This is a genomic window from Gordonia sp. Z-3 (assembly GCF_036233855.1).
Classification (GTDB): domain Bacteria; phylum Actinomycetota; class Actinomycetes; order Mycobacteriales; family Mycobacteriaceae; genus Gordonia; species Gordonia tangerina.
In genome coordinates, this window is the sequence record NZ_JAZARS010000017.1 from 57672 (window position 1) to 115342 (window position 57671).

The window sequence follows — 57671 nt, forward strand, 5'->3', positions numbered from 1 at the left end:
CCCGGGCTGAGAGCCGACCGTTATCACTCCGCTCACCTTGTTGCTGGGCGAATTGAGCATGAGGTCGACCGCAATGACTCCACCCAATGAATGTCCCATAAGAATGACATTCGGAGAGTCAATTTCATTGAGGCGGTGATGAAGTGATTCTCTAAATGGGTGAGGGTCTTTCACGAATCTCGCAATGTCTCCGATGAATGGAGTCGCGTTACGTGTGACGGTGCCTCGATTGCGCATTTTATATGTGACGAAAGGGGCTGCTATCCACTCTAACGGCGCAAGCGTACTTGCGTCGAGTTCAGATATAATCTTTTCGCTATATTCCTGGCGAGTATCTAGGGCGGGAAGCGAGATGCCCCGATCGATAAGGTCGTACAAGGACCGTCCGACGACCGCCCGAGCGAATATCTCGACAAGAGGCTTGTATTCGACCCTGCGGGCTGCCAACGCAAAGGTCGTAGGCCGGCGGACGAAGTCAATTGCCTCGACTATGAAGGACCCAATCTCAGTGGCTTTGAGCTCGGCAGATGGTTCATAGTCCAGGACCCGCCGGAGGCTACCCTCTCCCGGCGATTCTTCACCTATTCGCACTCGTAGTTCGGGCTCGGACAGTCGGGCGCGCAGCTGGTGGAAGGGGTCCCAAGCCAAGGTTTCCCAATAAGCCTCCCGGCGAAGGTTATTCTCATCAGTCGAGCCCTTGCTATCCGTTGTCTCGTCGAATCGGGGAATTGACGATCCATCGAAAGCGAGTGAAGCGCCGAGATGTTGTCCCCAGTAGAGTGATTGAAGGGTTCCAGGTAGATCGTGTTCTTCGAAAGCCTCTCGGACGCTGCGAACGTTGCGATTATGGGCATCCGAGCGCGTTCCTGTACCGTGAACAAATAGCACGACAGTCGATTGTTCGTCACCGTTCCGCATGTCAGAAGAGGGTAGCAGTTCACAGCGTGTTCACTGTGACGATTGCACGGCCAGTCTTCTCAACGGGAGGGACTGTGACTGCGAGGATAATTTCGGTGACCGGTTTGCGGTCGCCGCCGGTGCGAGCTGAAAGTCCAGCCCTTGGGCGGATCGGTTTGAGTGGCCGGGCGCTTCCGTTCGTTGAGCCAGACGGTAGGAATTCTGTCGGACATAACGGTGCTCGTATCTTCTCGGTAGGTTGACTGTCGACAGTCGCGGAATGGGGGGCCGTCACGGCGCCTCCGTTTGGCTGTGTGCGCTGGCAGTGGTTGGGGTTGGTCGTTCCTGGATGGTCCCGGTCCGGCGTTTGGCGGTGTCGGTAGGAGGGCCGTCGATGACGATCCTGGTTCTGGTCTCCGTCCCGTCCAGGAGGGCGCCACCTGCAGGTGTTCCACGACGCTCTCGACGAGGCGCGGCCGTCACCGCTATTCGAGCAGTTCATGACGATGAAACGGATCGTCGCCACCTCGCCACCTCGTTGGCGGTCCGGGCGCGTAGTGGCGAGATGGGGCAGTGGAAGACGCAGTCCATCCGGCGCAAGGTGGCCGAGCGGATGGACCTCGACGAGGAGGATCTGCGCGTGCGGGTGGTGATGTCGACGTACGGCGCGCTGATGCGGCTGGCGATGGACCAGTGGCAGCCCGATTGTCAGCCGGGTGATCGGGAGGCGATGCTCGGCTGTGTCAAGGCGATCGAGTCGACCTATGCCACGTTCCGCGAGACGGTGCCGGGGGACGTAGGCAGGCCTCTGGAACCGGGCTGCGCGCTGTCGGGTCACTGGATCACGTGAGCAACTCATCGAGCCACTGATATCCGGGATGGGTCCGTGACAGACAGCCAGGCCGACAGCTCTTGTCGTTGATGAGAGCACAGCTCAGGCACCACCCGGCGAAAAATCGGCCTCGTCATTGGGTCGCCGCTGCTTGGCCTTGAACAACAGAACGACTTGCTAGGCAGGTGCCGCTGCTGCCGCCGGAGCCGATGCCCGACGCAGCCAGCGCAGTCACGTCGACGGCCTGCTCCACGACTGGGTCATCTCGACCCTCCCGGCGGCCGCCAGGCAGGAGAACACCGACATGGTTCGCCGCCAGACGAGACTCACCCTGGAGACACTGGATTCGCCACCCGTGGAAGTCACGATGCTGTCCGCCGAAGCGGTCCGCACCCGGTTGCGTGCGGCGGTCCTGGCTGTCGACGTGAGCCAACAGGGTCGTCACCCCACCATCGACGACGGCGCCGCCTCGCTGCGTGTGCCCGTCGACGTGGTCGACGTTCTCGAGTCCGCTGCCGGAGAGGTATTGCGCAACAGCATCATTTCGCGGGCGAGGGCGCCGACCGTGCGGTGGCACTGCACATCGCCGCCGAGGGCATCGCGGTCACCGTCGTCGACGACAGCTGCGGCTTCGATCCGGCGAGTATTCCGCCGCATCGACTCGGTCAGGCGGTGAGTATCCTCGCCCGAGTCAGGTCGCTACCCAGTGGGGGCGCCGAGGTGGTGTCGGGCCCGGGTGCTGGACCCGAGGACTCACATGCCATCGACCCGAGCTGACCAACGCCAGACACAAAAGCGCCCCGCCAGACCAGTCGGGGGTCGGTCTGACGGGGCGCCCTGGTGGCTTCCCGACCGGTCCCGGTCGGGGGAGTGGGACCGGAGTGAAAGCCTCACCCTCAACGACAGTTGTCCGATCAGTTATTCCCCGTCGCCTTCCTCCCGCACCCGCCGCTTGTCCGCGTGCAGGGCCTTGATGCGGCGTTCTTCGCGCCGCACCGACGAACGCAGTGCGCTCACATCTCCATCGCCCACACCGTGAGCAGCAGTCCCGACTCGATGCCGTCGTCATAGCTGATGCTGAGCTGGTAACCACCCGTCGTGGACACGTACACCTGCTTGCTCCGTTCGAGGTTCGGCCTGCGAACCTCCTCATAGAACGGGCCGTCGTTCTCACTGATCATCGTCCGCTCGAGCTCTTCGCTGACGCTGGATCGTTGCAGGAGCGCCGTGCGTGTCTGCGGTGATGCGGTACGCACCACCAGCCGCGCCGACGAATCCGGGAAACTCGCGTGGTGTTCGCAGGAGACCACCTGTCGGTGTCGGACAGCCGTAACCCCATGTCCGCGGCGTAGGGGATCACCGAGTCACACGGGTAGCGGTGCGCCAGTCGCGGTACGGCGATCGATGCCGCGACGAGTCCGACGATGACGACTGCGCAGCCGAGCCAGATCCGCAGCATCCGACGGCGACGGGTGTGCGATGTCGACTCCCCGGTCCCTGAGGAGCGAGGCGTTAGCCGAGTGTCACGAAGGGCCTTTCGTGACGACCCCCCGCAGGCTCCTGATCGGGCAACCCGGACTCCCTTCGGCAGCGTCCCGGCCGGCTCACAGAGTCACGCCTCGGGCTCGGCGTCCGCCTCCTCCTGTGCCCGCCGCTTGTCCGCATGCATCGACTTGATCCGTCGTTCTTCGCGACGAACCTCTTGCTGAGTAGCGCGCTCGGCGGCCAGCCAATCCGGCATCTCGGCGAGCAGCTCATCGATCTCCGCCGTGGTGAGCGCCTCGGTGATCCCGCCGCGGACCAGTCCGCTGTTGGAGATGCCGAGTTTGGCGGCGACCAGATTCTTCGGATGTGGGCCCTCGGCGCGCAATGTGCGCAGCCATTCCGGCGGGTCGGCCTGCAACTCGGCGAGTTCGGCTCGGGTGATGGGTCGCTCGCGGAACTCGGCCGGGGTAGCCGGCAGGTACACGTCCAACTTCTTGGCGGCGGTGGCCGGTTTCATCGATTGCGAGCTCATCGGCCGAGGATATCGCGCGGTAGCCTCTGGTCGTGACCACACCCGACGCGACCACCAGCGACGACGCCCCGGTGTTCCGGTTGGCGTTCGTCCCCGGTGTCACGCCTGGCAAGTGGGTGCGGATCTGGGAGCAACGACGACCCGATGTGTCGCTGGAACTCGTCGCCCTCGACGTCGCCGACTGTGCCGACGCTATCGGGCAGGGGCGGGTGCAGATGGCGATCACCCGTCTGCCCGAGGCCCTGGGTCACGGCGACGCAGGCGCCCATCACAGCATCGACCTGTACGAGGAGACCACCGTCGTCGTGGTGCCCAAGGACCACGTGCTGACCGCAGGCGACGAGATGACGCTGGCCGATCTCGCCGACGAACAGCTGCTGTGGCCGCTGGACGAACCATTGACGGTGACGCAGCGCCCAGGTTCGGCGGTGAGTCACCGGCCGGAGACCACCGGCGATGCCATCGAACTCGTCGCCGCCGGGATCGGGGTGCTGTTGGTGCCGCAGTCGTTGGCGCGTCTGCATCATCGCAAGGACCTGCTGTACCGCCCGGTGACCGACGCCCCCACCTCGACGGTGGGGCTGTTGTGGCCGCAGCCGACCACCGATCTCGCCGACGAGTTCATCGGCATCGTGCGTGGCCGCAAGGCGACGTCGTCGCGGGGCCGCTCCGAGGAGGCGCCCAAGCGGTCGGCGCGGGAGAAGGCGGCAGCCAAGCGGGCGGCACGCGAAGCGGCCGGGAAGATCCCCGGCAAGAGTGCTCGACGTTCGGGACGTTCCAAGCGTCGGTGAGCGCACGAGGCTGAGCTGCCGGTGGCGCCGCGCAGCCTACCCGGGTGATTCAATGGCCGACGATGCAGCGAGCAGCGGAGGTCACCGGCCGAGTGACCGGTGCAGTCCTGGCGAGTGTCCTGGTACTGCAGGCCGTCCTGACGGTGCGGCTGTCGAACTCGGCATTCCAGGACGAGGCGACCTATGTGTTCGCCGGCCATCGGGTACTGGCGCTGTGGCTGCACGGCACACCGACCTACGATGACTACCCGAGCTACTTCTCCGGCGCGCCGTTCCTGTATCCGGTGGCCGCAGCGGTGGCCGACGGCGTCGGCGGCCTCGAGGCCGCGCGGGCGTTGTCGCTGATGTGTGCGCTGGCGAGCACCGTGCTGCTCTACATGGTCGCCCGCCGGTTGTTCGATCCCGCTGTGGCGGTCGGCGCCGCGTTCGTGTTCGCGGTGGCCGAACCGACCCTTGTCACCGGGCGCCTGGCCACCCATGACGCGGCCGCGCTGCTGCTGGTGGCGCTCGCCGTGTGGATCGGCGTGCGATGGTCCACCTCGACGATGCCCGCGCTGGTGCTCATGCCACCCGTCCTGGTGCTGGCCCTCTTCACCAAATACGCCCTGGTGCTCTATGTCCCGGCAGCGATCGCGGTGTCGGCCATCGCGGTGGCCCGCGACCGTGGCCGCCGCGCGGCATTCACCCACGCGGCGGCGGTCACCGGTCTGGTCGCCGCGTGGTCGTCGGCGTTCCTGGCCGCGGCGCCGCACCTGTGGGACGGCATCTACTCCACCACCCTGCATCGCGATCCGGGCGGCGACACCCGGTGGGGCGTGGCGTTGGACGGCGCAGCCTATGTGGGCCTCGCGCTCCTGATCGCCGCTGCGGGGGCGATCGGGTACTGCCGCACGACCTCACCGATCCCGCTCGACACCACCCCGCGACGTCTGCGCATCCTGCTGGCGGGGATGCTGCTGGCGGCCGGAGTGGCCGCACCGGTCAACCAGATCCTCACGCAGACCACGCAGTCGCTGCACAAGCACGTGGGTTTCGGCCTGTGGTTCGCGGCGCCGCTGGCCGGTGTGGCGCTGATCAGTCTGCTGCGCACCCGCTCGTCGTGGCGGGTCGGCATTCTCGCCGCACTCTGCATCGGGCTGGTGTGGAACGGAATAGCGCAGTCGGCACACAAGTTTCACGAGTGGCCCGACAGCGCAGAGGTCGTCTCGACGCTGCGCGCGATGGTCCGGCCGGACTCGGGACGCTACCTGGTCGAGGAACACGAGGTGCCGCGCTACTACCTGCGCGATGTCACCGAGCCCTACCAGTGGATCGGGACCTCATACTTCGAGTACTTCGATCCGCAGGGCGCCACCCTGATCGGGCTGCCCGCGTACGTGGCGGCGATCGGGGACGGTTACTTCGACGCCGTCGTGCTGCGCTACGGTCCGACCGCGGACCTGGACCTGCAACTCGCCGAGCTGCTCGACGCGTCCGACCGCTACGAACTCGTCGAGGAATGGCCCTACGAGAACAGCTTCGGTGCGGCGCAGTGGCAGATCTGGCAGCGGGTCGACGGCTGACCGACGACCCTACGGTGCAGACAGCTCGCACGCGCCGAGCGCCGTATACCGATCGGACTACTTCACACCCGCCGGTGTCGATGCCACCCTTGAATACGGACCTGTTTCGCAAAGGCGAACAGCGCAAAGACTTTTGAATGCCTAACAAAACTGACGCACGGCCGATCGAGGAGGATCTCATGGCTCGCGTAGAAGGGTTCGAACCGGCGAACAGTGGGCAGACGCCCACCGGTCCCTGCGGTGTGTGGGGTGACTCCGACAGCGGGGCAGGCGTTTTGGGTACCAGTGGCGTTCTGCCGTCCGGAGTGCAGAACGCGCCGACGGGCAACGCCGGCGTCGAAGGGCACGGCGTCGACACTCTCGGGGTGTTCGGCCGCAGCCAGTTCGGGACCGGCGTACTCGTCGTCACCTTCCAGCAGGATGTCGGATCGTCGTCCGGGGTCTTCGGTTCCAGCACCGCCGGCGGCAACGGAGTGACAGGTTTCGTCGGCAGTGCCACCGGTGTGCGTGGGTCGAGCGTGCGCGGTGGCGGCGTGCGCGGCAGTGGCGCCACGTTCGGGGTGCAGGGGGAGAGCTTCGGCGGCTCCACCTCGATCGGGGTGGAAGGGCGCGGCAGCAACGGCGTCGGCGTGCGTGGCAAGAGCCAATCGAACAGTGGTGTCGTCGGGGTCACCACCGGGTCGGGCTACGGCACCTTCGGCCTGCACTTCTCGCAGGATCCGGGCAGCGGTGTCTTCGGCGAAAGCGTTCTCGGCGATGGCGTCGAAGGCCACAGCTACACCGGCTTCGGGGTGCGTGGCGAGGGCCGAGGCGGCGGGGTGCATGGTGTGTCCACCTCGCGTGACCCGGCCGCCGGCGGCGTCGTCGGCGAGAACCCATCCGGTTTCGCCGGGGTGTTCCTCGGCCGCGTCCGCGTCACCGGCTTCCTCGCCAAGGCCGGTGGTGGATTCGAGATCGACCACCCGACCGATCCGACCAACAAGTACCTGCGGCACTCGTTCGTCGAGAGTCCCGACATGCTCAACGTGTACAGCGGCACCGTCAGCACCGACGAGAACGGCGAAGCAGCGGTCCGGCTGCCGGACTACTTCGAGGCCCTGAACCAGGATGTCCTCTACCAGCTGACCGTCATCGGCGACTTCGCTCAGGCGATCGTGGCGCGCGAGGTCACCGACAACGAGTTCACCATCAAGACCGACCGGCCCAAGGTGAAGGTGTGCTGGCAGGTCACCGGAACACGCAAGGACCCGTGGGCGACCGCCAACCGGCTCGTCGTCGAAGACGACAAGCCCGCCGAGGAGAAGGGCCGCTACCTGCACCCCGGGGCGTGGGGACAACCCGAACAGACGCCGACGGACCGGGAACCCCACCGCACCAACCATCGGCGGCAACTGACTCAGCTGATGCCCGAGCAGCTCAAAGACCGCATCGAACCCGCGCTGCGCGAGGCCGATCACCTCGACCGGGACGCGTTGCAGCGCTTAATGACCGAGATGTTGGACCGGGTGCATCCCCAGGGAGCCGACGAGCGGGAGCGGGTAGTCGGTGGCCGGGTCGAGGAGGAATTGCGGCGGTTCCATGAGGACGCCGGGCTGGGTACGCCACGGGAATCCGGGGCCTGACACCGGTGGTCAGGCGGCCGCGGTGGGGTTTGTCTCGTCGACGGGGCACGCTCAATCCCGCAGGATCTCCACCACCGCCGTGGCGAACTCTTCGGGCGCCGCCAGATGCGCCATATGTGTCTGACCGTCGAGCACGTGAATCCGGGCGTCGGGCATCGCGGCGCTGCTCCCGCGGTTTGATGCGGACCTGCTGCACCGGTCGATCGACGGCAGCGAACTGACGGTGTACCCGGACACCGGGCACCTAGTCCTGCTCGAACGGACACAGTGGGTGGCGCGCGATATCGCTGATTTCCTGCACCGGCATTCGTAGTGCCGGCCAAGATCACTGACGTCGGCGCGAGGCTGGAAACTCGGTTCTCGGTTCGGAACTCAGCCAGCCGGTCCGAGATCGGTGCGGGTGACGGTGTTCTCACTCTGGCGCGTCAATCGAGCCGGCAACAGGCTACGTGATTAACGCAGTCATCAGTCCCACGGCCTGGCGCAATGCCTCGGCGCCGATATTTCCGATCGGGTCGTCGAGGGCTGTGACCGGAAGCCATTGCACCAGTTCGGGAAGTGCCACCCCCTCGGGTCTTCCGACGGCGACGACCATGGCCATCGTGCCTTCGGGGACCGGTCCGGGAATGTAGGGGCACACGATGATACGTCCGGTATCCGCCGCGATATGGATCGAATTCGACAGCACCACAACGTATATCGTGCTATCGGTGTCGCGGCGAGGCGCGATGTCACCGGGAGCGATCACAAGCCGGCAGCCTTGTTTGCCTGATGGATCATGTCGGCATAGTCGTCGATGTTCAGCGCCGGAACTGTGTGCGTCGTGTAATTCGTGAGAGCAATCCGAAGATGTTCATGTCGCAACGCGCGTTCGATCAGCTCAGACCGATTCAGACCCGCTGCCTTCGCGTCGGCGTCGGCAGTGGCCAAGACCGCGCTGTCGAGAGTGATGGACACTTTATCCTTGGCCATATCGGCATAGTACCAACAGTAGGACGAGTGTATGGCCATCTGTCATCTCACGGTCGGTGACGTATTCGGCTCAGACGAGTTCGGGGGTACGTTCGCCGATTCAGCCGGCAAGCCAGGCGTCGAGCACGACGCGGAAGGTTGCGGCCACGAGTGTCAGCGCGTGGCGATGAAGCCGTCGGTCTCGGTCGGTCGGGGGTCAGGGGCAGCGAGTTCGGCGAGGGCCTTAGCGCGTTGGGTGCGCGTGCGTTGTTGATAGGCCAGGACGTCGGTGAGTTGCACGCGGCGATGTCGACCGGGAGTGGTGTAGGGGATCTCGTTGTCGGTCAGCAGCCGCACGAGGGTGGGCCGGGTGATTCCGAGAATATCGGCGGCCTCTTGGGTCGTCAGCAGCGTGCGGTGCGGCTCAACAGTCACTGCGGTGCCCTGAATGAGGTTGGACAGCACTGTTGTCAGGATCTGTCGCAACTCCTCGGGCAGCTGCGCAGAACTCTCGCCAGCGCTCACAATCACCGAGTGGTCGGCGGTGAGTACGGCAAGGAGTGCGTCGAGTTGCTGCACGTCGCCGCCGTCGGTGTCGGGAAGAACTGTCTGCTCCAGCAGAGTGGTCATAGCCCACAGGCTAAATCGAAAAAAGCGAAAATTCACTATTGGTTTTCTGTATCCGATCGCCGCGGAATCGGCCCGTGAAACCAGGTCAGACGCGAGACCTTCGCCGTTCATGGCACCCACCCGCTTCACCACATGTTCGCGACTGCGGATACCGGCCACGGCATGAACGGACGCTGACGAGGTAGACGTTCCGCGGAACGTTCACCGACGGGCCGTGGGCACCCGCCCGATCTCGTCGGTGGTCAGCGCACCGGTCCGAAACAGACGCCTCAATGGTGCGGCCCAGCGCAGAGCTCCAAGCGTCGGCGGCTGGCGAGAGGGCGAGCCGCCGAACTTGCGCGCAGCGGTGCGGGGCGACCGCCGCGAATGTTCTGAAACGCAGCTATCCAGCCCTCGACGCCACCAGACGGTCACAGGAACATCGCGCCGATTACGATAGCCAGGAACGCTGCGAGGCCACCCACAACCAAGACAGCGGCACTGAACATGTCGATGACTGAGGACATCTGAGTCACCTCCTTCCCCGTTAGCAGGTCGGCGGGGATGAGTCGCCACCTTCCGGGAAATGAATCATCGCTGATGTGCAGCGTGAACCACTCAGTGTGTGACCACTGCATTTGACCCCTGACCTGCATCTTGTCTGCGTACGACGGAGGGGTGTGGCGCAATGATCACAGCGAAAAGACGCATGGCAGGCACAGTCGATCGGACTCGCAGGTGGACGTGCCACATTGACGCGCACCGGGTTGGCCACCGGTCTTATCCGTGTTCGAAAACGAACACCAAATCCAGGCCACATCTTTCTCGTAGTACGGCCTGACTGATCCGAGGGGTGATCGAGGCGCTCACTGCGAGGGCGTCGGGGACCGGCCCCGTGGTGATTGGTGTCGATGACGTCCACCTGCTCGATGACCTGTCGGCGTTCGTGGTGCACCAGATCGTTGCGCGCGGAAGGGTGAGGGTGGTGCTCACCGCCCGCGACGACACACCCATCCCTGCCGCGATCCAGGAGGCATGGACGGCCGGGTGCTGTGACCGTCTGGACCTTGCGCTGCTGACCTGCGACGACACCCGCGACCTGCTGTCGGCCGCCCTGACCGGGCCGGTGGATGCCGACGTCACCCGTCGGTTGTGGCAGCTGACCGGCGGCAATGTGCTGTACCTGCGCAACATCGTCGAGCACGAGGTCGCCACCGGGGCGATGGTGCGGCGTGACGGGTTCTGGCGGTGGACCGGCGAGCCGAGTCTGCCGCCGAGCCTGGTGGGCCTGATCGAATCGCGGATCGGGACACTGCCTGAGCCGGTCGGCGACGTGGTCGACGTGGTCGCCGTCGGCGAACCGATTGAGCTGGGCGCCCTGACTCGGATCACCGATGCCGCCGCCGTCGAGGAAGCAGAGACGCGCGGTCTGATCATGCTTGAGCCGCCGGGCACCGGAATCGGGGTGCGTGTGGCCCATCCGCTCTACGGGCAGGTGCGCCGCGACCGCGCGGCCCGCACGCGGCTGCGGCGGCTGCGGGGACTCGTGGCCGCCGAACTGGCCGCGTCGGGCGACCGCGATGACCTGCGCGTGGTGGTGCGACGGGCCGCGTTGGGTCTTGATTCGGATCTACCGGCCGACGCCGATCTGCTGCTGCGGGCCGCCTATGGCGCGGTGTGGCTCGCCGATCTGTCGCTGGCGGATCGGCTCGCGCAGGCCGCCGATCACGCCGGCGTGGGAGCGGAATCGAATCTGGTGCGGGGACATGCGTTGTCGTGGTTGGGGCGCGGTCAGGACGCCGAGGACGTGTTGGCCGCGATGAGCACCGTCGACCTCTGTGATCGTGACCGCGCCCGGTGCGCGTTCCTGCGGTCGAGCAACATGTTGTGGGCGCTGTCGGACCCGCAGCGGGCGAAGGAGCTCATCGACGATGCGGCGGGCACCATCGCCACGGACGCACGCGACTACATCGACGCCTTCCGCACGGTGTATTGGTTCGCGATGGATCGGCCGGAGGAGGCGGTGGCCGCTGCGAAGAACCTGGTACCGCAGGAACTTCCGGTTGCCGGGACGGAAGTGTCGTGGGTGCTGACGCAGATCGCCGCCGACGCCGGCCGCACCGCCGAGGCGGTGTCGGTGGCCGACGCCGGCCGTGCCGCCGCGACCCGGGCTCTCGACGCCCCGCAGATGAAATTCAACATCGCCGATGCGGAGGTCAGCGCGCTGCTGTTGGCCGGCGAGATCCGATGCGCACTCGATGTCGCCGAGCACGTCCGTGCGCAGGCCACCGACCTGCGCGGCGCGGCACAGCTTCTCGGTTCCGCAGTGGCGGGTCGGGCGGCATTGGGCGCCGGCCGCCTCGACCAGGCGTGCTCGTTGCTGCAGACCGCAGCCGACGGTCTGTCTGTGGCGCATGCGCAGGGGTGGGGATACCGGTATCGGATTGCGCACATCACCGCACTCGCCCTCCGCGGACAGACGCCGGAGGCAGCTGCGGCACTCGCCGCGCATCAGAAGGTGCGCAGGGCGTTTCGCTCGCTGGACCACGAGCACGCCATCGCACGCGCATGGGTGGCGGCCGGTCAGGGCGCGGTCAGCGAGGCGGTCAGCATGGTGCTGTCGGCGGCCGACCGTGCCAGAGCGGCGCGACGGTTCGCCGACGAAGTGCTGTGCCGGCAGACCGCCACTCAATTCGGGGATACGGCAAGCGCATCGAGATTGCGTGCGCTGGAATCGGTGGTGGAGGGTCCGCGGGTGGGGGTGGCGGCCCGGTTCGCCTCGGCCCTGCGCGACGCCAGTGGCACAGACCTGCTGTCGGTGTCGGCACAGTTCGAGGGGATGGGTGATCTCGTCGCCGCCCTCGATGCGGCCGCGCACGCCGCACTCGTGTTTCGTCTGGACGGCAAACGGGGATCTGCGCTGGCCGCCTCGACCCGCGCAGACGGCCTGGCTGAGCAGTGCGGGGGTGCGTGCACGCCGGCGGCACGTCGAGCGTCGGAGGATCTGCCGCTGACCGATCGTGAGCGAGAGATCGTGATGCTGATCGGTGCGGGGTTCTCCAACAGGGAGGTCGCCGAGCGGCTGTTCCTGTCGGTGCGCACCGTCGAGAGCCACGTGTATCGGGCGATGTCGAAGACCGGGACCACCACGCGTGGCGAACTCGCTGCGCTCCTTCCGGGCCACCGCCGCCCCGGGTTGCAATGACACGGATGGCTGAGCACGTGTTGGTGCCACTCGCCGGCGCCGCGTGGGCCGATGCGTCGAGCGGGCAGCGCAGAGCTCTGATCACGTGTCGTTGCCGAAATGCCATTCTTTCGGCACGGTGGAGATATGAGTGAACAAACGAGCGTCACAGTCGAACGAGTCATCGACCTGCCCGTCGACGCCGTATTCGACGTGCTGAGCAATCCCGAACGTCACCCTGACCTGGACGGGTCCGGGTTTGTGCGCAGCGTCGACCACGCCGATCGCATCCAGCAGGTGGGTGACGTGTTCACCATGAACATGAATGGCCCCCACATGGGCGGCGACTATCAGACCGACAACCACGTCACCGGATACGCCAAGGACAAGCTGCTGGCCTGGCAGACCGCGCCGGCCGGCACCGAGCCGCCCGGGTGGGAATGGCTTTGGGAGTTGGAATCGCAGGGGCCGAGTACCACTCTGGTGCGCCACACCTACGACTGGTCGAAGGTCACCGACAAAGACCTCCTCGAGAAAGTGAAGTTCCCGCTGGTCACCGAGGATCAGCTCGAGGACACCCTCGGCAACTTGGCTGCAGCCGCCACCGGCTAGGCAACACCGATCGCGGACGGGCCCGACTCACCGAGTCGGGCCCGCTGCGTTGTCAGGCCCGCCACTCCACGGAACGCTCCGGCGATGCCTCGGCCAGCGCCTTGAGTGTGTTCTCGATGTCGTAATCCTTGCCGTACACCGGGGTTCCGGGCTGCTGGCGCCAGGACTCGGCGAGCGGACCGGCGTCGACGGGGTCGAAGCCGAGTTCGTTGACGATCCGGGACACGATCTCCTTGCCGGTCGGGTCGTCGCCGGCGATCGGAAGCGCGATTCGTCCGTCGGTTCCGGCGGGCGCACCCTTCTCCAGCAGGTGCTTCCAGTAGATGCCGTTGAATACCTTGTACACCGGTACGCCGAGCAGTTGCGACACCCAGACGCTTTCCGGTGTGCCGTTCTCGATCGCCTCGATCTTGCCGTCACGTTGCTGCGGGTAGTAGTTGTTGGTCTCGATGACCGGCGCATTCTCCTTGCGGGCGTCGAGAATTCCCGGCGCAAGGTCGGGGGTGTTCTTCTGCGGGATGCTGACGATCACCAGATCCGCGTCCTGTGCGGCATCGGCCGCCCACACCGCGGTGGCACCGGTCTCGGCGGCCAGCTCGGCCAGCGTCTCCGGGGCCCGCGAGTTCGCCACGCGAACCTGATGGCCCAGGGCCGTCAGGCGACGGGTCAGTGTTCCGCCGATGAATCCTGCACCGATGATTCCGATCTGCACGACTGCACCTCATTGTTCGACGATGTGTTGACCATTCGCGCAACGAGGAGATCGGTGCGGTTCATTCCCGTCTTGCCAATGGGTGATGAGGCACGCATTCGAGGTGGACTCGTGATCGGGCGATCCGGACACCCTGGGGCAGCTTCCGGGCCACCACAGCCGCTGCGCGGCAACTATCAGCCCGATGCCACCGAGCGCCAGGTGGCGAGCTGGCCGAAGTACTACCTGTCGCCAACGGGCGGGTGTTGATATGCCTACTGATCGCGGTAGGTAGATGGGGTGGGGCCGGAGTCGTCGTTGCTGACGCCGGATGCCAACCCGCTGGGTGTATTGAGAAGCTGGTCAGTTTCCCGGGGTTCGGGCAAGGCGCATCATGTGATTTCAGAAGTCGTTCGCGAACCAAGCGGTCCGGGTCAGAATCAGCACCACCATGAAGATCGGAGTCAGTATCGGTAGAAGAAGTTGATTCCACCGTTGCACCGGCAATCTCGCGTGATCACTACCTTTGCGACGTTCTTGCCAACCGTCCATTGCCTCCAACCGAAATTCCACCGCTCGGTGAACACAACTCGTCCGGAGAAGTCTTTCATCTGGATGTGATACCAGGTGGTCTGCGTAGATCCACGGCCCAACGAGGCGCCGACACCCAGCCGAAATTGAGGATGCGCAGACCAGGTCAGCGTGCTGACGACACTGGAGTCCGTTACCTGCTTCCCTGCCGCTAAGTTCTTGTAGGTGGCCGCATTTGCCGGCGAAGATACGGTCACGAAGAGTAGGGCGCAGAAAGCCGCCACTATTCCGAGAATCACTCGTCGAAACAATCCGTTTCGGGCTATCATGCGCTATTCGCTCCTCATTCTTGATGTACTCAGGTCAAGATTAGATGAGTTGGAAGAAGCGGCACTATCCTCCGTTTTGACGACAGTTGGCGCCGGTGGTGATCAACGTCGAATTGGGCTGCCATGACCTTGCGGGCCGATGATGTCGACCGCGTGAAATTGAAAGGGCATCATCCACGACGACAGTGATGCCGATGTGGCAGTGGTCATTCCGTTGGCGGCGCCTGCTCCGAGCAGGTTCTCACGGTGATCAGGCCGGGTGAGCCTTGCACGATCGCCAAGACCGCGGGCTCCTCGGGAATCAATGCCAATTGGACGCAGACGTAGCTTCAAGAAAGGAAGCCTGTGGCGATCGCCCAGGTTTGGCCGGCTGCCGGTGATGCTGGGCACCGCGCTGTTCGACACGGCCAGGATCGACACCGGCGCCCGGGTGTTCGACCAAAAGTGACGACGCGGGCTAGCTGGCAGCGGTATCAAGTTCGGCTATGCGAATCCGGAGGCGCCGGGGGAGGGACGCCACTGGCGACACCGAACACACCCGGAATCGATTTGGACAGGTTCGAGTGGATCGCCGACATCACGCAGTTCTTCTACGACGAGAGCGACCCTCAACTCGCCTTGTCGAGGGCGAGCACGTTCTTCGGTCTGATCGACCATCCGATCGCGGCGGAGATCATGGTCACGGTGGGCGGCACCGTCCTTCAGACGGCGCTTGTCTTGAACGCGGCGATCGAAGACATCGACTTCGATTCGATCGACGAGACCTTCGCATACATGCGGGAGAATCCCGAGGCGTTCTGGGAAGAACTGCCGGGAGCCGCGGCGCAGGTGTTGCTGGACACGATCGGCGACGTGATAGCGATCGGGAAGATCGACATCCTCGGGGTGAAGATCCCGGAGGTGAAGCTGCCGGACATCAAACTTCCCGAGATCAGATGGCCACTGTGACTCCGATCGGCACCCTGGAGTTTCTCTAACAACTGATGATGACCTGCGGGTCGGTCGTCATGTCGAGCCATTTCCCGTACGCGTCGTCGTTCTCACGCCGAACGGCAGCGCACACCTCCGACTGCGAGTAGCCGGTCGGCTTGTAGACCGCATAAATCGGATTGCCCTCATCGCTCTGCTGGCGCAGTGACGGGCACGACTCGTCTGTGCGCAGGTACTTCGCGCCCGGATGTGCGGCGAGGGCGTTGCCGACCTCTGTGGCGTAACTGCCGGGGTTGGTGGCGCTGTAGACCACCACGATGCCGAGACCGTCGCACGCGGGTCGGGTGATGGGCACCGACAGCCCGAGGTCGCCGGCACCATCGCCCGCGGCCTCGCCCTGCGAGTCCCGCGCACACATGGTGAAGTTGCCCAGCTCTGCCTCGGGGACACCGTCAGCGCGGGCCTCGTCTGGGCACTTCATGGTCGGGAAGGCTGTGTAGAGCACCCACTTCCCGCCGACGATGTGTGCCAGTCCCGAGCCGTCACCCACCGCACTCCACGTCACGTGTGCCCAGCCGTCGTAACAGCGTGGCGACACGATGATCGGCTGCCCAAGGTCCGCACTGATCGCCTCGGCGGTACACGCTGGGCCGCTCGGTGTCTGAGCTCCTGCGCCAGAATCCTGAGGAACGACGATGAGCGTCGCATCGTTGCTCTCACATTTTGTTCCGTATCCGGCGATCTCTGCCGCCGCCGCGGTGGGACTCACGCATGTCCATCCGTCGAACACCGCCGAGTTCGTGTTGCCCTGACGCACCAGCGACGGATCGGTGAAGTACCGGTTGATGAGCGCGACCGCAGCCGTACACTGCATCGCTCCGGACTGCACCACCACGCTGCCGGGTGTGCCGCTGGCGAATGTGACCGTGCCGCACCGCGTTCCCGGGCCCGCCAACTCCTGGGTCTGCTCCATGTTCGACAACCCGGTCGAGGAGTCGGACGCCGACTGCGGTTCGCCGGACGTGGCACATGCGGTCGCGATCAGGACGATGCTCAACACGGCGGCGGTCAGTGCTCGGTGAAGTGTGAAGAACCGTGGGGTCCGGTACCGCATCGATCTCTCCCATCGTCGCCTGTGGCGGCCCGACGCTAGCGCATGCGAACGTCCGGCGACGGGGAGATCGGTCAGGTTGCGTCATTCAGACGAATTGAGAACGGCAACTCTGTCGTCGGCAGGCCAGATAGTCCACAGGACCGTAGCCATCGAGTGATGTCACCGCGAAGCGCGCATCCCCGCTCGGAGGGTGAGCATGAAGTCGGTCATGGCATCCGCCAGTTGGGTGCGGGTTTCGCTGGTGAAGGCACCGTCGGACTGGTCCAATGCGTCGGCGATGAGGTCGAAGATCCCGCCGGTGGCCGCGACCGCCAGGTGATTATCGTCGTCGGTGATGGCGGCGTCGAACCGCGTCCATACCGAGCGGACCAGGTCGGCGGCCTGGCGGCGGTTGGCGCGGCGTTGTCGCTCGACGGTGGGTGAGATCCCACCCGACTGACCGAACGTGACCACTCCGACGCGGGGGTCATCGGCCAAGGCATCGACGAAACTGGTCAACAACCGTCGGGTGAGATCGGCCTCGGACTCGTCCGATTCGTCGGGGATCGCGTAGAGCCGTTCGAAGATCGAGTGGGTGTTGCGCTGCAGCAGTTCGAGATAACACGCCTCCTTGGTGGAGAAGTGCTCGTAGAACGCCTTGTTGCCGACGTAGGCCATCTGGCAGATCGCCTCTATCGACGAGTTCGCATACCCCTCCCGGGCGAACAAGTCGAGCGCCGCGTCGAGGATCAACTCACGGCGTTGTTGCGCACGCTCGGTCGCGTCCATACCTCTGATGCGTCGTCCTGATGACGACGGCGCAGCGCCTCGTGCTCTTCCGGTCACCTTCGAAAGTGTAGAAGCAATTACGAACAAGAGCTCTTGTTAATAAAAGGCGCGTGTGTTGTACTGCTGTGGCTTACATCACCAACGACGGGGGGCGGCGCGTGAACAACCGAAACTTTGATGCGGCTCTGCGCAGGCGCACGCGCGGTAGGGGCTTGCGGGAGAGAGCTTTTCGTCGAGTGGTGACGGTACTGATGACCGCTGCGCTCGTAACCGCGGCGGCACTCACAGCCGCCGTCGCGGAAGCGGCACCGACATTCCCGGACACCTTCCCGCCGAATCAGAATCAGTTGCCTCAACTGCCGCGTGAGCCAGACATCTACCGCGCGCTCCCGATACCCACCCCGGATGAAGATCCGTGGTACCGCGACCCGCCGAACATCTCCGCCTACGAGCCAGGTCAGGTCGTTCGGACGCGGACTGTCCAGACGCGCGTGCTGGGCATCCCGTTCCCGGTGCACACCAAGCAGTTGTTGTACCGATCCGAGGATGCGCACGGCAAACCGATCGTGACAGCGACGTCGGTGATCGTCCCGGGCATTCCTTGGCAGGGGAGTCCTCGCCCCGTCGTGTCGTTCCAGGAGGCCATCGACTCCACCAACTCATCCTGCAATCCGTCACACACCCTGCAGACCGGCACCTTCAAAGAGGCAACGCTGGCAACAAGTTGGCTCGCACAAGGATTCGCTGTGAACATCCCGGACTTCGACGGCAAGTTCAACACGTTCAGCACCTGGGACGAAGGCAAGATGGTGCTGGACAGTCTGCGCGCAGTGAGGAACGACAAGACACTTGGCCTACGCGACTCAGCATTTGCACTCTACGGATACTCCGGCGGCGGATCGGGTTCCATCCGGGCGGCCGGCCTCCGCCGGACCTACGCGCCGGACGTCAAGATAGTCGGCACCGCCATGGGCGGGGCGCCCGCAGACCTGGTGGCGCAGGCCCGCTACGCCACAGGCCCGCAACCGGGAGTTACCGGAATCAGCAATTTCACGATGTGGCTGGGCTTCGCCGCGTTGTCACGCGAGTATCCGAAGATCTTCGACGCCGACGCGCTGCTGACACCGGCGGGGCGGGCCATCGTTGCCGACCTCGGCGACCGGTGTGTGTACACCGCCGCGATGACCGGTATGTGGCGACCGATCCGCGACTACTTTCAGCCGGGCAAGACTCTGGAAAAAGCACCCGGAGTGATGTCGCTGCTGAAGGAGTTGAGCCTGGACAAGCACATTCCCGATACCCCCGTGCTCTGGTTCCACGGCATCTGGGACGAGCTGATCCCGCCGTCGACGGTGGTGTTGCCGGTGGTGCGCAAGTACTGGGCAGCGGGGGCTGACCTGCGTTTCGCGACCGTGCCTCTACCGGAGCACGTGGCCAACGCGGCCGCCGGTTGGGTGCCGGCCCAAGCGTGGATCAGCGCCGTGTTGCGTGGTGAGTCACCGGGTCCGCGGTTCAAGCTCGACTATCCCGCGCCGCTGCCGCAGGGGTTTCCGGGCACGTGACATGCTCCGCGTCAGCTATGCACCCTCACGACCCCGTCGCCACCGGCAAGCAATACCCGAACACGCACACCTTCTGCATCTCGATCGGCGGTGTGGTGGTCTCCGGCGCGGGCGCACTGGTCGGCGCTGCCTCACTGGGAACCTCGACCCGTACCGGCGTGGCCCCCGTTGCCGCCCCCGCAGGCAACGGGGGAGTGGTCCCCCAGTACTCCTCGGCGGTCGGGTCGACCGGTGGGAGGGTGACGGTGCGACATCCCCAGTAGATGTCGTAGCTCCCGTCGGCAATGGTGGTGGACCCGGTGGGCGACGGCGGGTCGCCGACCGACACCCGCATCGTCAGCTTCTTGCTGGAGCCGGCAACGATCAGCGCGTTGAGCTGTTCGGGTGTTTGGTAGCCGAAGGCGAGGTTGCCGGCCGAGAGTTCGCTGTCGGCGGGTACGCCGAAGATCTCGCAGCCGACGCGTTTGGTGGAGTCGTTGTGCGCGGTCAGTGCCACGGTGTTGCCGCTGACGGTGGGTGCCACGGTGACGTCGCCGGGTGCTGCCGATGCGGTCGGTGCCAGCAGGCCGGCGACGAGGGCGGCCAGCGCCGAGCCGGTGGCGATGCGGCGGATTCTGCTGCTCATGCGGGGACTCCTTTGTCGGTGCGTTCGGGTCCGGTCAGGTGCGGTTGATCAGGTGGGCGAGCATGCTGCGGAAGGCGCGGATGCTGTCGTCGGTGGTGTTGAATCGCCAGTCGCGGTCGCGGTCTTCGGCCTGATACCAGAGCAGCGCTTCGACGCGAGGATGCTGGGCGACGACGGTGCGCAGATCCCGTATCCAGGCGGCCTTTCGGCCGGGCCAGGCTGCGGCGCAGGCCACTTCGGTGAACAAGACGGGATGGTTGCCGTCGAGGGAGGTGATCACCTCGAGGCTGCGGTCGAACAGGTCCGACGGCAGGGTCCACCGGTGGCCGGGGACATCGCCCCAGTTGTAACCGTCGAGACCGAGGTAGTCGACCTCGCTCGGGTCGGGGTAGGCCTCGACGAAGCTGCCGGCTTGGTCGGTCAGTGCGTACGGCGCCCACAAGAATTTGATGGTGGCGGTGCCGGCCATGTCGAACAGGGCACGCATGCGTGACCAGGCGGCGCGGTAGAGCTCAGGGGTGTTGCCGTTGACGCCGACTGACCACGGATACCAGGGGGTGTTCATCTTGGGGGCGAACCGCACGAGTAACGGTTTGCCCCAGGAGGTGAGTTCAAAGGCCCAGCGCTGCAATGTGTCATCGAAGGCGCCATTCGCGACGCGCTGTAGTGAGTACTGCGGTTGATTCGGTCCGCCGTCGGCCACGCCCGGTTCCAGCGTGAGTAGGGGAGTGGCGCCTGCGGCGGCGATGATGTCGAAGTCGGTGATGGGTGCGGGTTCGTCGATAAAGGCGTAGCGGTGAATGTAGGTGGGGTGGATCTCGGCGAGTGTGGCGAGCCGGGAGATCGGCGACTCCTGCGACGGTGCCGGCACCACGCTGGGGATATAGGCACCCCAGGAACGTGTTTGTGTCGACGCCCCGGTCGACTCGGAGCTACAGGCGCCGACGGTGAGCGCGGCGGTGCCGGCCAGGGTCGCGCGCAGCATGGAGCGGCGGGACAGGTGAGTGGGTGGCGTCGGTTGCGGAGGACGCATACGCAGATTGTTGCGTCAAATTGCGCAAATATCCAGTCGAGATGCGAAATCACAACGGCCGTTGACCAAAATGCGTCGAGATAGGGAGAGGCTATTCCGGAAACAAATACTGCTGACGGAATAGCTTGTGCTGCTGACGATTACGTCTGTGCAGAGGCGACTGCGGATCATTTGCAGTCCGTGCGGGAAAAGCTCGCAGATGCTCAACGGTCGTTGCATTGAAAATCGAATCTGATTGAGACGTCGGTGACCCCATGCGTGATGCTGTGACATGAGTCTCAAACGTGCGGCCAACGGCGAGAATGCAGCCTTGATGCAACGATCCCTTGTTTTGCCGTCGACACATTCTTGCGCTACGGATGTCAACATTGGGTTACGCGCGTGGTGGTGATCGAGCGAGAAAGTAAAGGAAAGAAACCCGCGACTCGAGATTCTAAAGGGGCCCTGTGTTCGTGATCGCGAGGCACTTCTGGTGCGTGTTGGCGACGCTATGCAAATCGGGTCCAGGTGCGTGGTTGGGAAGCTGCACCCACCCAGGGTGAGCCTCTGCGGACCCAATAACGCTGAGTAACAGCGCTTTACGGTCGGTACATCATGGGACTGCGCTACGACCACGCGACGTCTACCTGCTGAGCCGAGATCTTCACATCCGCCCTTCAACGCGCGTTGTGACGCAACGGTAGTGAAAGAAATCCCAGCTCCGCACATGGATTTTCAGGTTGTCAAAGCACTTAGCCTCGCTTACGCTCGCACCATCCACATCAGTCAAGGAAATGGCTGAGGGCGGCTATCGAAGGCGATCTCGCTTTCGTGCACCTGTTGTTCACATTCGTATGTAAATCTTGCGTGGTACTACCTAGTCGGGGAGGTTGTGCAGTGGTCAATAGTCGAGCCTTCGGGGGGGCTCGCGAGGATGACAGTCGCGTACTGCGGTTGCGTTCTGTGAGTCGTGCTCAGGCACATTCGCGCTCGTGGATGCACGGGTACCTTGTGCGACTGGCGTGGTCGGACATCCTGGTGGTTGCGACAGCTATCGCCATTGCCCAGATCGCGCGCTTCGGCGCGGACGGTGCGACGCTCCCAAACGGAGCAACCGGCGCGCCGGCCGCGCTGGTGTCTCTTTCGCTCGGCATCGCCTGGGTGAGCACGTTGCGTGCGTTCCACACATTAGACCGCCGCGTCGTCGGGGCGGGATCGCAAGAGTACAGCCGGATAGTCACCGCGTGTCTGTCTGTCTTCGGCGTCCTCGCCATGCTGGATCTCCTCTTCCGGTTGAACATCGCGAGAGGTTTCTTGGCTATCGCTTTGCCTGTCGGGACCGTGGGGCTCGTGACCTCCCGGTGGCTTTGGCGCAAGCGACTTGGGCGGCTGCGGGCGCAGTCGAAGAATCTCGAGCACGTGCTGGTCGTCGGCGAGCCCAGGTCCAGCATCCCTTTGATCGAGCGCCTGATTCGCAATCCTGGTCTGGGCTATCGGGTTGTCGGCATGTGCTTGCCTACGCACAGCGGCAATAGGCAGGACATAAGGGTCGGTGACCACAAGGTCAAGATCTACGGTGACTTCGACGACGTCTGCCAATCAGTTGCCGATGCCGGTGCGACAACGGTGGCAGTCACATCTGCTGAGGCTCTAGGGCACACAGCGATGCAGAGTCTTTCATGGGATCTGGAAGGCCTCAATGTGGATATGGTTGTTTCTCCCGGAGTCGCAGACATAGCCGGACCCCGAATGATGCTTCGGCCAGTAGCCGGCCTGCCCATGCTTCACATCGACAAGCCGCGCTACGAGGGCGCCAACCGGTTTCGAAAAGCGGTTGTCGATCGGGTTGGGGCGGCGCTGATCCTGTTGTTCATCGCGCCCGTTCTGATCGCTGTGGCCATCGCGATCAAGCTTGACTCGCCTGGGCCCATCTTCTACCGCGCGACGCGAGTGGGTTTGAACAACGTTCCGTTCGAGATGTGGAAGTTTCGGTCAATGGTTGTCGATGCCGACTCACTCAAGGCGGAACTGCATGCGGTCAACGAGGGGTCCGGAGTCCTCTTCAAGATGCGTAACGACCCTCGGGTCACGCGAGTTGGATCGGTCATCAGGCGCTACAGCCTCGACGAAATGCCACAACTGTTCAACGTCCTGGGCGGATCCATGAGTCTGGTCGGTCCTCGTCCCCCGCTCCCAGACGAGGTAGAGAGGTACGACGGGCGCGTAGCCCGACGCATGCTCGTGAAGCCGGGCATGACTGGGCTGTGGCAGGTCTCCGGAAGATCCGACTTGTCATGGGAAGAGTCTGTGCGGCTTGATCTTTCCTATGTCGAAAACTGGTCGATCATGCAAGATGCGCAAATTCTATGGAAGACGGCGCGAGCCGTACTAGCGAAAGACGGAGCTTACTAATGCGAATGGTTGTCCTTGGCCTGGGCTATCTTGGAGCCACTCACGCGGCGTGCATGGCCGAACTTGGCCATGAAGTACTGGGTATCGAAGTCGTCGATGAAAAGAGAAGTGCCCTCGCCGCGGGAAATGTCCCGTTCTACGAGCCTGGACTACCTGACCTACTCAAGAAGCACATTGAGACTGGGGCTTTGACGATCTCGGGCTCTTATGCCGAAGCGGCAGACTTTGCAGATGTGTTCTTTATTGCCGTCGGAACTCCGCAGAAAAAGGGGGACTACGGTGCGGACCTTCGATACGTCGATTCTGCAATCGAACAACTCATTCCGCTACTAAAGGACGATGCGACGATACTCGGTAAATCGACTGTGCCAGTCGGGACATGCCGACGACTTGCTGAGCGTGTGGATGAACTAGCCAAAGACATCGATGTTGAGGTAGCTTGGAATCCGGAATTCTTACGTGAAGGCTTCGCAGTTAAGGATACGCTGGAACCGGATAGGCTTGTTATAGGTACGTTTCCCGGTGGCAAAGCGGAAGAGATAGCGCGCGAGATTTATGCACCGATTCTCGAGCGAGAAACTCCGTTCATCGTAACTAACCCTCCCACAGCCGAGCTAGTTAAGAACTCAGCCAACGCATTTCTTGCTACGAAAATCTCTTTCATCAATGCGATCGCTGAAGTGTGTGACGCCGCTGATGCAGATGTGAAGGCCATTGCAGATGCTATTGGCCACGACGCGCGGATCGGCCGGAAGTTTCTGAATGCTGGGCTGGGATTCGGAGGTGGATGTCTACCGAAAGACATTCGAGCATTCATGGCTCGCGCCGGCGAGCTTGGTGCGGCGGAAGCACTCAGCTTTCTTCGCGAAGTTGACAACGTAAACATGAGGCGTAGAACAAGAATGGTGGAACGCGCTCGCGCAGTGTGTGGTGGGTCGCTACTGGGCGCAAGTGTGGCTATTCTTGGGGCGGCTTTCAAGCCTGAATCGGATGACGTCCGAGACTCGCCTGCTCTCAACGTTGCTGGGCAGATCCAGTTGCAGGGCGCATCCGTCGCGGTGTACGACCCGAAAGCCATGACGAACGCTAAGTCTCAGTTTCCGACCCTCGACTACGCCTCTTCGGCACTGGACGCGTGTCGCGGCGCTGATGTCGTGATGGTTTTAACAGAATGGGACGAGTTCACCTCCCTTTCGCCGAGCAAGGTTGGCGATGTGGTGCGAAAGCGAAACATAGTTGATGGCCGACTGTGTTTGCCAAGAGATGCATGGCAGGTGGCGGGTTGGAAATACTTCGACTGAAGTCCAGGCGAATGTGAGAAAAGAAGGACTAGACTTGTCACGGTACCTTGTAACTGGCTGCGCGGGATTCATTGGCAGTGCGATATCTGATTCCCTGCTGCGGGCTGGCCATAGTGTAGTTGGTATCGATAGCCTAACTGACTATTACGACGTGGATCTAAAAAAACAAAACGTTAGCGAGCTATCCGATTACGAACGGTTCGAGTTTCAGGCCCAAGATCTTTTGAATGCGGATTTTGACAAAATACTCCCCGGGATAAGTGGAATCTACCACCAAGCTGGACAACCGGGCGTGCGTAAGTCATGGGGATCAGACTTTAGCGGGTATGTCGACAACAATATAATAGCCACTCAGCGAATTCTTGAGGCCGCTCGCTCGATGACCGAGCCGCCGAAGATTGTCTACGCGTCTTCGTCGTCCGTCTACGGCAACGCGGAGACTTATCCTACGAACGAGTCTATTACTCCCCAGCCGCGAAGCCCATATGGAGTGACAAAACTCGCTGCCGAGCACCTTTGCAGTCTGTACGCCGATAACTTCGGGATAGACACTGTATCTCTACGGTATTTCACCGTATACGGTCCAAAGCAGCGGCCTGACATGGCTTTTTCTCGTCTAGTTTCGGCTGCATTCCAGGGGCCAACCTTTGAGGTATACGGTGACGGCACGCAGGTCCGGGACTTCACATACATAACTGACGTTGTGGATGCCAACGTGAAAGCGATGACGAGTGGCACAAAAGCGGGATCGATCTACAATATCGCGGGCGGCAGCAACGTTAGCCTCCGCCAAGCCATCAGTACGATTGAGATGCTGGCCGATTGTCGGCTTTCGATAAAGTGGTCCGATGTCGTGCAAGGTGACGTACGTCGTACAAGCGGGGATACGGCTCTTGCTTATCAACAGCTTGGCTGGTCCCCACGGGTCGATCTTAAGGAAGGGCTTCGCCGGCACCTCGCTTGGGCTGAAGCCTCTGCGGCATGTCGGGATACCTGAGGGTGAGTCGTACTTCTGAGCCGCCTGTGAGGCAGCACGATGTCAGTCAACTGAAACGGATTGCCTTCCTTGTGCCTTCGCTAGCTGGCGGAGGCGCTGAGTTCGTTGCGAAGAGTTGGGCACAAGCTCTGTCGAACAAGGGCATCCACGTGACTGTCATCCAGACTCACCCGAAACCCGGGACTGCTGCTACAGAGTTCACCCAGGTGGCACTAGGCGGAAGCAGTTTCTGGCAGCGAGTATCTGAAGTAAGACGCGCAGTGAGAGCATGCGAAGCAGATGTAGTCCTAGCTATGATGCCGTACTGGAATAATCTGCTGATTATCTCCACCGCATTCCTAGGCGCAAGCAAACCAGCGATCGCAATTAGCGGGCGGAATATGGTGATTCCACTCGTCGCTGAGCAAGGCTTTGCAATGAGGGTAAAGCACTGGATGTCGAGGCTTACCTACAGGCACGCGGATGCGTACGTTGCAATTTCGCATCCGGTTGCCGCCGAGGCCCAGGCTCTCTACCACGTCTCAAGTGACCGCACATGGGTCATACCGAACCCTTCGCTAGCAAAGGAGGCGTTGCGTCCTCATGTTGACCGCAGCGCGGATCAGAATGTTATCGAGATTGTCGTTCCCGCTCGATTAGTTCCGCAGAAGCGACCGCAGTTGGCAGTCGATATCGCGCACTTAGTCGCGCACGAATGGGGTTACGCGGTGCGGCTAAAGTTCTTTGGTAAGGGTCCGCTGGCCGAACCGGTGGCTGAAAGATGTCGCAAGCTAGGCATCCCGTGCGAGATTAGATGGTCTGACACGTGGTACGACGAGTGTGGAACCGGTGTAGTGTTGCTGCCCTCTCTATCTGAGGGGTTCGGGAACGTACTGCTCGAAGCAGCGCGCTCGAGAATATGGGTCGTTGCATCGTCTCGCTGTCTCGGCGTCGCGGACGCCATCATCCCCGAAGTTACAGGAATACTGACGGCCGGGGACCGTGCGTGTGACTATGCCGCGGCAGTGGTTGAGGCGAGTCGACGACCTACGCCGGCTCCTCCCGCTGGATGGCTACAGCGGTTCTCTTCGACTAGCAGCGCGGAAGCGCTCGAGTCGGCATTGCTGGCGGTTGTTCGCGATCGAGGTCGGCGATGAGCACGCTGGTCAAAGAGCACGGGGTCGGCCGGACATCGGCTACCGCGTCGATCGGCACACTGGGGTCAAGGCTTCTGGGTTTTGTGCGCAATTGGCTGCTAGTCATAGCGATCGGTACGGGCGTACTCGGCGATGCGTACAACTTTGCGAACAATATTCCAAACATGATATTCCTTCTTCTGGGTGGAGGAACAATCGCGGCGGTTTTTGTTCCGCGTCTGGTGGATGCATACGGCCAGTCCGAAGCTGATGGCGATCGCTACTCAACCTTTCTGGTGCTCGCCGCCGTTCTATTCGGCGTTTTCGCAACTGTAGTTGTTTTCGTATGCTTCATGGTTGTGCTTCGAAATCTAGTAACTAGCGAATCAGATTTCGGCTCCGAAGCAACGAGGGTGTTTGCGTTCTGGTGCATCCCTCAGGTATTCTTTTTTGCAATTATTGCCGCATTGATTCAAATAGTGAATGCAAAGGGTAGGTTCGCGGCCGTTTCTTGGTCGTATGCTATCTCTAGTGTTTTGGTGATAGGTGCTTCTGTCGCGATAATCATCCTGTCGACGCGGTGGGGTGCCGCGAGCATCGGGGACGAACAGTGGCCAATAGCGATACTGGGCGCGGCGACCTTGAGTGGAACTGCCTTGCAGGCGGTAATGGTCTGGACGATTGCTCGAAACGTGGGATTCAGATTTAAACGGTTTCACACCATCAAGGGCCTGCATTTGCGTGAGACTCTTCGTACAGGCGCTTGGACGGTTGCCGCCGCTGCGTGCTATCAGATTTCGGGTCTCATAGTTGCGGTTGTCGCTCTTAACGTTGGATTCAGTGGAGGAAATCAATCTCGAGGGTACGCCGCCCTCAGCAATGCGCAGATGATTTTGTACTTCGCGCAAGCAATAATCGTGGCTAATGTTGCGAATGTGATGCTTCAGCGACTATCACGAGAGTTATCGGCGGGCCGGCAGCATGAATCGGCAAAGCTAATGAGGTTGTGTCTGATTCGTAGCACGACGTTGCTGGCTCCAGTGTGCGGTGTGGCAATCGTGGCGGGGCCAAGCGTCGTAACAGTTGTCTACTCGTTTGGCGCAAACAGTTTATCTTCCGCGCGATTCATCGGAGAACTGGTGATGCTCTTGTTTATTGGCTTTGTTCCTTTTGGTCTTCACTCGATCCTGATTCGTCCACACTATGCAATGAAGAACGCAGTGCCGCCACTATGGAGTGCGATTCGAATCAATCTTGTCTGGATAGGGCTGTCCTTGGCTTCGGCGGCAATCTTGCCCGATCGATACGTAGCATTAGGTTTGGCGCTTTCTTTCGTTGCGGCTTACAGCATTGATCTCCCTGTCAAGCTTCATGGTTTGAAGGGTGGTCTTGTCGTCTACGAGGCTACCGACCGCCGCACCGTGGTGCGAGTCTGTATTGCGCTCCTTGGCGGTGTCGTTGTCGCATATGGTTGCAGCGCGGTTCTGTCCTCGATGACAGGTTCAGGTGGAGTCAGTGTGGTTTCGCTCCTTATAAAGACGTTGGTATCCACGATAGTTTTTCTCGCGGTGTACGCCGCTATAACCCGCCGCAGCGAAGGTTCGCTGATCCAGTCAGTCCAGTGGCTTCTGCGGTGATCAGTATGTTTATGTTTTCTACGCATGCGGAGGGCAGCGGCTTGGCTAGTTCGACCAGACGTCTTATTGTTGAACAGTTTGATCCCGATGCTCCGAAGCCGGGTGGAATTGACACTTGTATACGCGGCCTTATCAAGTTCAGGCCGGCTGACGAGGAACTTTGGGTCGCAGGCGTTGACGCTATTGGAAACAAGGAGCTCGGCAAATGGACACAGATGACTCTGGAGGGAACGGAGTTCATGTTCATGCCCGTGGCACAGATGGACAATTCCAATTTGAAACGTCGGCTACCACATAGTTTGACTCTGAATGCCGGTCTCGCGTGCAAACGCCTGCCGAATTTTGACATCGTTCAGACCCATCGGGTCAACGCCGCGGTCGCGATGAAAGCTAGGTTTCCACGTGCCCGGCACATCGTGCTAATACATAGCAGCGGGACTGCAAACCTTTCGTCTGCCAGTCGGTCGTTCTATCGTCGCGTTCCGTGGCTGTACCGTGCCACCGAAACAGCGGCCGTCGGAGTATGTGATGCTGCTGTTGTGTTTAGCCAATCGGGTGCTGAGCGGCTGAGAAAGCGTAGCAGGAACGTTCGATTCTCTCCAACCTGGTTCGATTCTTCGCAGTTCTACCCCCCGCAGAAGTCTGTCATCGAAGAGTCGCATGCGACGAGAAGGCGAATTCTGTGGGCGTGCAGGGTGGAACCGGCGAAGCAGCCGATTCTCGCTATTGAGTGCTTCGCCAGACTGTCGCCCGAGTTCCACTTGACTGTTGCTGGCGATGGGACACTCCTGCCGCTCATGCGAGAACGAGCTCATGCCTTGGGGGTGAGTTCTCGTGTGTCATTCAGAGGCGCTGTAAAAAAGGCCGAAGTTGGTGATTTGATGCGAATGCACGACTTGCTCGCTATGTCATCAGAGTTTGAGGGCTTTTCCCGCTCGATTGTGGAAGCACTTGCATGTGGTTTGCCAGTTGTTACTACTGAAGGTGGAGACCCTAACGGACTTGTTGTCGACTCCGTCAACGGTAGTAGATACGGTTCTCCGTCGGAATTTGTCCAGGCGGTGAATCGAGCCCAGTTGGTGAGCTCGGATGATTGTGTCAGTTCTGTCAGCAAGTTATCTGCGCGGGAAGTTGTATCCGATGTGTACTCTGCCTAGAAATCGAGGACTGTCATGACTGTCTACGTTCCGCTTATCGGGCAGTACGACAATATCGGTGATATAGTCCTTCGCCGCCAGCTTCTGGATTGGCTTTCAAGCCTTGAAGATGTTCATGCGTATGTGGGTGATTCGCCGCTAGCTTACGATGAATCTTTGTTGCAGGGCCTGAGAGATCGCAATGTCCGTCTGTCGAAATCATTTTCAAGCTGGTACAAGGAGCTCATTTGTAACCGGGATGCGGCTTACGTGTTCAAACCAGGAGAGCTGCAGTTGTCATTGGGCGGTTTGAAAGAGCATATAGCGCTGCTGCCAGCAGCGGCAGCGATTCGTGCGCGCAGATCTAGGCAAGTGCTAAGAGTGGGCGCTGGGGTTAAGACGGACCACCAGTTGTATAGGTGGTTGATAGAACCAAGCGTGAGGCTTGCAACACCGGTGGTATGGCGTGAACCATTGGCCACACGTCTATTCGGTGGACGAACGGAGCCGGACTTGGCGTTCGGCCAGGGGACCCCAGTGTCGGATATGCGGACGGGGAACAGAGAGCGAGTTTCGATTTCGCTCCGGGGGGATCGCCCGCTGCCGCCTCAGCCCTGGTTCGACGCGGTGCAAGCGTTGGCCCGTGATGGTTATGAGCTTGTCGTAGTGACGCAGGTGGCGAGAGACCAACGACGTAGTGCCGAGATCGCGGACCGGATTGGCGGCCGAGCAGTCCTTTGGGAGGGCCGAGGCCACACTGATCAGGAGTCTAGGTTGCGTGAGGAGTTCTCGACTTCCTCCATCGCAATCAGTGACAGGCTTCACGTCCTGATCTTGGCTTTGACCGAAGGAGCTGCTCCGGTGTGCAATCTTCCAGACTCGCACGCAAAGATATCTCGCCACATGGAGGCTGCGGGTATCACATGTTCGTATGGCCCTGAACACCAAGAAGGTTGGTCGCTCAGCAACGTGATCAGTGGCAGGCCGGATCGACTCGCGGAGCTTTCCGCTGCGCGTGCACGGCTTGAAGCCGTTCGTGTAGAGGTTCAGAAGCACTTGAGCTCGCGACAGGGACAGGTTGCTGCGTGATGCAGGATCGAGACATCAACAGCGATCACGGCCTACCAAGGGATTTGGCGCCCGATCGAATGTGCATTGGCGACATCGCGAGCGGTATGGGCGACTCAGCGAGCCCCCGCCTATTGCTTGTCGCGTCTACAGGTGGTCACCTAGAGCAGCTTCATCGGTGGTACGGCGCCAGCACAGCTTCCAACGAGTCTATGTGGATCACGTTTCCTAACGCCCAAAGTCGGTCTCTACTTTCGGGCCGACCTGTGATCTATATCGATGATATTGGTCCGCGCCAAGGGGGCAGGGCACTTCTGGCCTCAACGACTTTCAATCGAGTTATCGGCCGTGAAAAGTTCGATGGCGTCGTGAGTTCTGGCGCGGCTATTGCGGTCCCGGCGTTTCTGACGGCAAGGATGCACGGACTGCAGACTAGGTATGTGGAGAGCGTGTCCCGCGTCGACGGACCCTCTCTGACTGGTCGTATAGTTTCGCGATCTCGCCTCGCGACCAGTTTATGGACGCAGCACGCTGGCTGGTCAGGTGGGCGCTGGTCCTTCAACGGAAATGTTCTCGGGAACTACCGCGCGGTGCGAGTCGCGCGGGACGAGGGCAAGCCCCCACTACGTGTCTTCGTCAGCCTAGGCACCATCAAGAATTACAGGTTTGATTCCTTGGTAGACCGACTGCTCGAGATCTCCAAGGACCGGAGCGTCGACTTCTTCTGGCAGCTGGGAAGTACTGATCGGGATGGACTTCCAGGGATGGCAAGGCCGTATTTGCCGGCGCAAGAGTTCGACCGGCTTGCGAAGACCGCTGACGTAGTTGTGTCTCACAGTGGAGTCGGCAGCGTGCTGCGGTTGCTGGACTTGGGGGTGTCACCGGTTCTTGTGCCACGACGGACAGGCCGCGGCGAGCATGTCGACGATCATCAAGAGCAAATTTCGCGCGTAGTCTCGTCGGCTGGCCTTGGGGTGTCGGCTGAAGTCGAAGACCTGGAGTTCGAGAACCTAGAAGAGTCCGCTGAGGTGCGCGTTGAGCCCGCGGGTGGCATGCACACGAGAATTAGACGCCAGGTGGGTGAATGAGCATGAAGTATCCACCAATGTGGCGCGTCTCATCATTTCGTTCAAGTCCAAGGCCGTCCGTCGGGGAGGTCCGCGGACCAGCTTCTATCAGTCAGTTGCTCGCATGGATGGCTGACGACTTGGAGGCAAATAGTGTGACGAGATGGCGGTTCTCAGCGCGATTTCGAAATACGACAGTGCTCTACCTTCGGCTGCTGAGGATCAACGAGTATTTGCTGAATATGTCAGGCTTTTGGCCGCGGGTGGCGCGGTTCTACTTTAGGTATCGACTGACTCGTCATTCGATCTTCACAGGAATCACAATTCCTCCGCGAACCTTTGGGCGTGGCTTGTGTCTGCCACACTTCGGAACAATCATAGTAAATGCAAAGACTCGCGCAGGAGATTGGTGCACAGTTCATTGTGGGGTCAATATCGGCGTGGCAGATGGTGGCGTCCCGAAGTTGGGCGACGGTGTGTATATTGGTCCGGGTGCGGTTCTTTATGGGGGGATATCTATTGGGGATCTAGTGGCTGTTGGAGCGAATTCGGTTGTAAACCGTGACGCACCATCTCGGACCACAATCGCTGGGGCGCCGGCTCGAGAGATCAGTGCGGTTAGCTCTCATTCTCTTATATCTGCGGCAGGCCAGGCGGCACTGCGGGCCCATGACGGCTCGGAAGCTTGTCCCTGATGTACCCAAGCAAGTCCGCGCGGATAGGAGGGGGTGTCTGCCATGCCTAGCCTATATTTAGTTTCTCTGTGCGCTGGCGCGCTACTTTGCTATGCCATCGTATGTATCGTCATGAGGCCTGAACACCTTGTAGTGCTTTCGATGGTTTCGTTTGTTCTGGTTCCACTCGGACAGATGGGACTGCCGACTGCAGTCGGCAGATATCTGACCGTCCCTGTGCTGTTTCTCTTAGCTGCGTGCGTCAAGTTATTGATGACGTCCAGAACTAAAAGGCGGTCGCACGCAGCTCTTCGAGAACCATCCGTAGTATTATTGGCAGCAATATTCGTAACCCTCGCCGTCTCCCTAATCGCCACGACAGATGTCAAAAAATCGCTACTCTGGACGTTGGTGATCATAATTACGATCGTCCTGCCTGCCTTCATTGGGCGATATCTGTACACCGACCCCTATTCGTGGGTCAGATCTATGTTCTTGTGGACCGGTATTATTGTAGGCGCCGTTGCTTTACTGGACTACGCTTTCAATTTTAACCCCTGGAATCTAATCCTAGCGGATCATTACCGCGAGAAGGATTGGGATGTGTTTCGCTCAAGTTCTACGGTCGGGCATCCTCTTATATTGTCGATGGTGTCCGTAGTTTGTCTAATACTCGCTCTTTTCTCAAACTACCCTCGATCTCGTTTTCCTTTGCTAAGGTTTGCTTCGATCGTGTTATCCTTTTGCGCCTTTATACTTTCCGTGTCGCGTACAGGAGTTGTCGCGCTGGCTACGGGTGCTGCTGTAGTTCTTGTGGGAGGATTGTTCAGCAGACGGCGTACAGGTTCGGGCCAGGGCAGATCCTATGGGCCGTTGTATTGGATGGGCAGTTTGCTCATAGTCTTCTTAGCTGCGGCTTCGCCGATTCTCGAGCAGCGAAATTCATCGAGCGGAGGTCAGGCCTCTGCCGAGTATCGTTCCGAGATAGTCCGCGAGGCGAGCGACATGATGGTGCAACACGCTCTCGCTGGTACGGGCCCTGGCACGGGAAGTTTCTACTTTGCATCTACTTCAGGTCTGCAACTGGAGAACTCCTGGTTGCAGCTATACCTCTCTTTAGGCTTGCTGTCCGCTTCGCTGATCGTCATTGGAGTTGTTGCTGGGTTGCTGCTTTTGATCAGGAAAGGTCATCTTGTGATCTCGGCTGCGCTAGCGTCTATCTGTGTTTCACTCGCGGGATTCAATGCGCTGGACAATTACCCTGCCTTGCTATTTCTTGCGAGCCCTTTGATCCTCGTAGGTGCCTACAGTTCGGGTGCCCCAGATTCGATAACAAGATTTGATCGTCGCATACAAGCGGTCAACCGTGAGCCGGGGATCGCGCGATGATCGTCGCTCGCCATTCACGGCCGAAACGCAGCAGACTCGCGTTTAATCGACTGTTAGCAATCTGCCTCTTGCTTGTTCTTCTAGTTGGTCTTTCTGTCGTGGTTCCAATTATGAACGGTTCAGCGTCCAAATGCATGCCGCGAAATCCAAAGCCGATTCCGTTCCATCCTGATCTATCGAAGCCTGTCGAAAAGACGTTCAGTTCGGTCGTTAATGGTCATGGGGTGGACGAGGTGGCAGCCCCTGGGGAGGCTGGTGGCAATGCGCTAAGAGTAGCTGCGATGCGGTCAGATGAAGCGATGACCCCGAACCCCCGTGTTCAGCTCTCGTCCTCGCCCGCGCAGGGAATTCCGTACTGCTCGGAGTTTTGGATGAGTGTGTCAATCTATCTTCCAGCGATGTCGGACCGGGAGGTAGCGCAGTTTCTTTCGGTCCCAGCGCCTCATATAAACTACGTCCAGCTTTATGGTAGACCCTACTTTGGGAGCGCCCCGCTGATTTTCGAGCAGTTTTCAGATGATCAATTGACTCGACGACTCGGACTGCGCGCGAACTGGCGTTGGAATGAGGGTAGTTATAGCCACCGGTTATGGTCTGTTCCTGTTATTGAGGACCAGTGGTTTCGAATTGTCTGGCATGTGAAGGTGTCCCCGAACCGTAGAGAAGGATTTGTAGAATTCTACTTTGGTCCTACCGGCAAGGGTGAGGTTGAGGCGCAGCGCCTTCAGAGAATCGGTATGAATGGATCTAGGTCTCAGCGTATCTACTATCCCACTATGGAACTTTTGCCCGACTACAGAGCGGGTGATGGAATGCGTATTGATCTTCAATCGTACCGTCCTAAGAGAATTCCTTTAGACCGTTCAATTGTATATTTCTGCGACGAGAGAATAGATTCTTTGGAACACGGTATTGGTTGGGCTGCGGCTGACCATCAGCGCGCGCAATGCGCCGCGTTTGAGTGTGATCAATGATTAAAAGTCAAGGGAAGCTGTTGTTCGCGGCGGTGTGGCTGTTGACATCTGACATGACCATTTACGGAGGGTAACTGATGAATGCCGAAACGATTCGCGGATCTACGGGATGGGATTCTCTGCGAGAGACTGCTACTGTCTGCCTCCGAGGCTGGGGCGTGGTTCTTGCCGCAGCGTGCATTGGTGCTGTTGCGGCAATGTCCTATAGCCTACTCCAGGAGCCGTTGTACAGGTCATCAGCAATTCTATATGTTACTTCCGGCTCGAGTACCTCTTCGCAAAGTGCGTATCAAGGTTCGCTCGCATCGCAACAGCGTGTGGCGTCGTATGCGAAGCTCGCTACGTCTGAATCAGTAGTGTCCGGCGCTGTTGATTTTCTAGGCGGCAGTCTTTCTCCGGACTACGTTGCAGATTCGGTCTCTGCCAGCGCTTCAGAAGACACTGTCTTGCTTACAATTCGCGCGCTGGACGGAGATCCAGATACTGCGGCCTTGCTCGCGAATTCGGTCGCGAACGCCCTTGTACAGAGTGTGCGGACCCTTGAAACACCCACAGCGGGCGGCGATCCATTGGCGAAGGTCACGGTAGTTACGCCGGCTGTTGCATCGGACGATCCTGTGAGTCCGGCCACACTGCGCAATACGGTAATTGGATTTGTCCTAGGTGGTTTGCTCGGCCTTTTGATAGTGATTGTTCGTAACGGTCTTGACACCAAGATCAGAAGCACGTCGGACGTACAGGCGTTGACGTCGACGCCCGTGCTTTCGTCGCTGCCTTACGACCCGATTCTCGGTGAGGGACCGCTCGATTTTGGAGCTGGCGCCAGCTCGGCTGCAGAAGCGTTTCGGCAACTGCGTGTGAATTTGTCTTTTGTTAGCGTCGACAACCCGTCTAGAGCGATCGCGGTCACCAGTCCAAACGCCGGTGAGGGGAAGTCGACGATCGCGGTCAATCTCGCGTCTGCAATTGCCGAATCAGGGGTCCGGGTGGTGCTGGTTGACGCCGATCTACGTCGTCCGAATGTCCATCGAGTGCTTGGGTTGGCGGGGGGAGCGGGATTCACGGACATCCTTACTGGGCGGGTTCTGTTGGACGACGTTGTGCAGCGCTCCCCGAAAAGCGGCGATCTAGACGTTGTGTCAGCTGGCAGTGCCGCTCCAAACCCTGCGGAGTTGTTGGGTTCTCGCCGTGCGGAGGAAGTGTTCAGCCGGCTGAGGAGTGAGTACGAGTGGGTTATCGTGGACGCGCCCCCTGTTTTGCCTGTTGCTGACACAGCTACTGTGTCGAACTGGCTGGACGGGGTGCTGATGGTGGTGCGTGCTGGCGCCACAGAACGTGCGGATGTTGCTGTTGCGCTTGGGCAGCTCGAGACCGCGGGTGTGCCCGTTCTAGGTGTGGTTGCGAATGCGCTCGCTACAACGGAAGTCGGGTATTACGGGGCTACCTACGGTCCATCCGATCAGTCGGCGGTGGCCAGCAGCGCAGACCTGACGGACGGCAGCACTGTTGCTAAGTAGGCCAAAGGTTCTCTCTTCACGCTCAGCGCTAACAGCGTGCGTGCGGGCTGCCCTCTTTGGGACCGGTCCTGCTGATTGCGAGCACAAGGCCGTTGACGACGAGTTCTACCTCGCGGATCAGGGGATCACTTTCGGGTTCTTGCGCTTCTTCGGGGTGGGGATGTGTTCACTTGGAGCTGTCGATTTACCGCTGAGTCGGACTCAAGCCTTGATGCCTGAGGACGCTCGATCGTGATACCCAGCGTGCGTACCTGCCGGTTTCGCCTGAGCGCCGCCCAACAAGCACTCACAGCGGATTCGTCGGTCGCGGCCGCACTGCGAACCACACAGTCCGCGCTCGTGGGAGCCCTACCGCATCAGCGGTACCGCGGTGAAGGCATTTGGGCCGATGTCACCGCCAACGAGACCAGCGGGCGCACGGTCCGCACGTCCACGCAGGTGCGCTCTGGTCCGACGCTCAACCTGATGCTCCTCGACCGCGAATTGTCCTGCGGGGACGCGACTGCGACCTTCCGCGTCCTGACCGTGAGGTTTGCTGACGATTTGACCGCCAACATTTATCCGGTGTCTGGGGAGTCGGGCTCAGGATCGCTGATAGTCGGGTTCGAGGCGAATCGGCATAGGTACAGCCAGGCTGGAGTAAAGGTTCGTAATCGGCGGTCTTGTGCGGGGCTGGAGACAATCTCACAGGCGTTAATCGAGAATGTCTCGGCGCGACACGGGACGCTGCGCACCGTTTACCCTGACCAGGTCAGAGAGCCTGGCGCGATGGAGGGCTCTGTAGGTGAGGCCGCCGAGATGGCGCCGATCCAATCGTTGACCTTAGGCAGAGCCGGCATCGAGCATGCGGTAGTCCATCCGTTCGGTTTTACGGTCGATGCGCTGGGGCGAGCGGTGCTCGACAGCTCCCGCGAAGCGGTACAGCTCGCACTCGTTGTCCATCACACTGCAAATGCTCAGCGGTCGTTGCCCATGGCGCTGGCAGACGATTCTGTCGCCGTGCACGCCCGGAAAGCCGGTCACGAACCAACTTGGCAGGGAGAAGCCGCCGGGACCGGTGGCGGCGCCAACGTGGGGGCGAGAACCTCAGACTCGGGGATCTACGGGGTGCCCCAGATTCGTCGAGCGACTTACTGTCTGGCGTTGACAGCGCGTATCCAGTTGGTGGATCTGGCAGGAGGGCCGGACAAGCATCCGCGACGATTCATCAGCAGCGGTCGCAGTGGGCGCGCAGTAGAGGTCGCGCGCGGATCTGAGCTCGAGCTCATCTCATTGCTAGCGCGGGCTGTAGCTGCCGTCCATGGCGCCTACAGCGATCATGCCGATGGTTCGTTGGGCGCCGACCGCTCAGAATTGAATATGGATACCCTGGTGCATCGATGTTCGCCCACAGGCATAGCTCGAGGGTGGCCCCGTTCTGGGCGACCTGCTAATGGCGGCCGGACCACCCGTGGCTACTTGCGAACTCACAAACTGCGACCTGAGGCACACCGCCTCGCTCGAACCAGTCGGAATGATATCCGATGACGTCTGGTCAGCACTGGCGCCGTTTTGGCATGAGTCGCGCCCAGCAGGACATTTGGTCGACTCAGCGGCTCAATCCGGACGTGCCCATCAACACGGCCCAAGTCGCAGAGATCGTCGGCCCGCTCGACACTGAGGAATTCGTTCGCCACACAAGCCGTGTGGTGGAAGACGCCAAGTTCACTCAGTTGCGCTTCGAAGACTTGAGCGATGGGCCCGTCGGCATTTACGACTCCGCGTTGCACCACTGGGCCGAGGTCGTCGATCTGCGTCATTGTGACGATCCACACGCGTCGGCCGAAGTCATGATGCGCGAAGACTACTCCCGACCGCTCGATCCACGGACGGACAGAACTGCGCGGGGTCTGCTGTTTCGGCTGGCGGACGAACACTTTCTCCTCTACAACCGCGGCCATCACCTGCTCTCGGACGGCATGGGTGGCAAAGACAAGATGGTCGAGGCGCTTGCGGCCTACTCGGCCGCGGTCCGTGGTGAACCGCCGCCACCGTCATCCCCCGTAGACCTCGACCTGCCGGCGCGAGTCGATGCGCAGTACCGTGCGTCGACACGCTCCCACACCGATCGTCGTGCCTGGCAACAGGCCATGGCCGGCGTCGGGATCGGGAAGACACTCGCTCATCGCGGCGGTCTACCCGAATCTGTGGGTGTGGCAACGTCTGCGGTGATACCTGCCGGCACGATGGATCGGCTGCGGACTGCTGCGTCTCAGTCCACGACGATCGTGCCGACGATTATTGCGGCCGCGCTGAGTGCGTACATTGCGCGCACCGCCAACGGCGATGAGGTGATCATCCGGTTTCCGGTGGCTGCCCGCACGACGAAGGAGCTGCGCACCACGCCGCTGCCGGTGGCGAATACTGTTCCGCTGCGGACACACGTCGAGCCGCAGTCCTCGGTGGCATCGGCGCTGCGCACCACGCAATCGGCGCTGATGAATGCCCTGCGCCATCAGCGCTATCGGGGCGAAGACATTTGGGCCGACGTCGCGGCCGACGAGACATCAGGGCGCACGCCTCGTACTGCCGGACAAGAGAAGTCTGGGCCGATGCTCAATCTGATGTTGTTCGACCGCGAGGTGCCGTGTGGTGATGCGACCGCGACCTTCCACATCCTGACTGTCGGTCCGGCCGAAGATCTGACCATCAATATCTATCCGATGCCGAAGACGTCGGGGTCGGACTCGCTGATGGTGGCGTTCGAAGCCAACCCGAATCGGTACAGCCAGGCTGAGGTCGAGGTTCATCATCGGCGGTTTCTGGGGATGCTTGAGACGTTTTCGCGGGCGTTGCTGGAAGAGCCGGAGCGGTTGGTGGGGGAGTTGCCGCTGGATGTGGAGGAGGAGGTCGGTTGGGGCGGTGGTCTCGATACGTCCTCGCCTAGCGGCTCGGACTACTCGACCACCAGGACGGGCTACTCGAGCGGCGGTGGGGGTGAGCGTGGTCTCGATACGTCCTCGGCTAGCGCCTCGGACTACTCGACCACCGGCGGGGCTAGCGCCTCGGACTACTCGACCACCGAGAGGGACTTCGAGAGCGTCGCGGTGCCGGTGGTTGTTCGGGATGAGCGGGGGGTGCGGCTGCCGTCGGGGTTGATGGGTTACATCTACGCCGACGGGGAGGCGACCGGGGATCTCGGGCATATCGACGTCGAGACGGGGGAACTCGTCGTCGACCATCGGGGCGACGATCTGGTGACCGTGGGCGATGCACGAGTCGATCTCGGCGACCTCGAACGCGCAGCACGCGACATCTCCGGTGTGACCGCAGCGGTGGCGGTTACCACCGACGCCGGTCTGGGTGTGGGGATCATGGTGGAACCGGGCGTGGACCGCAACCATGTGCGGGCGGCCGCGCGGCGACGGGTCAACTCGGTAGTGCCGCAGGTTATCTGGCCGAAGTTCGTCGACATCATCGACACCATCCCCAGCAACGGACGCGGGGAGGCCGACCGGGCGGCGGTCGCTGCCGCGCTGATGAACTTGCCGCGCATCCACGCCCGCTACAGCGCTCCGCAGAACGTCACCGAGCAGGCGGTGGCCGATGCGGTGTCGACGGTCGCCGACGTCGAACAGCCATCGATGGACGACGAGCTGGTGCAGCTTGGCATCACCTCGATGGGGTTCATGCACCTCGCAGCGCAACTCGGTAGCGCACTGCAGGTTCGGGTCGAGGTGCGGGACCTCGCCGACGTCACCACCCCGCGGGAACTCGCGAAAGTCATCGAGAAGGCGTCCCCGCTCACCGCGACAAGCTCGATGAGCAATCAGTCGGGTGGTGCCGTGCAGTATCGGCCGACACGGACGCAGCGGGAGATCTGGCTGCTCAACCGCAGCGACCCCACTGCAATCGTCTATCACCTGCCGATCCACTTGACCTTGGCCGACACCGTCACCGCCGTCGCTGTGCAAGCCGCCCTGCGCGATGTCGCCGCCCGACATGAGGCACTACGGACCATCTACCCCGACGCCGGGGGCGAGCCGATAGCCGTGGTGCGGTCGGCCGACGACGCGGTGACGAGCACACCGGTCACCCTTGCCACATTGGATACGGGCGGATTCGAACGCGCCGTCGCCGCACCATTCGACCTCACCGTCGACCCGCCGTGGCGAGCAGTGCTCGACACCTCCGGTGACAGCGTCGAACTCGTCCTGGTGGCACACCATATCGCCATCGACGAGTGGTCGTTGCCGATCGTGCTCGCCGACTTCGCCACCGCAGTGCACGCACGCATGGCCGGCCACGAACCCGTCTGGGCGAGCGACGCGGTCGGCTTCAGCGCCACTCTTGCGGGACGCGACGAGTCGTCGTCCGGGCTGTACTGGACTCGCACGATGCGCCGCGCACCCGAACGACTCGCCCTGCCCGCCCCAGCGATTACTGCTCCTACCGGACTGACACGCGGGTCCGCGGTGTACCTGAACCGCACCATCGGCGCTGACCTCCGCCATCACGCGGTGCGCGCAGCACAATCCGCCGGCACCACCCTCAACACACTGCTCAGCCTGGCCGCGGCCACCACCGTCGGCGACTACACCGACACCGACGACATCGTGCTCTCGATGCCCGTGGCCGGCCGCGACACGAGCGACGAACTGCAGACCGTCGGCATGTTCGTGCAGACCGTGCCGTTGCGTCTCAAAGGAACGCGTGAACTGGGGATTGGCGATGCGTTGGGCCGGGTGGCGAAAGCCGTCGGCGACGCGCAACGGCATGCCGCTTCGGCGCCGTCCGGGCTGTCTGACGTCATTCTTGCCTATCACGCCGAACAACCCGACCCGTCCGCCTCCGGGGTCATCGTCCGTGGTGAGCCGCTGCCGACGCATCAGGCGCGGACCGCGCTGGAGTTCAGCGTCGTCGACGATGACACCGAACTCGCCGTCACGCTGATCGTCGCCGAGCAGCACGTGGATGTGGTTGCCGCGGGGCACATTCTTGATCGATTCGTGGAGATCGTCGCGGGGCTGGTGGGTGCTGGCCCTGATGCGACGGTCGGTGGGTGTGCGCCAGTGCCTACGTTGCCGGAACGCGCTGAGCGGCGGGCGCCGTCGACAGATCCGCTCGAGGCGCTGTTGCGGCATGCGGAGCTTCGTCCGCACGCGCCGGCTGTGGTGGCTGGTGAGGATCGGCTGACGTATCGGCAGCTGGTGGCGCGGGCTGGTGACCTGGCTGGGCGGCTGCGGGAGATGGGGGTGCGTCCGGGAGATCGGGTGGCGTTGTTGCTGCCTGGTGGCAGCGATGCGGTGGTGGCGATCGTCGCGTCGTTGATGGCCGATGCGGTGTATGTGCCGATCGATCCGGAGTATCCGCAGGCGCGCATCGACCTGGTGCTGGAAGCGACGCAGCCGGCGGTAGTGGTGCGGCCGGGACTGGAGTTGTCGGTGGGTGCGGGTCATGGTGTGGCCGAGCCGATTCTGGGTGGGGCGTACATCATTCACACGTCGGGGTCGACGGGCGTGCCCAAGGGTGTGGTGGTGACGCGGGCGAACGTCGCGGCGATGCTAGGGGCGGCGCTCGAGGTCGTTCAGGCCGCGCCGGAGGACGTGTGGAGTTGGGTGCACTCCTACGCGTTCGATTTCTCGGTGTGGGAGATCTTGGGGGCGTTGGCGTCCGGTGGGTGTGTGGTCGCGGTGGATCGGGATGTGGTGCGCGATCCGCGGCGGCTGGCGGCGACGTTGGATGTGCATGGGGTGACGGTGTTGTCGCAGACGCCGACGGCTTTTGGGGCGCTCGTTGATCCGGCGGTGGTTGGGGCTGGGTCTGGGGTGTTGGGATCGGTTCGGGTGGTGGTGTTTGGTGGGGAGGCGTTGGAGCCGGGGTCGTTGAGGGGGTTTGTGGGGCGGGGTCTCGATACGTCCTCGCCTAGGGGCTCGGACTACTCGACCAGCGAGAAGGGTGCCTCGGGCTACTCAACCAGCGGTGGGGGTGGTGACTCCGATCATGTAGACACCGCCGGGACGCCGATTCGGCTGGTGAATATGTATGGGATCACCGAGACGACGGTGCATCTCACGGCGTGCGACGTGGACGTCGACGATGACCGCAGCATCATCGGGGCTCCGCTCGATGGGGTCGGGTGGGCGATTCTGGATTCACGGCTGCGGCCGGTGCCGTTCGGGGCGGTGGGGGAGCTGTATGTGGCGGGCGACCAAGTGTCGCTCGGATATCTGAACGCACCGGAACTGACGGCAGCGCGGTTCGTGGCCGACCCGGCCGGGGGTGGTGGGCGGATGTACCGCACCGGGGACCGGGTGCGGGAAGTGACGCCCGGACACCTCGCCTACCTGGGGCGCGCGGACGACCAGGTGCAGATCCGTGGGCACCGCATCGAACTCGGCGAGATCACCAGTGTGCTGCGCGCGGTACCGGGTGTGGGGAACGTCCGGGTCGTGGTGGCGCCGGGCAAGACCGCGGGAGATGAGCGACTCATCGCGTTCATCACCGCCGATGGCTTCGCCCATCGTGAGGACGTCGCCGCGCTGAGCGAAAGCGCGCTGCTCGCCGCGTGCTCGGCACGACTGCCGGCGTATGCGGTGCCAGCCCGAGCGCTGGTGGTCGACGGGTTCCCGATGACGAGCACCGGGAAGCTGGACCGGGCCAGACTGCTGGCGCAGCTCGATGATTCGAATCTACCGTCGCGGCCGCTGACGGCAGCGGAAGAGACCATCGCGGTGGCGATGCGCGGCGTCATCGGCGACACCGTGGACATCGCCCCGGACACCAACTTCTTCGCCGCCGGTGGCACGTCGCTGTCGGCGGCGCGGTTCGCGGCGGCGCTGGCCGCCGACGGACATCCGGTGGGTGTCGCCGACATCTTCGACCATCCCACCGTGGAAGAGCTCGCCCGACGGATGGCGAGTGCGGTGACGGTGGAGGCGTTGCCGTCGCTGGCGGAACGTCGGGCCGAGCCGGAGCGGTTGCCGCTGACGCCGGAGCAGATGGACGTGTGGTTGCGGTGGCGCACCGAACCCGACTTCACCGGCTACCTCATGCACGCGGCGCTCCCGGTACCGGCGTCGGTGGACGCGGCGCGGCAGGCGGTGGCCGCGATCGTTGCGCGGCATGATGCGTTGCGCACCAGCTTCCCGGTGATCGACGGCGATCCGCATCAGCGGCGGTGGAGCGACGGCGAGGTCGCCGGGTTTGTCGCGGCGCAGCTTGATGCCGACGTCGAGTCGGCAGGGGTGGATGAAGCGCTGGCCGGGTTGGTGACGCCGATCGATCTGGCGGAGTCGTTGCCGTGGCGGCTGCGGGTCGTCGAACACGACGGGCAGACATGGCTTCTCGTCGTCGGGCATCACATTGCGGTGGATGGGGAGTCGTTCCCGATCCTCGCCGACGAGTTGGCGGCGGAGGTGAACGATCAGGCTGTCGAGGGGTCTGATCGGGTCGACTACCGGCAGTATTCGTTGTGGCGCGCGGAGATGGTGGCGGCGCGGCGTGACGAGTTGGTGGCGCACTGGACGCAGGCGTTTGCGGAGCCGGTGACGGCGTTGCGGTTGCCGGAGGTGAATCTGCGGGCGGCGTCGGAGCGGTCGGCGCAGGTGGTGCGGGCCGAGGGTGTGCTGGGGGAGTCGGTGACGGCGGCGCTGGATGCGTTGGCCGTGTCGCGGCGGACCACGGCGTTCGTGGTGGCGCATACCGCGTTGGCGGCTGTGCTTGCGCGGCAGGCGGACACGTCGACGGTGACGATCGGGACCGCGGTGTCGGGACGGTTGGATGCGCGGCTGACCAAGGTGCCCGGGTTGTTTGCGCGGGCGGTGCCGTTGCATACGGCAGTTGATCTCGAGGTGCCGTTCGGGGAGTTGCTGGCGTCGGTGACCGAGGTGGATCTCGGGGCGTTTGCGCATGCGGATCTGCCGCTGACCGAGATCGCGGAGATCGCTGATCCGGGTCGGGCTGGAGCGGGGACGGCGTTGTTTGAGGTGTCGTTTGGGGTGGTGCCGGAGGAGGTGGCCGAGCGCTGGTCGAGTAGCGGCGACGAAGGAGGCGCGTATCGAGGCCAGGGTGCGGGGGACTGGTCTCGATCCGCTTCCTCGCCTAGCGGCTCGGAGGCTACTCGACCAGCAGCGGGTGGTGGGGGTGCTGGTTTCGATACGTCCTCGGCTAGCGCCTCGGACTACTCAACCAGCGGTTTTGGCTCGCGCCTTGCGGTATCGGGTGCTCGTGGGGATGTGCCGCTGTTTGGGATTGATGTGTCGATGTACCGGGTTGACGGGCGGGTGCATCTGAGCCTGACCTGCACCGACCGGGTGGCGTCGGCTCAGCGGTTGGAAGCGCTGTGCGGGGCCGTGGTCGACGTGCTGTCGGGAGCGGTTGCGGATGTCGATCGACCCACTGCGGCGTTGCTCGCGGGAGAGACGGCTGTGGCGTTGCCGACACCGCCGGTGGAGACGCTGGCGGAACTCCTCAGTGGTGAGCTCGCGGAGCGGCCGGATGCGGTGGCGGTGGTCGATGATGCCGTGACGATGAGCAACGCGGAACTCGATCGCCGGTCCGCGGCGGTGGCGCGGGAACTGATCGCGGCCGGTGTCGGGCCGGGTGATGTGGTGGCGCAGCTGCTTTCGCGGTCGGTGTGGGGTGTGGTCGCCACCCTGGGTACGGCGCGGGCGGGGGCGGCGTTCGTCAACATCGACCCGGCCGACCCGGCAGAACGGCGGCGCACGATTCTGGAGCGCGCGAAGCCGGCCGCAGTGCTGACGTTGGGTGACTCCGGGGTGGCGGGGATCGCGGTCGATCAGATCGACCCCGACGAGCGGCCCTTCGACCCGGCTGAACGGGTGCGGCCGCTACACGCCGACGACGCCGCCTACATCACCTTCACCTCCGGCACCACCGGCGTACCCAAGGGTGTCATCGTCACCCATCGTGGCCTGGCCGCCTGGGCCCGCGACACCGTCGACCGGCTGCGGCTGACCGCCGACGACCGGGTATTGCACACCTACGCAGTCGGATTCGACGCGCACCTGATGGGGCTGGTGCCGCCGCGCATCGTCGGCGCACCCATCGTGATCTGCCCGCCCGACGTCATTGCCGCCGACGACCTCCGCGACATCGTCGTCGACCACGACGTCACCGTGCTGCTCACCACCCCGTCGGTCCTACCGACCCTGCACCCGACCGAATTGCCGTGCGTGCGGCACGTCGCCGTCGGCGGTGAAGCGCTCGGCGCCGGCCTGGTCCGCGACTGGACCGCCACCACCACACTCAGCAACGAATACGGCCCCACCGAAACCACCGTCGCCGTCAGCAGCGCCCGCTACACCGACACCCCCGACACGGTCAGCATCGGCCGGCCACTCGCCGGCGTCACCACGCACGTCCTCGACGCCCGGCTGCGCCCGGTGCCCGACTACACCGTCGGCGAACTCTACGTCGCCGGCCACGCCCTGGCCCGCGGCTACCTCCACGAAACCGGGCGCACCGCAACATCCTTCGTCGCCGATCCATCCGGCACCGGCGACCGCATGTACCGCACCGGCGACCTCGTGCACCGCCGCGCCGACAGCACGCTGGTCATCCACGGCCGCACCGACGACCAGGTCAAGATCCGCGGTATACGCCTCGAACCGTCCGAGATCGACGCGGCGCTGTCCCGGCTGCCCGAGGTGGCTGCCGCGGTGACTGCCGTACGTGCCAGCAGCAGCGGCGAGAAGGTGCTGGTGTCGTGGGTGGTCGGCGAACCCGAACATGACCTGAACGCCGACACGGTGCGCGGCAAGCTGGCGCACGTGTTGCCGCGGGCGATCGTTCCCGCCGCCATCGTCCCGGTCGAGACGCTGCCGATCGGACGCAACGGCAAGGTCGACGTCGACGCGTTGCCGTCCCCAGAATTGGGGGCATCGGCGACCCCCGGACTGGGGTTGGCCGAAGGAACGCAACATCTGGTTGCGGCGGTGTGGGCGGAAGTCCTGGACGTACCCCTCAGCGGGTTCGGCGCCGACACCGACTTCTTCGAAACCGGCGGCACATCGCTGTCGGCGACGCGGGTCACCGCCCGCCTGTCTGCGGCCACAGGTGTGGACGTGCCGGTGCGGGTGCTGTTCGAGGCACGCACCGTTCGTGAGGTGGCCGCACTCGTCGACGACCTGCGCGGCACCGGCACCGACCCGCGGCCCGAACAGGTGCCGCTACCCGACCATCTCCCGCTCGCATACCCGCAGCGGCGCATGTGGATTCACCACCACTACGACCCCACGTCGACCGCCTACCACGTGCCCGTGGTGATCCGCATCGACGGCGACATCGACCTCACCCGACTCCGCCACGCCGTGGACGCCGTGGTGGACGTGCATGCGGTGCTGCGCACCACCTACCCGGACGGTCCGGCCGGGCCGGTGCAGCGAATCGTCGAACCTGGTGAGTCGGTGCTGGGCCACGAGACAGTGGATGCCACCGCGATCCGGCCAGCCATCGAGACGTTCCTGTCCACCCCGTTCGACCTCGAACACGAACCCGGCTTCCGGGCCGGCGTCTTCGACACCGACGACGCCCGCTACTTCGTGGCGGCGTTGCACCACATCGCGATCGACGGTTGGTCGATGCGCATCGTGCTGGCCGACCTGCTGCGCGCCTACCAGGGTGAGACGCTGACGGCGGGACTGAGCTACGCCGACTTCACCCAATGGCAGATGCGGCGACTCCGCGGCCCCGACGACCCGGCCAGCCGCTACACCCGCGAACTCGACCACTGGCTGTCGGTGCTGGACGGCGCAGGTGAGCCGGTGCAGCTGCCGGGACGCCGTGATGTCGCGGGCGCGGCCGGACGGATCTCCGGACGGATTCCTTCGACGGTCGCTGCGGGGCTACGGGCGAGGGCGGACGGGTGGTCGGCGACGGTGTTCCACCTGGCGCATGCGGCGCTGGCCGACCTGCTCGGACAGTGGACCGGACAGTGGGACACCGTAATCGGCGTCCCCGTGCACGGACGTAGCGCCGCCGACTGGGAATCGGTGGTCGGCATGTTCGTCAACACGGTTGCGTTGCGTACCCGGCTGTCGGCGGGACAACCGATCGCGGCGGTGGTCGAGCAGGCCCGCGCCGTCGCTCTGGATGCGGCCGACAACGCCGACGTGCCATACGACGTCGTCGCCCGCGCGGTACGACCACACGCGCACACCGGCTTCGACCCGCTGATCTCGGTGCTGTTGGTCAACGAGGACGTGCTGCCAACGGTGTCGGGGGATGTGCTCGGCGCAGGTGAGTGGCAGGCGACGGTACTCGACGAGGCCAACTCCACCGTGGATGCGAAGTTCGATATTGAGGTGGTGCTGGCTGAGGACGCCGATGGGCTCGCGGTGACGGTGGTGCACTCCGGGTTCGTGCCGGGGGAGGTGGCGCAGGCGTTTCTCGATGACTTCCTGACGGTGTTCGGGGCTGCGGCGGGTGACGTGTCGGGGGCGTTCCCGGTGGTGGCCGGGGGTGTGGATGCGGATGCGCCGGCTGCTGCGGTCGTCGAGGGTGCGGTGGCGTCGTCGGATGCCGCGTTGGTGCGGCAGGTTGCGGCGGTGATGGCCGAGGTGCTCGAGGTGCCAGTCGACGAGATCGGTTCCGGGGATGACTTCTTCGCTCTTGGCGGGACGTCGCTGTCGGCGACGCGGGTGACGTCGACGCTCGGGCGGGAACTCGGAGTGCGGGTGCCGACGCGGCTGCTGTTCGAGAATCCGTCGGCGGGGGAGTTGGCGGGGGTGGTGGCGTCGCTGGTCGGTGGGGCTGAGGCCCTTCGTGACGCCCACTCGTTCCTCGCAGGCTCCTCAATGAGCGGTGGCGGCGAGAGTGCCTCGGTTAGCGGGGGTGCCGTCGTGCTGGCGCCGACGCAACGGCGGATGTGGGTGAATGCGCAGCTGCTTGGTGATCTGCCGATCTACGGGGTGCCGGTGATCGTGCCGGTGCCGGACGGCGCCACCGGCGAAGCGGCCGCAGCGGCGATCGAGACCGTTGTGGCGCGTCATTCTGCGTTGCGGATGCAGTTCCACGCCACACCCGACGGGCCGCGGCAGCAGGCCGTTGAGGGGTGGCGGCCCGAGATCAGGCACATTGACTCTGCGGAACTCGCCGCGCGCGTCGGGGAGTTCGCCGCGCCGTTTGATCTCGAGGCTGCACCACCGGTGCGGGCGTGGGTGATCGAGTCCGAGTCGGTTCCGGTGGCGGTGGTGCTGGTGGCGCACCACATCGTGCTCGACGGGGAGTCGGCAGCTATCGTCGTCGCTGAACTGACCGACCTGCTGGCCGGCGTTCCGCTGAACGCCGCTGCGGTGGGATTCGACGTTGTTGCGGGGCGGTTGGCCGCCGAGGACCGCGAGACGCGTGACGAGCAGCTCGCATTCTGGGCGCAGACCCTGGAGGGCTACAGCGGGCACCTCGACCTGGTCGCCGAGCGACCCGAGGTGCGTGATCTGCGCACAGGGTCGTTGAACGTCGAACTGGGTGACGAGGTGTCGGCGGCAGTGGCCGTGGCCGCCGAACGCGGGCAGGCCAGCGAATTCCACGTGCTGCACGCCGGATTGGCGCTCGCGCTGGGTGTGCAGGGCGGCGTCGACGACGTCGCGGTGGCCACCCCGGTGTCGATGCGCCGCGACGCCGACACCGCGGGCACCGTCGGCATGCTGATCTCGACGGTCGTGCTGCGCACGCAGATGACGGCCGGGCAGACCGTCGGGGAGCTGATCGGGCAGGTGCGTGATGCCGACCTCGCCGCCATCGACCACGGGCTCGTCGCCTTCGACGACGTGGTGGCGTTGGTGGACCCGCCGCGCGACGCCGGACGGCATCCGTTGGTGCAGGTGGCGTTCTCCGTCGGGGGAGTTGGCGGTGCGCTGGGTGACGTCGGCGAGCTGCTGCAGCAACGCAGCGAATTCGATCTGCATGTGGTTGCGGTGGAGGACGGCGGCCGGTGGCGGCTGCGGGTGGAGTATGCGCGGGATCTGTTTGACGATGCGGCGATTGCGGTGGTTGCGGAGCGGGTTGGGGCTGGGGTTGCGGCAGTTGTGGGGGATGCGGCGACGCCGGTGGCTGCGGTGGAGTTGTTGAGTGAGGGGGAGTGGGGGGACTGGTCTCGATACGCTTCCTCGCCTAGCGGCTCGGAGGCTACTCGACCAGCAGTTGGGGCCAGCTCGGAGGCTACTCGACCAGCGGTTGGGAGCGGCTCGGAGGCTACTCGACCAGCGGTTGGGGGTGTGCCTTCTGGTGGTCGAGTAGACCGAGGCGCTAGCCGAGGTCGTATCGAGACCACCGCCGGCTCCGAGGGGGACTGGTCTCGATACGCTTCCTCGCCTAGCGGCTCGGAGGCTACTCGACCAGCGGTTGGGGGTGCGCCTTCTGGTGGTCGAGTAGACCGAGGCGCTAGCCGAGGTCGTATCGAGACCACTGGCACCTCCGAGGGGGGCTGGTCTCGATACGCTTCCTCGCCTAGCGGCTCGGAGGCTACTCGACCAGCGGTTGGGGCGCGCCCCGAAGCGGCTTTCCCACGCGCCTCCGGGCTGGATCGGCAGGTGGGGAAGGGGAGTCCGCCGCTGTTGGGGGAGCTGCTCACTCGGGCTGCTGCGCGGTATCCGGACAACATCGCCGTGGACGACGGGCGCAGGCGGCTCACCTACCGGGAGTTCGACGACTGGGTCTCGGTGACCGCGCGGGCGCTGCGGGAGCGTGGGCTGGGGCGCGGGGACGTGATCGCGGTCGAGATTCCTCGCTCCATCGAATCGGTGGTGGCGCTGTGGGCGGTCACCCGCATAGGCGCGACGTCCGTGCCCGTCGACGTCACGTATCCGGCGGCGCGGCTCGACCGGGTCGTCGAGGTGACCGGCGCGCGGGTCATCGGACCGGATGCGGTGCCGGCGCAGCCGACGGAACTCGTTGCACCCGAACCACTCACACCGATGCGGCCGGACGAACTCGCCTACATCATCACCACGTCGGGCACCACGGGAACACCGAACGTCGTCGGTGTGCCGCACCGCGGGGTGCATCGGGTCGCCTCGCTCGGCGACGTCGTCACCACCGACCGCGTCGGCATGGCCATCAGCCCCGGCTTCGACGCCACCTTCCACGACATGCTGCTGCCCCTCGCCGCCGGCGCCACCCTCGTCGTCGTACCCGCCGACGTCACCGGCGGCCGTGACCTCACCGACTTCCTTCGCGCGCAACGGGTCAGCGTGTTCACCGCCACCCCGTCGGTGATGCGTACGCTCACCCCTGCCGCGCTGACCGACCTGCGCGCGGTCTACATCGGCGGCGAAGCGCTCACCGCCGACCTCGCCGACACCTGGTCACACACCGCGCAGGTCATCAACATCTACGGGCCCACCGAGACCACCGTCACCATCTCCACCTCGCACCACACAACCGGGCAGCGCATCCGACTCGGCCGACCCCGCCCGGGCATCGGCGCGGTCCTGCTCGACCGGATGCTGCGACCCACCCCGCCGGGCGTCGTCGGCGAACTGTACATCGCCGGAACCGGTGTCGCCCGAGGCTATCTCGGCGACGCAGCGCTCACCGCCGCCCGCTTCGTCGCCGGCCCCGACGGGCAACGGCTCTACCGCACCGGCGACCTGATGCGCCTCGACGTGGCCGCCGACCAACTCGTCTACGTCGGCCGCGCCGACCGGCAGATCAAGATCCGCGGCCAACGTGTCGAACCCGCCGAGATCGACGCCGTGCTGACCGGCGCGGGCGCCGATCGGGCGGCCACGGTCCTGCGCGACGGGTTCGTCGGACCCGCACTGGTGTCCTACGTCGTCAGCCCCGACACGTCGTCGGATCGGCTGTGGGCGGCGTGCCGGCGCATGCTGCCGCGACACATGGTGCCCGCCCGCATCGTCATGGTCGACCAGCTGCCGCTGTCGGGGGCGGGCAAACTCGACGAACGCCGACTGCCCGAGGCGCAATGGTCGCGGTCGCGGCGCGCACCCGGCACGCCGGTCGAACAGGCAGTGATCGCCGCGTTCGACGAGGTGCTCGGCGTCGAGGCCGGCATGGACGACGACTTCTTCGCCCTTGGCGGCAACTCCCTGGCCCTGCTGTCACTGCGGGATGCGCTGGTGCGCAACGGCATCGACGTCTCGGCGGCGCAGCTGTTCACCCACCGCACACCGGCCGACATCGTCGACCTGCTCGACGCGGGCACCGGCGACGACCGGGTGGTGCGGCTGTCGCAGACCGCTGACGGCACCCCGGTGTGGTGTGTGCACACCGCGGCCGGGGTCGTCGAACAGTTCCGGCCGCTGGCCGAGGCGTTGGCGTCGCCGGTGTTCGGGTTGCAGCTGCCCGAACTCATCGACGCCAGCCGCGACATGCCGGACACCGTGCCGGCGTTGGCGGCGCGGCACGTCGCCACCCTGCGCGAGGTGCAGGAGCACGGGCCGTATCGGTTGGTCGGGTGGTCGTTGGGTGGGGTGATCGCCCACGAGATCGCTCGGCAACTCGTCGACGCCGGCGAAGAGGTGACGCAGCTGGTGCTACTCGACCCGCGCACCCCCGCCGAACTGAGTACCGTGCCTGACGACGAACTGCACGCCGCCCACCCGCTTCGGGCCGTGGCGCAACAGCACGACCCCGAGGTGGTGGCGCGCTTCGACGCGCGCTCGGCGACGATGGCGCAGGCTGCCCGTGATTATGAGCTGACCCCGGTGGCCGTCGGACGCACCTGCTACGTTGCGGCAGCCGACAATCCCGACCCCGACGCGTGGGGGCGGGTCGTCGGACCGGTCGAGGTGGTGCCCGCAGACACCACCCACGCCGGCCTCGGCGAACCCGACACCCTGCGACGCATCGCGCGACTACTCGAGGAGGAGCCATGAGCACACCCGATAAACCGGCATCGGTGCTGTTCATCTGCACCGGCAACATCTGCCGGTCGCCCATGGGTGAACGCATCCTGGCGCGTCACGCGGAAGAAGCGGGACTGTCGGTGACGTCGACGAGTGCCGGCGTCGGGGCGATGAACGACCACGAAATGCACCCGTTCGCCGTCGAGGTACTCGGCGAACACGGCTACGACGGAACCGGATTCGCCTCCCGCTACCTGCGGCCGCCGATGCTGCAGGACGCCGACCTGGTGCTGTGCCTGACCCGCGACCACCGGGCCAAAGCCCAACAGCTGCTGCCGGTGCGGTGGAAGCGCATGTTCACCCTCACCGAGTTCGCCGAACTCGCCGACGGGGAGTCGGGATCGCTCGACGACATCATCGGCTCGCGCGCCCGCATCGACACCAACTCCGCGCACCTCGACATCGCCGACCCCATGGGCAAACCCAAGGACGACTTCGAGCGGGTGTTCGGTGAGATCGCACCCAAGGTGTCCACCATCGTCGACTGGATGGCCCGATGATCCGACGCATGCTCGGCAACCGCATCGTGCAGATCTGCCTCGTGCTGGGGGTGCTGCTGGTGGCGGTGCTGCTGTGGCTGGGGTTTTCGGCGCTGAAGGTGCGCGGCGACCTCGACGATGCGCGCACCGAGGCGTCGAAAGCGCGGTCGCTGGCGCTCGACGGCGACCAGGAGGCCGCAGGGCAGGCCGCCGACGCCGCCGCCGACAAGGCGCGTAACGCATCGGACTGGTCGCACGGCATCGTGTGGTCGGCGGCAGCGTCGATCCCGTGGCTCGGTGACCCGCTCGACTCGGTGGCGCAAATGAGCGACGCGGTGCAGTCGTTGGCCACCGACGTGCTGGTGCCGTCGGCGCAGTTGGCGTCGGCGCTCAACCCGGCCGAACTGCGCGACGGCAACACCCTCGACACCGCGCCGCTCGCCGACGCCGAACCGCAACTGGCGCAGGTGGCGGCCACATCGTCGGAGATCGCCGCACAGGTGGAGACCATCGACCCGAGCTGGCTGGGTGTGGTGTCCGATGCGCACACGCAGCTGCAGGAGCAGGTCGACGAGGCGGCGGCCACGATGACCGGTACGCATGTGGCCAGCCAGCTGGTGCCGACGATGCTCGGCGGCGACGGCCCCCGCAACTACTTCTTGGCGTTCCAGACGCCGTCGGAGGCACGCGGAACCGGCGGTCTTGTCGGTGGTTTCGCGATCCTGAATGCCCGTAATGGTCGGGTGACGATCCCGACGCTGGGCGCCAACTCAACCTTCGAAGATCCGGTGCGACCGCAGATCGACCTCGGGCCCGACTACGACGCCATCTATTCGTCGTACCGCCCGTACACCGACTTCCGGAACAACAACCTCAGCGCCAACTTCCCCGACGCGGCGAAGATCTGGATCGCCAACTGGAAACGACAGTCCGGCCAGCAGCTCGACGGCGCGATGGCGCTCGACCCGATCGCGCTCAGCTATGTGCTGAAGGTGACCGGGCCGGTGACACTGCCGGATGGGGAGAAGATCACCGCCGACAACGTCGTGCCGATCACCCTGTCCACCTCGTATGAACGGTTCCGCGGCGACAGCGCCGAACGCAAGCTGTATCTGCAATCGATCGCGAAAGCCGTGGTGGATCAGGCGGTGTCGTCGGGCGGGGACACCGGTGCGCTGCTCGAGGCGCTCGGGCACGGTGTCCAGGAACGTCGGATCATGATCTACAGCACTCACCCCGACGAAGAACGCATCCTGCAGTCGACGGAACTGGGGCATCAGATCTCCGACACCACCGCGCCGTATCTGCAGGTGGCGATCGGCAATGCGGGTGGCAACAAGTTGGACTACTACTTGCGGCGCGACATCAGCTACACGGCGGGCGAATGCAGCGGGGATACGCGTGAGTCGAAGGTTGTGGTGAAGCTGACGAACACCCTCGACGATCTGACGCTGTCCGACTATGTGATCGCCCCCAACGGGACGGTGCGCAACCTGCCGAAGGGCACCAACCTGTCCAACGTGGAGATGCTGACCACTAAGGGGTCGGTGGTCAAGGAGATCACCGTGGACGGGTCGTCGCCGATGCGGGTGGAGCAACCGCTCAACGGGCGGCCGTATGTGGCTACGGCGGTGCAGATTCCGCCGGGCGAGACGGTGACGATCGAGATGACGCTGGACGAACCGACGATGGCCCGCGGTGAGGCCGTGGTGCCGATTCAGCCGTTGGTGGATGAGCCGACGGTGCACGTTGATGTTCCGGTGTGCGGGGGTTCATCGTCGGAGTGAGGTGAACCTTCCGGTTTCCGGCACGTTCACCTCACTTGGGCCGGGGGTCGCATGCCGACTGAGGTGAACGTCGCGGAAAACAGCACGTTCACCTCACTCGGGTGGGAACCATCATCTATCGCGAGGGCGTGGCGGTGCGGTTGATCGTGTGGTTCCCCGACGACGAGCACGTGGTGGTGGCCCTGTTTTCCGGGACAAGGCGCGCATGGGGGATGTGTTCTACGAGAGCGTCGGACCGCGCGCCGATGCTGCGATCGAGGCGTGGAAACAGCAGACCGAGACTGAGAGAGGTGAGGGCTGATGAGTGAGGAGAAGCAGGTCACGTTCCGTCGTGGCAATGAGCGGGTCGCGCAGCTGTTGGCGGACCCGGATACCGCGGCGCGGGTCGAGACGATCCGCGCGGAGATGGCCCAGGCGGGCCGCGCGCACGCGATGGGGTTGGCGGCGATCCGCCGCGCTGCACAGCTGACCCAGACCGAGCTTGCCCATCGGATGGGTATCAAACAGGCCGCGGTGTCGGGATTGGAGGCGCGTGAGGACCTGTTGCTGTCGACGCTGGCCAACTACCTGGCCGCCGCCGGCGCCACCGACGTCACCATCACAGCACGTCTGGGGGAGCGCACTATCGAGGTCGCGTTGCCTCCCGGACCCTGAGCCCAGTGCCGAGTGAGGTGAACGTCGCGGAAATCAGCACGTTCACCTCACTCGGATCCGGGGCGACATCGGGTGGAACCGGATGGCTCTCCGATGCGTCTGAATCGCATGGGGATACCACCGGAACTTCGGAAGCTGGCACTCGAGCGCGACGGCATCATCACCGCTGCGCAGGCGCGTGAGCACAAGGTGAGTCGCGGGATGGTCGCGCGAAGGATCGCGGCCGGCGACTGGGTGGATGAGGGGCACCGGATCTACCGGCTCGTCGACCATCCGGCCACCGCGCGCACCCGAACGCGAATCGCCACGTTGTCGGTGTCGCCGAGCGCCGTACTCGGTGGCGTGATGGCCGCCTGGTGGCATGGCGTCATCAGCAAGCGTCCGACGTCGGCGACGGTGACAGCGCCGTTGGGGTGGCACGGGTCGTCGGTCTCCGGGGTCACCGTGGTGCGGCGTCCGCTGCTCGACGTCGACGTCGTGGAGCGAGACGGGTTGCGCGTCACCGCACTTCCGCTGACGGTGCTCGAGGCCGCGGTCGAGGGCGGTATGGACGTGGTGGATCGGGCGCTACAGAAGCACCTGGTGACCGTCGACGACATGATGTCCACCTACGGACGGCACACGACCGGCAAGAACGCCGCCCAGATGGCACGCATTCTCGAACTGCTTGGCCCCAATGCTCACTCGGAGGCGGAACGGCTGGCGGTCGCCGTGTTCACCGAGCACGAGATCGTCGGCTGGGAAGCGAATTACCAAGCGGCAGGTTATGAACTCGACTTCGCATTCCCGGCGCAGAAGGTGGCGGTCGAGATCGACGGCATGGCCTACCACTCCGATTCTGACGCCTTTCAGCGCGACCGTCGACGACGCAACGCGCTGATCAACGCTGATTGGACGGTACTGAACTTCACCTGGTCGGACCTGCTGGAGCGACCGGGTTACGTTGCCGCGCAGATCCGGTACGCGCTTGCTCACGCGGCGGCGTGACGCGGCCGTGTCGAGTGAGGTGAACGTTCCGGAAATCAGCACGTTCACCTCAGTCGAACAGCGCCACAGCGGTCGAGTGAGTAGAACGTCACGGAAACCGCGACGTTCTACTCACTCCGCTGGGCCACGCGTGGTGTGGACCTCTGCCACCCTGGCATGTTCGATGTCGGTTCGGGCGGTCGATCGGCGGGCGCTGGACGTCTGCGGCTCACCCGATCCGGGCGTGAACTCGGCCAGCCACCCGAAGAGCGGGCGGGCCGGCTCCAAGGGTTTTGCGGGGACGAGACCGAGTGGGTTCATGGTCGGTGGAAGCTTCTCGGGGAACAGCGGTTTGCTGATGGCGTGGCCATCGTCGAGGGGTGTGGCTGTTCGCCATTCGCCACCAATGTGGACCAGCGCGACCAGGTGTCCGTGATCGGTCACCGCGGCACCCGCTTCGATGCCGAGGGTTCCGGCGAGCGCGAGGAGGGCGCACTCGAACTCACGAGGTGACGCGCGGCCGGCCTTCAGGACAGCGGCCGCCGGGCGGGGAGCGTCGGCGGCCGACGCGTCGATGCGCAGCACCTCCTCCAGGGCGGCCCGAAGCCTGACGACGCGGGTTTCGTCGTCGTCGTCGGCGTCACCGCTCAATGCCTCGGCGATCGACAGCAACTGCGGTTCCGGGATGGTCTGTGGCAACAGATCGGACAGGAGTCGTTTGCGTTTGCCCTGAGCCGTGCCGCGACGACGGCCAGGTGCGGTGACCACCGACGTCGGCGGTGACAACTCACCGATCAGCTTCCGGGCGTCATCGAGGGCCGACGACGCATCGACCTCGCCGCCCCGCGGCAGGTCGACGACGGCGTTCTGATAGGCGACATCACCACGGCGCGAGAACAGGATCACGTCGGCGGCGAGCACGGTGGCTCGGCTGGTGTGCGGCACCGGCAGTTCGACGTTCCGCGGAACGGTGTGGGTGCGCAGGGTGGCGCGGGCCGCGCCGTCGTTGCCGAGGACCACGAGGGTGGAATCGGGTGGTGAGGCGTCGAGCGGCAGGTCGGTGTCGTCGGCCGGACCGAGCGCCAGGTGCGCCCGGCTTGCGACGAGGTGGTCGAAGTCGTTGCGAGGGAGGTCGACTCCGCGGGGCGGGGAGTTGATCCCGTTCGGGTTGGTGAAGTCGGCGCCACGGGCTCGCCGCCACAGCAGTGGCACCCGCGTGCGCCGGGCGTCGTCGTCTTGGAGCTGTTCGAGGAACCACAGCAGCCGCCCACTGCCGCGCTGTGGATGAGGTGTGAGGTGCCACCAGGTCAGTCGGCGGGCGAGGTCGCCGGCCACCACCGGCTGCCACGAGCCGATGCCGATATGGCCCAGTGCGGCGATCCAGCCGAGGTAGCGCGGCAACGCGTCGATGGCGCGGATGAGTTCCGAGCGGGACATCGCACCGGAGACCCGCAGACGATCCGGGCTGTTCAACGCCGCCACGGCGGCGGCCGCGCAGAACTGGCTGCCGAACTCGATGTCGAGCCGACAGTTCAACGTCGGGGCCGTCGCCAGGGTGTCGTCGACCCATTGACCGTACGGTTTGGGATTGACCGGCCAATCACGCAGTGCCGGGACACTGTTCGCGATTGCCGCGAGGACGAGCTGTTCGGCGTCGGTGGCGTCGGTGGGAGTGGGCAGCGCGGCGAGGCGGGAGTGCAGGTTGCTCGCCGCGTCGACTCCCACCATCAGGCGGGTGGTGAGCGCCCCCAGATCGGTCACGGTCAGGGTGTCGTCGGCGTCGGTGACCAACCGGTGGGTGACGAGGTGGTCGAGCACGCCCTTGAGGTCGCGGCGTTTGCTGTTCTGGGCGTAGGCAAAGGTGCCCTCGTACCACAGCTGCGCGTCGGCGCGACGGGTGATGCTGCCGAGCAGGATCTCGGCGAGCACGGCGTCGGCGAGTTTGTCGTTGAGCCGGCTGTCCACCCGATAACCGGCGACAAGTCTGCTG

At 63.8% G+C, this 57671-nt stretch carries 40 protein-coding genes (2 of these 40 cut by a window edge); 25 read left to right on the forward strand and 15 right to left on the reverse strand.

What is annotated here, in order from left to right:
- Positions 1-918, reverse strand: partial view of a hypothetical protein gene (locus VX037_RS18750; RefSeq protein ID WP_328715349.1) — the 5' portion only. Its footprint begins 252 nt before the window's first position; 918 of the gene's 1170 nt are visible here — the first part of the coding sequence; its start codon is at positions 916-918; its stop codon lies beyond the left edge, outside the window.
- Positions 919-1510: 592 nt separating this feature from the next.
- Here VX037_RS18750 and VX037_RS18755 point away from each other — a divergent pair.
- Positions 1511-1747 (forward strand): hypothetical protein, encoded by a 237-nt coding sequence (locus tag VX037_RS18755; RefSeq protein WP_328715351.1) that lies wholly within the window; start codon positions 1511-1513, stop codon positions 1745-1747.
- A gap of 552 nt (positions 1748-2299) precedes the next feature.
- Entirely contained in the window at positions 2300-2506 is a 207-nt protein-coding gene (locus VX037_RS18760; RefSeq protein WP_328715354.1) for a hypothetical protein, read from the forward strand.
- A 236-nt stretch (positions 2507-2742) separates the two neighbouring features.
- Here the strand turns inward: VX037_RS18760 and VX037_RS18765 are convergent, their stop codons facing one another.
- Positions 2743-3039 carry a hypothetical protein gene (locus VX037_RS18765; protein WP_328715357.1) on the reverse strand — a complete coding sequence of 99 codons (297 nt, stop codon included), beginning with the start codon at positions 3037-3039 and terminating at the stop codon, positions 2743-2745.
- A gap of 302 nt (positions 3040-3341) precedes the next feature.
- A complete protein-coding gene (locus VX037_RS18770; protein ID WP_328715455.1) occupies positions 3342-3731 on the reverse strand; it encodes a DUF5997 family protein in 390 nt (129 codons plus the stop codon).
- A 41-nt stretch (positions 3732-3772) separates the two neighbouring features.
- Between VX037_RS18770 and VX037_RS18775 the strand changes: the two genes are divergently transcribed.
- The 3 genes from VX037_RS18775 (at position 3773) to VX037_RS18785 (ending at position 7721) form a co-directional block, all read left to right on the forward strand.
- Entirely contained in the window at positions 3773-4537 is a 765-nt protein-coding gene (locus tag VX037_RS18775; protein WP_442903709.1) for a LysR family substrate-binding domain-containing protein, read from the forward strand.
- Positions 4538-4599: 62 nt separating this feature from the next.
- Positions 4600-6099, forward strand: a complete 1500-nt coding sequence (locus VX037_RS18780; protein ID WP_328715361.1) for an ArnT family glycosyltransferase — start codon at positions 4600-4602, stop codon at positions 6097-6099.
- Between the two features lie 179 nt (positions 6100-6278).
- Positions 6279-7721, forward strand: coding sequence for a hypothetical protein (locus VX037_RS18785; protein ID WP_328715363.1), 1443 nt, complete (start codon positions 6279-6281; stop codon positions 7719-7721).
- A 51-nt stretch (positions 7722-7772) separates the two neighbouring features.
- Here VX037_RS18785 and VX037_RS18790 read toward each other — a convergent pair whose 3' ends face one another.
- From VX037_RS18790 to VX037_RS18805, 4 genes are all read right to left on the reverse strand, one after another.
- Positions 7773-7958: an alpha/beta fold hydrolase gene (locus VX037_RS18790; protein WP_328715365.1), complete on the reverse strand. Its 186-nt coding sequence runs from the start codon at positions 7956-7958 to the stop codon at positions 7773-7775.
- 208 nt (positions 7959-8166) lie between these two features.
- Entirely contained in the window at positions 8167-8469 is a 303-nt protein-coding gene (locus VX037_RS18795; RefSeq protein ID WP_328715367.1) for a toxin, read from the reverse strand.
- Positions 8466-8693, reverse strand: coding sequence for a ribbon-helix-helix protein, CopG family (locus VX037_RS18800; protein ID WP_160900404.1), 228 nt, complete (start codon positions 8691-8693; stop codon positions 8466-8468). The genes VX037_RS18795 and VX037_RS18800 overlap by 4 nt, the downstream gene beginning before the upstream one ends.
- Positions 8694-8846: 153 nt before the next feature.
- Positions 8847-9302: a helix-turn-helix domain-containing protein gene (locus VX037_RS18805; protein WP_328715369.1), complete on the reverse strand. Its 456-nt coding sequence runs from the start codon at positions 9300-9302 to the stop codon at positions 8847-8849.
- An 874-nt stretch (positions 9303-10176) separates the two neighbouring features.
- On the opposite strand from VX037_RS18805, the gene VX037_RS18810 reads away from it, so the two are divergent.
- Positions 10177-12486, forward strand: coding sequence for a helix-turn-helix transcriptional regulator (locus VX037_RS18810; RefSeq protein ID WP_328715371.1), 2310 nt, complete (start codon positions 10177-10179; stop codon positions 12484-12486).
- Between the two features lie 126 nt (positions 12487-12612).
- Positions 12613-13077, forward strand: coding sequence for an SRPBCC family protein (locus VX037_RS18815; protein WP_328715373.1), 465 nt, complete (start codon positions 12613-12615; stop codon positions 13075-13077).
- Between the two features lie 52 nt (positions 13078-13129).
- Here VX037_RS18815 and VX037_RS18820 read toward each other — a convergent pair whose 3' ends face one another.
- Positions 13130-13789 (reverse strand): NADPH-dependent F420 reductase, encoded by a 660-nt coding sequence (locus VX037_RS18820; RefSeq protein WP_328715375.1) that lies wholly within the window; start codon positions 13787-13789, stop codon positions 13130-13132.
- A 941-nt stretch (positions 13790-14730) separates the two neighbouring features.
- A complete protein-coding gene (locus VX037_RS18825) occupies positions 14731-15048 on the reverse strand; it encodes a hypothetical protein (RefSeq protein ID WP_328715377.1) in 318 nt (105 codons plus the stop codon).
- A gap of 129 nt (positions 15049-15177) precedes the next feature.
- Here VX037_RS18825 and VX037_RS18830 point away from each other — a divergent pair, with 129 nt between their 5' ends.
- Entirely contained in the window at positions 15178-15576 is a 399-nt protein-coding gene (locus VX037_RS18830; protein WP_328715378.1) for a hypothetical protein, read from the forward strand.
- Between the two features lie 25 nt (positions 15577-15601).
- Here VX037_RS18830 and VX037_RS18835 read toward each other — a convergent pair whose 3' ends face one another.
- Entirely contained in the window at positions 15602-16672 is a 1071-nt protein-coding gene (locus tag VX037_RS18835; RefSeq protein WP_328715380.1) for a hypothetical protein, read from the reverse strand.
- 159 nt (positions 16673-16831) lie between these two features.
- Positions 16832-17440, reverse strand: a complete 609-nt coding sequence (locus VX037_RS18840; protein WP_328715382.1) for a TetR/AcrR family transcriptional regulator — start codon at positions 17438-17440, stop codon at positions 16832-16834.
- Positions 17441-17691: 251 nt separating this feature from the next.
- Here VX037_RS18840 and VX037_RS18845 point away from each other — a divergent pair, with 251 nt between their 5' ends.
- On the forward strand, positions 17692-19002 hold the full coding sequence (locus VX037_RS18845; RefSeq protein ID WP_328715384.1) for a lipase family protein: 1311 nt from the start codon (positions 17692-17694) through the stop codon (positions 19000-19002).
- A 25-nt stretch (positions 19003-19027) separates the two neighbouring features.
- Here VX037_RS18845 and VX037_RS18850 read toward each other — a convergent pair whose 3' ends face one another.
- The gene (locus VX037_RS18850) at positions 19028-19627 is read right to left on the reverse strand and encodes a hypothetical protein (protein ID WP_328715386.1); all 600 of its coding nucleotides are present in this window, start codon (positions 19625-19627) and stop codon (positions 19028-19030) included.
- Positions 19628-19661: 34 nt separating this feature from the next.
- On the reverse strand, positions 19662-20660 hold the full coding sequence (locus VX037_RS18855) for a glycoside hydrolase family 26 protein (RefSeq protein WP_328715388.1): 999 nt from the start codon (positions 20658-20660) through the stop codon (positions 19662-19664).
- Between the two features lie 975 nt (positions 20661-21635).
- On the opposite strand from VX037_RS18855, the gene VX037_RS18860 reads away from it, so the two are divergent.
- The 11 genes from VX037_RS18860 to VX037_RS18880 all read left to right on the forward strand — a co-directional run bounded on the left by VX037_RS18860 (position 21636) and on the right by VX037_RS18880 (position 35926).
- Complete coding sequence (locus tag VX037_RS18860) at positions 21636-23051, forward strand: sugar transferase (protein ID WP_328715390.1); 1416 nt, start codon at positions 21636-21638, stop codon at positions 23049-23051.
- Complete coding sequence (locus VX037_RS18865; protein WP_328715392.1) at positions 23051-24352, forward strand: UDP-glucose dehydrogenase family protein; 1302 nt, start codon at positions 23051-23053, stop codon at positions 24350-24352. Before VX037_RS18860 ends, VX037_RS18865 begins: the two co-directional genes overlap by 1 nt.
- 13 nt (positions 24353-24365) lie before the next feature.
- Positions 24366-25349 carry an NAD-dependent epimerase/dehydratase family protein gene (locus VX037_RS18870; RefSeq protein WP_328715394.1) on the forward strand — a complete coding sequence of 328 codons (984 nt, stop codon included), beginning with the start codon at positions 24366-24368 and terminating at the stop codon, positions 25347-25349.
- A complete protein-coding gene (locus VX037_RS23755) occupies positions 25334-26485 on the forward strand; it encodes a glycosyltransferase (RefSeq protein WP_442903704.1) in 1152 nt (383 codons plus the stop codon). Before VX037_RS18870 ends, VX037_RS23755 begins: the two co-directional genes overlap by 16 nt.
- Positions 26482-28101 (forward strand): murein biosynthesis integral membrane protein MurJ, encoded by a 1620-nt coding sequence (gene murJ / locus VX037_RS18875; protein WP_328715395.1) that lies wholly within the window; start codon positions 26482-26484, stop codon positions 28099-28101. Before VX037_RS23755 ends, murJ begins: the two co-directional genes overlap by 4 nt.
- A 383-nt stretch (positions 28102-28484) precedes the next feature.
- Positions 28485-29258: a glycosyltransferase family 4 protein gene (locus VX037_RS23760; protein WP_442903710.1), complete on the forward strand. Its 774-nt coding sequence runs from the start codon at positions 28485-28487 to the stop codon at positions 29256-29258.
- A 15-nt stretch (positions 29259-29273) separates the two neighbouring features.
- Entirely contained in the window at positions 29274-30326 is a 1053-nt protein-coding gene (locus VX037_RS23765) for a polysaccharide pyruvyl transferase family protein (protein ID WP_442903705.1), read from the forward strand.
- Between the two features lie 743 nt (positions 30327-31069).
- A complete protein-coding gene (locus tag VX037_RS23770) occupies positions 31070-31393 on the forward strand; it encodes a glycosyltransferase (protein ID WP_442903706.1) in 324 nt (107 codons plus the stop codon).
- Between the two features lie 221 nt (positions 31394-31614).
- Positions 31615-32067, forward strand: a complete 453-nt coding sequence (locus VX037_RS23775) for a serine O-acetyltransferase (protein WP_442903711.1) — start codon at positions 31615-31617, stop codon at positions 32065-32067.
- A gap of 627 nt (positions 32068-32694) precedes the next feature.
- Positions 32695-33435, forward strand: coding sequence for an O-antigen ligase family protein (locus VX037_RS23780; protein WP_442903712.1), 741 nt, complete (start codon positions 32695-32697; stop codon positions 33433-33435).
- A 1132-nt stretch (positions 33436-34567) separates the two neighbouring features.
- Positions 34568-35926, forward strand: coding sequence for a polysaccharide biosynthesis tyrosine autokinase (locus VX037_RS18880; protein WP_328715397.1), 1359 nt, complete (start codon positions 34568-34570; stop codon positions 35924-35926).
- Between the two features lie 822 nt (positions 35927-36748).
- On the opposite strand, the gene VX037_RS18885 is transcribed toward VX037_RS18880, so the two are convergent.
- Complete coding sequence (locus VX037_RS18885) at positions 36749-36949, reverse strand: hypothetical protein (protein ID WP_328715399.1); 201 nt, start codon at positions 36947-36949, stop codon at positions 36749-36751.
- 500 nt (positions 36950-37449) lie between these two features.
- On the opposite strand from VX037_RS18885, the gene VX037_RS18890 reads away from it, so the two are divergent.
- From VX037_RS18890 to VX037_RS18910, 5 genes are all read left to right on the forward strand, one after another.
- Positions 37450-51765, forward strand: coding sequence for an amino acid adenylation domain-containing protein (locus VX037_RS18890; RefSeq protein ID WP_442903707.1), 14316 nt, complete (start codon positions 37450-37452; stop codon positions 51763-51765).
- Positions 51762-52295 (forward strand): arsenate reductase/protein-tyrosine-phosphatase family protein, encoded by a 534-nt coding sequence (locus VX037_RS18895; protein ID WP_328715403.1) that lies wholly within the window; start codon positions 51762-51764, stop codon positions 52293-52295. The genes VX037_RS18890 and VX037_RS18895 overlap by 4 nt, the downstream gene beginning before the upstream one ends.
- A complete protein-coding gene (locus tag VX037_RS18900; RefSeq protein WP_328715405.1) occupies positions 52292-54061 on the forward strand; it encodes a DUF4012 domain-containing protein in 1770 nt (589 codons plus the stop codon). Before VX037_RS18895 ends, VX037_RS18900 begins: the two co-directional genes overlap by 4 nt.
- A 300-nt stretch (positions 54062-54361) precedes the next feature.
- Entirely contained in the window at positions 54362-54715 is a 354-nt protein-coding gene (locus tag VX037_RS18905) for a helix-turn-helix domain-containing protein (protein ID WP_328715408.1), read from the forward strand.
- Positions 54716-54808: 93 nt separating this feature from the next.
- Complete coding sequence (locus VX037_RS18910; RefSeq protein ID WP_328715410.1) at positions 54809-55702, forward strand: type IV toxin-antitoxin system AbiEi family antitoxin domain-containing protein; 894 nt, start codon at positions 54809-54811, stop codon at positions 55700-55702.
- Positions 55703-55813: 111 nt separating this feature from the next.
- On the opposite strand, the gene VX037_RS18915 is transcribed toward VX037_RS18910, so the two are convergent.
- Positions 55814-57671, reverse strand: partial view of a DEAD/DEAH box helicase gene (locus VX037_RS18915; protein WP_328715412.1) — the 3' portion only. Its footprint extends 1553 nt past the window's final position; only the last 1858 of its 3411 coding nucleotides appear in the window; the start codon falls outside the window, past its right edge — the gene reads right to left on this strand; the stop codon is at positions 55814-55816.

Bases quoted from the DNA above. Each gene is read 5' to 3' on its own strand.
- VX037_RS18890 (WP_442903707.1), top strand. From the start codon at position 37,450: ATGACGTCTGGTCAGCACTGGCGCCGTTTTGGCATGAGTCGCGCCCAG.
- VX037_RS18770 (WP_328715455.1), bottom strand. From the start codon at position 3,731: ATGAAACCGGCCACCGCCGCCAAGAAGTTGGACGTGTACCTGCCGGCT.
- VX037_RS18835 (WP_328715380.1), bottom strand. From the start codon at position 16,672: ATGCGGTACCGGACCCCACGGTTCTTCACACTTCACCGAGCACTGACC.
- VX037_RS23775 (WP_442903711.1), top strand. From the start codon at position 31,615: ATGTCAGGCTTTTGGCCGCGGGTGGCGCGGTTCTACTTTAGGTATCGA.
- VX037_RS18850 (WP_328715386.1), bottom strand. From the start codon at position 19,627: ATGAGCAGCAGAATCCGCCGCATCGCCACCGGCTCGGCGCTGGCCGCC.
- VX037_RS18840 (WP_328715382.1), bottom strand. From the start codon at position 17,440: ATGGACGCGACCGAGCGTGCGCAACAACGCCGTGAGTTGATCCTCGAC.
- VX037_RS18780 (WP_328715361.1), top strand. From the start codon at position 4,600: ATGCAGCGAGCAGCGGAGGTCACCGGCCGAGTGACCGGTGCAGTCCTG.
- VX037_RS18895 (WP_328715403.1), top strand. From the start codon at position 51,762: ATGAGCACACCCGATAAACCGGCATCGGTGCTGTTCATCTGCACCGGC.
- VX037_RS23765 (WP_442903705.1), top strand. From the start codon at position 29,274: ATGACTGTCTACGTTCCGCTTATCGGGCAGTACGACAATATCGGTGAT.
- VX037_RS18755 (WP_328715351.1), top strand. From the start codon at position 1,511: ATGGACCTCGACGAGGAGGATCTGCGCGTGCGGGTGGTGATGTCGACG.
- VX037_RS18865 (WP_328715392.1), top strand. From the start codon at position 23,051: ATGCGAATGGTTGTCCTTGGCCTGGGCTATCTTGGAGCCACTCACGCG.
- VX037_RS18855 (WP_328715388.1), bottom strand. From the start codon at position 20,660: ATGCGTCCTCCGCAACCGACGCCACCCACTCACCTGTCCCGCCGCTCC.
- VX037_RS23760 (WP_442903710.1), top strand. From the start codon at position 28,485: ATGAAAGCTAGGTTTCCACGTGCCCGGCACATCGTGCTAATACATAGC.
- VX037_RS18900 (WP_328715405.1), top strand. From the start codon at position 52,292: ATGATCCGACGCATGCTCGGCAACCGCATCGTGCAGATCTGCCTCGTG.
- VX037_RS23770 (WP_442903706.1), top strand. From the start codon at position 31,070: ATGGCAAGGCCGTATTTGCCGGCGCAAGAGTTCGACCGGCTTGCGAAG.
- VX037_RS23780 (WP_442903712.1), top strand. From the start codon at position 32,695: ATGGTGTCCGTAGTTTGTCTAATACTCGCTCTTTTCTCAAACTACCCT.
- murJ (WP_328715395.1), top strand. From the start codon at position 26,482: ATGAGCACGCTGGTCAAAGAGCACGGGGTCGGCCGGACATCGGCTACC.
- VX037_RS18815 (WP_328715373.1), top strand. From the start codon at position 12,613: ATGAGTGAACAAACGAGCGTCACAGTCGAACGAGTCATCGACCTGCCC.
- VX037_RS18800 (WP_160900404.1), bottom strand. From the start codon at position 8,693: ATGGCCAAGGATAAAGTGTCCATCACTCTCGACAGCGCGGTCTTGGCC.
- VX037_RS18805 (WP_328715369.1), bottom strand. From the start codon at position 9,302: ATGACCACTCTGCTGGAGCAGACAGTTCTTCCCGACACCGACGGCGGC.
- VX037_RS18860 (WP_328715390.1), top strand. From the start codon at position 21,636: ATGCACGGGTACCTTGTGCGACTGGCGTGGTCGGACATCCTGGTGGTT.
- VX037_RS18905 (WP_328715408.1), top strand. From the start codon at position 54,362: ATGAGTGAGGAGAAGCAGGTCACGTTCCGTCGTGGCAATGAGCGGGTC.
- VX037_RS18845 (WP_328715384.1), top strand. From the start codon at position 17,692: ATGACCGCTGCGCTCGTAACCGCGGCGGCACTCACAGCCGCCGTCGCG.
- VX037_RS18785 (WP_328715363.1), top strand. From the start codon at position 6,279: ATGGCTCGCGTAGAAGGGTTCGAACCGGCGAACAGTGGGCAGACGCCC.
- VX037_RS18910 (WP_328715410.1), top strand. From the start codon at position 54,809: ATGCGTCTGAATCGCATGGGGATACCACCGGAACTTCGGAAGCTGGCA.
- VX037_RS23755 (WP_442903704.1), top strand. From the start codon at position 25,334: ATGTCGGGATACCTGAGGGTGAGTCGTACTTCTGAGCCGCCTGTGAGG.